51 protein-coding genes and 1 tRNA gene (2 of these 52 only partly in view) are annotated in these 57,671 nt (G+C 44.2%); 25 read left to right on the plus strand and 27 right to left on the minus strand.

Annotation, left to right across the window (positions count from 1 at the left end; all coding sequences use genetic code 11):
• Positions 1 to 1,625, minus strand: the 5' portion of a protein-coding gene (locus tag K08M4_RS12780) for an ExeA family protein (RefSeq protein WP_198299294.1). It extends 64 nt beyond the left edge of the window; only the first 1,625 of its 1,689 coding nucleotides appear in the window; its start codon is at positions 1,623 to 1,625; its stop codon lies off the left edge, out of view.
• Positions 1,626 to 1,661: 36 nt separating this feature from the next.
• Between K08M4_RS12780 and K08M4_RS12785 the strand changes: the two genes are divergently transcribed.
• The gene (locus K08M4_RS12785) at positions 1,662 to 2,978 is read left to right on the plus strand and encodes a multifunctional CCA addition/repair protein (protein WP_086050107.1); all 1,317 of its coding nucleotides are present in this window, start codon (positions 1,662 to 1,664) and stop codon (positions 2,976 to 2,978) included.
• 131 nt (positions 2,979 to 3,109) lie between these two features.
• Here the strand turns inward: K08M4_RS12785 and K08M4_RS12790 are convergent, their stop codons facing one another.
• Genes K08M4_RS12790 through folB form a run of 3 tightly spaced genes read right to left on the minus strand, consistent with a single transcriptional unit; the run spans position 3,110 to position 4,767 of the window.
• Positions 3,110 to 3,913: an undecaprenyl-diphosphate phosphatase gene (locus K08M4_RS12790; protein WP_004735967.1), complete on the minus strand. Its 804-nt coding sequence runs from the start codon at positions 3,911 to 3,913 to the stop codon at positions 3,110 to 3,112.
• A gap of 15 nt (positions 3,914 to 3,928) precedes the next feature.
• Entirely contained in the window at positions 3,929 to 4,411 is a 483-nt protein-coding gene (gene folK, locus K08M4_RS12795) for a 2-amino-4-hydroxy-6-hydroxymethyldihydropteridine diphosphokinase (protein WP_086050108.1), read from the minus strand.
• Positions 4,408 to 4,767: a dihydroneopterin aldolase gene (folB, locus tag K08M4_RS12800; protein ID WP_004735969.1), complete on the minus strand. Its 360-nt coding sequence runs from the start codon at positions 4,765 to 4,767 to the stop codon at positions 4,408 to 4,410. Before folB ends, folK begins: the two co-directional genes overlap by 4 nt.
• Positions 4,768 to 4,905: 138 nt before the next feature.
• On the opposite strand from folB, the gene plsY reads away from it, so the two are divergent.
• Positions 4,906 to 5,502, plus strand: a complete 597-nt coding sequence (gene plsY / locus K08M4_RS12805) for a glycerol-3-phosphate 1-O-acyltransferase PlsY (RefSeq protein ID WP_009847793.1) — start codon at positions 4,906 to 4,908, stop codon at positions 5,500 to 5,502.
• A gap of 94 nt (positions 5,503 to 5,596) precedes the next feature.
• On the opposite strand, the gene K08M4_RS12810 is transcribed toward plsY, so the two are convergent.
• Both K08M4_RS12810 and tsaD read right to left on the minus strand, forming a co-directional pair.
• Positions 5,597 to 6,412, minus strand: coding sequence for an alpha/beta fold hydrolase (locus K08M4_RS12810; protein WP_086050109.1), 816 nt, complete (start codon positions 6,410 to 6,412; stop codon positions 5,597 to 5,599).
• A 178-nt stretch (positions 6,413 to 6,590) separates the two neighbouring features.
• The gene (gene tsaD, locus K08M4_RS12815; RefSeq protein ID WP_004735972.1) at positions 6,591 to 7,607 is read right to left on the minus strand and encodes a tRNA (adenosine(37)-N6)-threonylcarbamoyltransferase complex transferase subunit TsaD; all 1,017 of its coding nucleotides are present in this window, start codon (positions 7,605 to 7,607) and stop codon (positions 6,591 to 6,593) included.
• Between the two features lie 258 nt (positions 7,608 to 7,865).
• On the opposite strand from tsaD, the gene rpsU reads away from it, so the two are divergent.
• From rpsU to K08M4_RS12845, 6 genes are all read left to right on the plus strand, one after another.
• On the plus strand, positions 7,866 to 8,081 hold the full coding sequence (gene rpsU, locus K08M4_RS12820; RefSeq protein WP_004396009.1) for a 30S ribosomal protein S21: 216 nt from the start codon (positions 7,866 to 7,868) through the stop codon (positions 8,079 to 8,081).
• Positions 8,082 to 8,106: 25 nt separating this feature from the next.
• Complete coding sequence (locus K08M4_RS12825; RefSeq protein ID WP_009847797.1) at positions 8,107 to 8,550, plus strand: GatB/YqeY domain-containing protein; 444 nt, start codon at positions 8,107 to 8,109, stop codon at positions 8,548 to 8,550.
• A gap of 119 nt (positions 8,551 to 8,669) precedes the next feature.
• Positions 8,670 to 10,421: a DNA primase gene (gene dnaG / locus K08M4_RS12830; protein WP_086050110.1), complete on the plus strand. Its 1,752-nt coding sequence runs from the start codon at positions 8,670 to 8,672 to the stop codon at positions 10,419 to 10,421.
• A gap of 99 nt (positions 10,422 to 10,520) precedes the next feature.
• Positions 10,521 to 12,365, plus strand: coding sequence for an RNA polymerase sigma factor RpoD (gene rpoD, locus K08M4_RS12835; protein WP_086050111.1), 1,845 nt, complete (start codon positions 10,521 to 10,523; stop codon positions 12,363 to 12,365).
• Between the two features lie 163 nt (positions 12,366 to 12,528).
• Positions 12,529 to 12,604: transfer RNA gene (locus tag K08M4_RS12840), tRNA-Ile, on the plus strand.
• Positions 12,605 to 12,807: 203 nt separating this feature from the next.
• Positions 12,808 to 14,076 carry an O-acetylhomoserine aminocarboxypropyltransferase/cysteine synthase family protein gene (locus K08M4_RS12845; RefSeq protein ID WP_086050112.1) on the plus strand — a complete coding sequence of 423 codons (1,269 nt, stop codon included), beginning with the start codon at positions 12,808 to 12,810 and terminating at the stop codon, positions 14,074 to 14,076.
• A gap of 125 nt (positions 14,077 to 14,201) precedes the next feature.
• On the opposite strand, the gene glmS is transcribed toward K08M4_RS12845, so the two are convergent.
• Together glmS and K08M4_RS12855 are read right to left on the minus strand one after the other, a co-directional pair.
• A complete protein-coding gene (glmS, locus tag K08M4_RS12850) occupies positions 14,202 to 16,034 on the minus strand; it encodes a glutamine--fructose-6-phosphate transaminase (isomerizing) (RefSeq protein ID WP_004736010.1) in 1,833 nt (610 codons plus the stop codon).
• A 107-nt stretch (positions 16,035 to 16,141) separates the two neighbouring features.
• The gene (locus tag K08M4_RS12855; RefSeq protein WP_086050113.1) at positions 16,142 to 16,912 is read right to left on the minus strand and encodes a DeoR/GlpR family DNA-binding transcription regulator; all 771 of its coding nucleotides are present in this window, start codon (positions 16,910 to 16,912) and stop codon (positions 16,142 to 16,144) included.
• A 429-nt stretch (positions 16,913 to 17,341) separates the two neighbouring features.
• Here K08M4_RS12855 and pykF point away from each other — a divergent pair, with 429 nt between their 5' ends.
• Together pykF and K08M4_RS12865 are read left to right on the plus strand one after the other, a co-directional pair.
• Entirely contained in the window at positions 17,342 to 18,754 is a 1,413-nt protein-coding gene (gene pykF, locus K08M4_RS12860) for a pyruvate kinase PykF (protein WP_009847804.1), read from the plus strand.
• Between the two features lie 176 nt (positions 18,755 to 18,930).
• Entirely contained in the window at positions 18,931 to 19,602 is a 672-nt protein-coding gene (locus tag K08M4_RS12865) for a GntR family transcriptional regulator (protein WP_086050114.1), read from the plus strand.
• Positions 19,603 to 20,349: 747 nt separating this feature from the next.
• Here K08M4_RS12865 and ilvN read toward each other — a convergent pair.
• The 9 genes from ilvN to K08M4_RS12915 form a co-directional block, all read right to left on the minus strand.
• Entirely contained in the window at positions 20,350 to 20,844 is a 495-nt protein-coding gene (gene ilvN, locus K08M4_RS12875) for an acetolactate synthase small subunit (RefSeq protein ID WP_004735875.1), read from the minus strand.
• 1 nt (position 20,845) lies between these two features.
• Positions 20,846 to 22,603 carry an acetolactate synthase 3 large subunit gene (locus K08M4_RS12880; RefSeq protein WP_086050115.1) on the minus strand — a complete coding sequence of 586 codons (1,758 nt, stop codon included), beginning with the start codon at positions 22,601 to 22,603 and terminating at the stop codon, positions 20,846 to 20,848.
• Positions 22,604 to 23,063: 460 nt separating this feature from the next.
• On the minus strand, positions 23,064 to 24,872 hold the full coding sequence (locus K08M4_RS12885; RefSeq protein ID WP_086050116.1) for an AMP-dependent synthetase/ligase: 1,809 nt from the start codon (positions 24,870 to 24,872) through the stop codon (positions 23,064 to 23,066).
• Between the two features lie 201 nt (positions 24,873 to 25,073).
• Entirely contained in the window at positions 25,074 to 26,033 is a 960-nt protein-coding gene (leuO, locus tag K08M4_RS12890) for a transcriptional regulator LeuO (RefSeq protein ID WP_009847810.1), read from the minus strand.
• A 347-nt stretch (positions 26,034 to 26,380) separates the two neighbouring features.
• A complete protein-coding gene (locus K08M4_RS12895) occupies positions 26,381 to 27,451 on the minus strand; it encodes an MJ1255/VC2487 family glycosyltransferase (RefSeq protein WP_086050117.1) in 1,071 nt (356 codons plus the stop codon).
• Between the two features lie 57 nt (positions 27,452 to 27,508).
• The gene (locus K08M4_RS12900) at positions 27,509 to 28,033 is read right to left on the minus strand and encodes a phosphatase PAP2 family protein (RefSeq protein WP_086050118.1); all 525 of its coding nucleotides are present in this window, start codon (positions 28,031 to 28,033) and stop codon (positions 27,509 to 27,511) included.
• A 323-nt stretch (positions 28,034 to 28,356) separates the two neighbouring features.
• Positions 28,357 to 31,464: an efflux RND transporter permease subunit gene (locus tag K08M4_RS12905; protein ID WP_086050119.1), complete on the minus strand. Its 3,108-nt coding sequence runs from the start codon at positions 31,462 to 31,464 to the stop codon at positions 28,357 to 28,359.
• The gene (locus K08M4_RS12910; protein ID WP_086050120.1) at positions 31,461 to 32,798 is read right to left on the minus strand and encodes an efflux RND transporter periplasmic adaptor subunit; all 1,338 of its coding nucleotides are present in this window, start codon (positions 32,796 to 32,798) and stop codon (positions 31,461 to 31,463) included. Before K08M4_RS12910 ends, K08M4_RS12905 begins: the two co-directional genes overlap by 4 nt.
• On the minus strand, positions 32,798 to 33,457 hold the full coding sequence (locus K08M4_RS12915; protein ID WP_009847815.1) for a TetR/AcrR family transcriptional regulator: 660 nt from the start codon (positions 33,455 to 33,457) through the stop codon (positions 32,798 to 32,800). The genes K08M4_RS12910 and K08M4_RS12915 overlap by 1 nt, the downstream gene beginning before the upstream one ends.
• A 566-nt stretch (positions 33,458 to 34,023) precedes the next feature.
• On the opposite strand from K08M4_RS12915, the gene leuA reads away from it, so the two are divergent.
• The 5 genes from leuA (at position 34,024) to K08M4_RS12940 (ending at position 39,901) form a co-directional block, all read left to right on the plus strand.
• Positions 34,024 to 35,571, plus strand: coding sequence for a 2-isopropylmalate synthase (gene leuA, locus K08M4_RS12920; protein WP_054547850.1), 1,548 nt, complete (start codon positions 34,024 to 34,026; stop codon positions 35,569 to 35,571).
• 97 nt (positions 35,572 to 35,668) lie between these two features.
• Entirely contained in the window at positions 35,669 to 36,760 is a 1,092-nt protein-coding gene (leuB, locus tag K08M4_RS12925) for a 3-isopropylmalate dehydrogenase (protein ID WP_017061390.1), read from the plus strand.
• A gap of 117 nt (positions 36,761 to 36,877) precedes the next feature.
• Positions 36,878 to 38,290, plus strand: coding sequence for a 3-isopropylmalate dehydratase large subunit (gene leuC, locus K08M4_RS12930; RefSeq protein WP_086050121.1), 1,413 nt, complete (start codon positions 36,878 to 36,880; stop codon positions 38,288 to 38,290).
• Between the two features lie 14 nt (positions 38,291 to 38,304).
• On the plus strand, positions 38,305 to 38,907 hold the full coding sequence (gene leuD / locus K08M4_RS12935) for a 3-isopropylmalate dehydratase small subunit (RefSeq protein ID WP_086050122.1): 603 nt from the start codon (positions 38,305 to 38,307) through the stop codon (positions 38,905 to 38,907).
• A gap of 211 nt (positions 38,908 to 39,118) precedes the next feature.
• The gene (locus K08M4_RS12940) at positions 39,119 to 39,901 is read left to right on the plus strand and encodes a DUF547 domain-containing protein (RefSeq protein WP_086050123.1); all 783 of its coding nucleotides are present in this window, start codon (positions 39,119 to 39,121) and stop codon (positions 39,899 to 39,901) included.
• A gap of 95 nt (positions 39,902 to 39,996) precedes the next feature.
• Here the strand turns inward: K08M4_RS12940 and K08M4_RS12945 are convergent, their stop codons facing one another.
• Positions 39,997 to 40,542 (minus strand): DUF924 family protein, encoded by a 546-nt coding sequence (locus K08M4_RS12945; protein ID WP_086050124.1) that lies wholly within the window; start codon positions 40,540 to 40,542, stop codon positions 39,997 to 39,999.
• 57 nt (positions 40,543 to 40,599) lie between these two features.
• A complete protein-coding gene (gene djlA / locus K08M4_RS12950) occupies positions 40,600 to 41,454 on the minus strand; it encodes a co-chaperone DjlA (RefSeq protein WP_086050125.1) in 855 nt (284 codons plus the stop codon).
• Positions 41,455 to 41,603: 149 nt separating this feature from the next.
• On the opposite strand from djlA, the gene lptD reads away from it, so the two are divergent.
• From lptD to apaH, 6 genes are all read left to right on the plus strand, one after another.
• On the plus strand, positions 41,604 to 43,952 hold the full coding sequence (gene lptD, locus K08M4_RS12955) for an LPS assembly protein LptD (RefSeq protein WP_086050126.1): 2,349 nt from the start codon (positions 41,604 to 41,606) through the stop codon (positions 43,950 to 43,952).
• Between the two features lie 43 nt (positions 43,953 to 43,995).
• The gene (surA, locus tag K08M4_RS12960) at positions 43,996 to 45,291 is read left to right on the plus strand and encodes a peptidylprolyl isomerase SurA (protein ID WP_086050127.1); all 1,296 of its coding nucleotides are present in this window, start codon (positions 43,996 to 43,998) and stop codon (positions 45,289 to 45,291) included.
• Positions 45,281 to 46,270, plus strand: a complete 990-nt coding sequence (gene pdxA, locus K08M4_RS12965) for a 4-hydroxythreonine-4-phosphate dehydrogenase PdxA (RefSeq protein WP_086050128.1) — start codon at positions 45,281 to 45,283, stop codon at positions 46,268 to 46,270. The genes surA and pdxA overlap by 11 nt, the downstream gene beginning before the upstream one ends.
• Positions 46,267 to 47,082: a 16S rRNA (adenine(1518)-N(6)/adenine(1519)-N(6))-dimethyltransferase RsmA gene (gene rsmA / locus K08M4_RS12970; RefSeq protein ID WP_009847826.1), complete on the plus strand. Its 816-nt coding sequence runs from the start codon at positions 46,267 to 46,269 to the stop codon at positions 47,080 to 47,082. Before pdxA ends, rsmA begins: the two co-directional genes overlap by 4 nt.
• A gap of 81 nt (positions 47,083 to 47,163) precedes the next feature.
• On the plus strand, positions 47,164 to 47,544 hold the full coding sequence (apaG, locus tag K08M4_RS12975; RefSeq protein ID WP_086050129.1) for a Co2+/Mg2+ efflux facilitator ApaG/CorD: 381 nt from the start codon (positions 47,164 to 47,166) through the stop codon (positions 47,542 to 47,544).
• Between the two features lie 31 nt (positions 47,545 to 47,575).
• Complete coding sequence (apaH, locus tag K08M4_RS12980; protein ID WP_086050130.1) at positions 47,576 to 48,379, plus strand: bis(5'-nucleosyl)-tetraphosphatase (symmetrical) ApaH; 804 nt, start codon at positions 47,576 to 47,578, stop codon at positions 48,377 to 48,379.
• Positions 48,380 to 48,477: 98 nt separating this feature from the next.
• On the opposite strand, the gene folA is transcribed toward apaH, so the two are convergent.
• From folA to rplU, 6 genes are all read right to left on the minus strand, one after another.
• Positions 48,478 to 48,957: a type 3 dihydrofolate reductase gene (folA, locus tag K08M4_RS12985; RefSeq protein ID WP_086050131.1), complete on the minus strand. Its 480-nt coding sequence runs from the start codon at positions 48,955 to 48,957 to the stop codon at positions 48,478 to 48,480.
• A 40-nt stretch (positions 48,958 to 48,997) separates the two neighbouring features.
• The gene (locus K08M4_RS12990) at positions 48,998 to 49,471 is read right to left on the minus strand and encodes a threonine/serine exporter family protein (protein WP_009847830.1); all 474 of its coding nucleotides are present in this window, start codon (positions 49,469 to 49,471) and stop codon (positions 48,998 to 49,000) included.
• Positions 49,471 to 50,238 carry a threonine/serine exporter family protein gene (locus K08M4_RS12995; RefSeq protein ID WP_086050132.1) on the minus strand — a complete coding sequence of 256 codons (768 nt, stop codon included), beginning with the start codon at positions 50,236 to 50,238 and terminating at the stop codon, positions 49,471 to 49,473. The genes K08M4_RS12990 and K08M4_RS12995 overlap by 1 nt, the downstream gene beginning before the upstream one ends.
• Before the next feature lie 169 nt (positions 50,239 to 50,407).
• On the minus strand, positions 50,408 to 51,580 hold the full coding sequence (cgtA, locus tag K08M4_RS13000) for an Obg family GTPase CgtA (protein WP_086050133.1): 1,173 nt from the start codon (positions 51,578 to 51,580) through the stop codon (positions 50,408 to 50,410).
• Positions 51,581 to 51,902: 322 nt separating this feature from the next.
• Positions 51,903 to 52,160, minus strand: a complete 258-nt coding sequence (gene rpmA, locus K08M4_RS13005; protein ID WP_004735905.1) for a 50S ribosomal protein L27 — start codon at positions 52,158 to 52,160, stop codon at positions 51,903 to 51,905.
• Between the two features lie 19 nt (positions 52,161 to 52,179).
• Positions 52,180 to 52,491 carry a 50S ribosomal protein L21 gene (gene rplU, locus K08M4_RS13010; RefSeq protein ID WP_004740823.1) on the minus strand — a complete coding sequence of 104 codons (312 nt, stop codon included), beginning with the start codon at positions 52,489 to 52,491 and terminating at the stop codon, positions 52,180 to 52,182.
• 268 nt (positions 52,492 to 52,759) lie between these two features.
• Between rplU and ispB the strand changes: the two genes are divergently transcribed.
• Positions 52,760 to 53,731 (plus strand): octaprenyl diphosphate synthase, encoded by a 972-nt coding sequence (ispB, locus tag K08M4_RS13015; RefSeq protein WP_065101310.1) that lies wholly within the window; start codon positions 52,760 to 52,762, stop codon positions 53,729 to 53,731.
• A gap of 79 nt (positions 53,732 to 53,810) precedes the next feature.
• Here the strand turns inward: ispB and K08M4_RS13020 are convergent, their stop codons facing one another.
• The gene (locus K08M4_RS13020; RefSeq protein WP_086050134.1) at positions 53,811 to 54,002 is read right to left on the minus strand and encodes a hypothetical protein; all 192 of its coding nucleotides are present in this window, start codon (positions 54,000 to 54,002) and stop codon (positions 53,811 to 53,813) included.
• A 128-nt stretch (positions 54,003 to 54,130) separates the two neighbouring features.
• Positions 54,131 to 55,066: a malate dehydrogenase gene (gene mdh / locus K08M4_RS13025; RefSeq protein ID WP_086050135.1), complete on the minus strand. Its 936-nt coding sequence runs from the start codon at positions 55,064 to 55,066 to the stop codon at positions 54,131 to 54,133.
• A 351-nt stretch (positions 55,067 to 55,417) separates the two neighbouring features.
• Between mdh and argR the strand changes: the two genes are divergently transcribed.
• The 3 genes from argR to K08M4_RS13040 form a co-directional block, all read left to right on the plus strand.
• Positions 55,418 to 55,888 carry a transcriptional regulator ArgR gene (gene argR, locus K08M4_RS13030; protein WP_004735909.1) on the plus strand — a complete coding sequence of 157 codons (471 nt, stop codon included), beginning with the start codon at positions 55,418 to 55,420 and terminating at the stop codon, positions 55,886 to 55,888.
• A 342-nt stretch (positions 55,889 to 56,230) separates the two neighbouring features.
• Entirely contained in the window at positions 56,231 to 57,199 is a 969-nt protein-coding gene (locus K08M4_RS13035) for a TAXI family TRAP transporter solute-binding subunit (protein WP_017078819.1), read from the plus strand.
• Between the two features lie 255 nt (positions 57,200 to 57,454).
• On the plus strand, positions 57,455 to 57,671 hold the start of the coding sequence (locus tag K08M4_RS13040; protein WP_017078820.1) for a TRAP transporter permease. It continues 2,363 nt past the right edge of the window; the window shows 217 of its 2,580 coding nt (coding positions 1-217); it begins with the start codon at positions 57,455 to 57,457; the stop codon falls past the right edge of the window.

Genomic DNA, 57,671 nt, shown 5'->3' on the forward strand with positions numbered 1-57,671 from the left:
CTTGCTAAGGTGCGCTTACCTGCAATGCCATCAACAGACATACCCTGCCAAGTTTGAAACGCTTCGATTTTCATTTTCAATTCATAGTCAAAGACATCACTGCCCGATACGTCTTCACCCAAGACTTCAGAAAGCAGTAGATCAAGTAAAGCAACCGCCTCACCTTGATAGCCCTCTTTTAAGGTTTCTCTTAGCGGCTGTTTCCAAATCGCGACATAATCACCTTGCCAAATTTGCGTTAAGGTACGCTTAGGCATCACCAATAGCTTTTCGTTGACGAGGAGCTCAACAGACTCCTCAGACGCGCCATAAAGTACAGCAAACACAGGTTCTTGCGCTAATTCCAGATTAAGAACCACGGGAACTCCAAGCTCTATCAAATATTCTAAATTGGCTTGATGTTGCTCACATACAAATACACTTTGTTGTTCACTCAAACATAGCCAATCACGAAGCGAGGATTCATATCCCCAAAGCGTGTAAAGGTCCCTAATTGCAAGCGTTTGGTTATTCCCTTGCTTCAGGTGTTTCTGAACATCTTGTGGTAGTGCAAATTTCGAAGCCTTGAGATCTTGAGCCGATATAGGTGTATCAACCAGTGTCGGAGTTTCAGCCACAAATGAGCGTTGAGTATGTGCCGCTACTTCCGTTTTAACTTCACTGGAAGTATCCGCAGTCACCCATGAACTAATATAGGCAGGGGCGAAGTTAAGGGTCGCGATTGCAAGGCCGACACTTAACGTGGCAATCCCCGCGTATTGGAGTAATTTGGGGGCGACATGAGTGGCGCGAGTTTTCTCGACGTGATACACATCGGCCTGAAAGGACATGATTTGCTGACAAGCTCGGTTAACCGTTTCATTACTCGGTGATTTATCACCGTCATGGAAAGCCAATTGCAGCGCTTTATCACACACCAAGTTAATGAGCCTTGGAATACCATGAGTATATTGGGCGATAAGCTTGATTGAACGATTCGAAAACAACATCTGCTCACCACCCGCCGTTTCCAAACGAAACGCGATGTACTGACCAGCTTCTTCGATATTAAGAGGCAGTAAGTGATAGCGACCTGTAATCCGCTGCGCAAGTTGACGTAACTGTGTGGTTTGTAAGTGTTGCTGTAATTCAGGTTGGCCAACCAACAGCACCTTTAACAGCTTACGACTGTCGGTTTCCAAGTTTGTTAGAAGGCGTAACTGCTCCAACACATCGGCAGCAAGGTGTTGGGCTTCATCGATCACCAATAAGGTTTGAATGCCTTCAGCATGACTGTCGAGCAGAAAGTGATGAATGGCCTGACTCAGCTGTTTCAACGATGCTTGTTCAGGGTACTCAACCTCAAACTCATCGCAGATAGCTTCAAGTAAATCCGTATTCGAAAACGTAGGGTTAAGTATAAGGCCAGCTTGAGTCTGATTATCGAGTGATGACAACATCGCTTTGGCGACCGTTGTTTTTCCTGTACCGACTTCACCAGTAAGCATCGCAAATCCCCCTCCTTCGCCTAAACCGGCTTGTAGGTTCTGCATCGCTTCTTGGTGACGCTGACTCAAAAACAAATAGCGAGAATTTGGTACAATCGAAAATGGCATCTCAACGAAGCCAAAATATTCCTTATACATGTGCTGCCCTATAATTACGATTAATGGAAAGTACCATTGCTTGCAGTAAAGTCCAGCAGTGATAAAACATTTCGAGGTGATAAGTTGCAAATATTCGATAGCCTACCAAAAGAGAATGGGCTACAACGCTATCTTGTCGGTGGAGCGGTACGCGATAAACTGCTCAATATTGATAGCTATGATAGAGATTGGGTCGTGGTAGGAAGTACCCCTCAAGAGATGGAAAGCCTTGGATTTACTGCTGTAGGGAAAGATTTCCCTGTCTTCTTACACCCAAAGACCAAAGAAGAGCACGCACTGGCTCGTACCGAGAGAAAGTCCGGTTCTGGCTATACGGGTTTCGAATGTTACTTTGCACCAGATGTGAGTTTGGAAGAAGATCTGATGCGCCGAGATCTGACCATCAACGCCATTGCTCAAGACGATAAAGGCCAACTTTACGATCCTTACCATGGCCAGAAAGATCTCTCAGATCGTATTCTAAGACACGTTTCGGATGCTTTTGTTGAAGATCCTCTGCGTGTGCTGCGTGTCGCTCGCTTTGCTGCCAAGCTTCACCATCTCAACTTTACGGTTGCACCGGAAACCATGCTAATGATGAGTGAGATAGTGCAATCCGGTGAACTGGCACATCTTACGGCAGAACGAGTTTGGCAAGAGTGGCACAAGTCTCTTAGTACGCCGCATCCTGAAGTGTTCCTTTCTGTCCTGAAAGAGTGTGGCGCATTAGCTGTTGTATTGCCTGAAATTGACGCGCTGTTTGGCGTTCCTCAACCTGAAAAATGGCACCCTGAGATCGACACGGGCATTCACACCCTGATGGTTGCTCAGCAAGCTGCGCTGTTAAGCCAGTCATTACCTGTTCGTTTTGCCGCTCAAGTGCATGATTTAGGTAAAGGCATCACGCCAGAAAGCGAATGGCCAAGCCACAAAATGCATTGCCATACAGGCTTAAAAATCATTAAGAAGCTGTGTGAAAGAGTTAGAGTGCCCAATGAATTCAGAGACCTCGCGTTGTTAGTGTGCGAGCAGCATTCTAATATCCATCGAGCAGGTGAGCTCAAGCCAACCACCTTTCTCAAGGTTCTGAATAAGTTTGATGTTTGGCGTAAACCAGACAGGCTCAACGACATACTGCTTTGCTGCCAAGCCGATCATGCTGGTCGTAAAGGATTAGAAGATCAGCCTTACCCTCAGAAAGCGCGTTTTGAAGTGGCTTACCAAGCAGCGCTTCAAGTCGAAGTTAAAGCGATTATTGCCGATGGTTTTCAAGGCAAAGATATTCGAGAAGAACAAGAGAAACGCAGAGCTATCGCGATTGAAAACGCCCTATTAGAACTCGCTGATAATTAATCGCAATAGCGCTGATTCTCCGGCATTAAAAAACCCGCTACTAGGCGGGTTTTTCCGTTTCAATCTGTAGGACGAAATATTTGTTTTCGTAAGTCGAATGCTTCTGTATCATCAAGAAAGTAAATCGAGTGCTACTGCATCATCAAGAAAGCAAACAGGCCAAAACCTAGAATCAGACGGTAGATAACAAACGGGGTCATACCCATACGTGAGATAAGCTTCAAGAAGAAGTGAATACAAATATAAGCACTGATGAAAGACACCACGATACCCGTTAGCAAGGTACCAACATGGATTGGGTCACCACTGGTCACCAACTTCAAGCCTAAGTAACCACCAGCTAAGGTGATGATTGGGATAGACATCAAGAAAGAGAATCGAGCCGCGGCTTCTCGTGTAAAACCAAGGTAAAGCGCTGCGGTAATCGTCGCGCCAGAACGAGAAGTACCAGGGATGATCGCCATTGCTTGAGCAAGACCAATAAACAGCGCTTTTTTCCAACCCGCTTGGTATTCGTCATCACGCAGACTTGAGTTCTTATCCACCCACCATAGCAACAGACCAAAGATAATCGTGGTCGTCGCGATCACCCATGCACTGCGCAAGTAAAGCTCAACAATATCTTTCATCAACAAGCCAAAGATACACGCAGGAATCGTCGCGAGAATGATCATCCACGCCAGCTTTGCTTCTTTACTGCGATCGCCTTTAAACACGGAACCAAAGAATGCGCTCAACAGAGAGACCACTTCTTTGCGGAAATAGATAACTACTGCGGCCAAAGTACCAACGTGGACCGCAACATCAAAAGCCAAGCCTTGATCTTCCCAACCTAAAACAGCCGAAGGAAGGATTAAGTGTGCAGAACTGGAAATAGGTAAAAACTCAGTAAAACCTTGCACCAACGCCAACATAAACGCTTCAAAATAACTCATTACTTACCTTAAAAATTATAGTGTTATATCTACGACAGAGAGCGAATCTAATTGCTGCATCTTCTGCCATATTTCACTGACGGTTCTTCCATCTTGCGGGATCACCCTCGCAGGACAAAGATCATAAAGAGGTTGTGTTACAAAAGGATATTTATAGATATCACTGCGTGGTAATTCTGGATCGCTCTCTGATACCACCTCTCCAAACAGCACAATATCAAGATCGAGCTTTCGATCTTGAAGCTTATGGGCATCTTGAGAGCGCCCCCACTTGAACTCAATTTCACGCAGTTGTTGTGAAAATTCAGTCAATGAGAGTGATGTGTCGATCTCTACCACAAAATTGTAAAACGGATGACTGTTAAACCCAACAGGCTCACAGTGATAGATCTTCGAGCATTTGAGGTTAGTCCCTAACGATTGAAGCTCTGTCCATGCCACCCTTGCATGCTTGTCGCGGTCTATGTTCGTGCCAACACCAACATAGGCTACTGTCATGCTTGACCTCTTTCGATGATCACACCCACAGCTTTTGCTTGTGGTACTGCGCCAGGCTTCGCTAGACGGATCTTGATCCAAGGCACTGAGAACTGAGTCATGATTAGTTCAGCGACTTCTTCTGCCACACGTTCCACTAATAGGAATCGGCCATTCGCTATGTGGTCAAGTACGGCTGTGCTGACTGTCGAGTAATCCAAAGCATCAACAACATCATCACTCTTACCTGCAGGGCGGTTGTCATGAGCCATTTCAATATCAAGCACAAGTTTTTGTTTGATCTCTTGTTCCCAATCGTAAACACCGATCGTTGTAATTACTTCTAGCTGTTCAATGAAAACTTTATCCAGAGCCATGACTTGTCCTTTTAGAGGTCGGATACCCATATCGGGGAAAAAAACGTATTATTTGCGTAATTCCAGATATGATATCAATTACTATTAGATTGAGCATTATTTTCCCATCGTTAAGCTTATAACTGTTTAAGGAAAAACATGACCCCATTGGCACTCATCATGATTATTGCTGCCTATTTACTAGGCTCAATCTCTAGTGCGGTCTTGATATGCCGAGTCTTAAGACTTCCTGATCCAAGAACGGTAGGATCCAATAACCCCGGAGCCACTAATGTACTTCGCGTGGGTGGTAAAGGTGCCGCTGCTGCCGTTCTTCTTTGTGACATGCTTAAAGGCACCATTCCTGTCTGGCTTGGCTACTACCTCAAAATCGATCCTATCATCTTAGGTGTTGTGGCAATTGCAGCCTGTCTTGGCCATATGTATCCAATATTCTTCCACTTTAAAGGTGGTAAAGGCGTAGCAACAGCACTCGGAGCCATCGCCCCAATTGGATTCGATCTAACAGGCATGATCATGGCGACCTGGTTAGTGGTGGCGTTTTTGTTTCGTTACTCTTCTTTAGCAGCACTGGTTACTGTGTTACTTGCGCCTTTCTACGCTTGGTTAGTCAAACCTCAATACACACTGCCTGTGGCCATGTTGTGTTGTTTGATCGTCCTACGTCATCATCAGAATATCCGCCGCCTACTCGATGGCAGCGAACCAAAACTCGGGCAAAAAAAATCGGCTTAAACTGTCATGTCTAAGCCGAACTATTTTTAAACCGAGATAAATTCAAACCGACGCAATTTTAAGTCGATCAATACTATTTAGTATTTAAGAGCTCTTACAGTAGATGTTTATCTAAAAACGTCTTCAGCATTGTGTTCACAAACTCTGGTTGCTCTAGCGAACTAATGTGACCAGCACCAGGAATCACCACCAACTCACTGCCCGTAATACAGTCGTGCATTAGGTATGACTCAAGTACCGGACGCGGTTTATCTTCTTGCCCTACAGCGATCAAAACTGGTAGTGCAAAGTTATCTACCGCTTCAATCATATCGCGACGTCCAAACACCATTCGACCGATTCGTGCCACTTCTTCAGCGTTCTCACCCTTAAGATCTGATAATTTCTGAGTAAAGCCTTCCACTAAAGAAGGTGTGTTTGTTTGAGCATCATTTGCAAAGAACAATGGAACAACCGCTTCAACAATCGGTTGAGGAACCATTTTGGTTTGAGTAATGGTGTCTAACATGTGGAAGTATTTAGCATGAGCAACTTCTGGTTCTAGGCCTACGAAAGTGTCCATTAGAACCAAAGATTTTATACGTGCAGGTGCAAGTTCCGCTAATTCTGTTCCCCACATACCGCCAACCGATAAGCCTACTACGGAGAATTCTTCGATATCTAAATGATCAAGCAAAGCCAAAATGTGCTGAGCGTAATCTTTCAAGTTACGCATTGAGCTCGGCGCGGCTTGTGACTCACCATGAGACCAAAGCTCTGGAACAATACAGCGATACTGAGTTTTTAATGCATCGATCTGCGGCTTCCACATAGTGCTGTCCCAAAGGTAACTGTGGCCTAGCACAACAACAGGTCCTTGACCTTCATCTAGGTACGTCATCGATTGATTGTCTACGGTGAACTTATTCATTTTCTTCCCTAATCTCTATCAGCAATTATTTATCGACATATAGTCGGTAAGCTAGGATATAAAAACGGCCGCACTCAGCGACCGTTTATCGAAATACTATGGTTTATTTGGCGCTTAGCTTTTGTTGACCGACTGTTTCTTGTTGATCGACGGTTTCTTGTTGAACGATTGCTACTGGTTAAGCAATTGGCTCTAGTTGGTCAATTGGCCAACGCGGCGTAGCATGAACCGACAAATCAGCCGTTTCACCATTCTTTAAGCGTTGCATACCCGCGTAAGCAATCATGGCACCATTATCAGTACAGAATTCAGTACGAGGGTAGTACACCTCACCACCGATTTTCTTCGCCAGCGCTTCAAGCTCAATGCGCAGTTGTTTGTTGGCGCTTACACCACCAGCAATCACGATACGTTTCATGCCCGTCTCTACTAAGGCACGCTTACACTTGATTACCAAGGTCGCACAAACCGCTTCTTGGAACGCGTAAGCAATATCAGCTCGAGTTTGGTCATCATTGTCATTAGCACGAATGGTATTTGCCGCGAACGTTTTCAAGCCCGAAAAGCTCATATCTAGTCCTGGACGATCAGTCATTGGACGTGGGAACTTAAAACGACCTGGCGTGCCTTTTTCTGCGAGTCGAGATAGCAGTGGACCACCAGGGTAGTCTAAGCCCATTAGCTTCGCGGTTTTATCAAACGCTTCACCCGCCGCATCATCAATCGATTCACCAAGGATTCGGTATTCACCAATGCCTTTTACTTCGACCATCATGGTATGTCCGCCAGAAACCAGCAGAGCAACAAATGGGAATGGTGGAGGATTGTCTTCTAGCATTGGCGCAAGAAGGTGACCTTCCATATGGTGCACTGGCACAGCAGGCACGCCCCACGCATAAGCAATACTGCGACCAATCGTTGCACCCACAAGCAATGCACCAACCAAACCAGGGCCAGCCGTGTAAGCCACGCCATCAATATCTTTCGACGTTAGGTTCGCTTCTGCCAACGCCGCTTTAATCAGTGGAATGGTTTTTTTTACGTGGTCACGCGACGCTAGCTCAGGTACCACACCACCGTAATCGGCGTGCAGCTTTACTTGGCTGTATAACTGATGAGAAAGCAGCCCTTGCTCATCATCATAAATTGCGATTCCTGTTTCATCACAAGAGGTTTCAATACCAATAATGCGCATAATTTTCTCGGCACGCTTTCGTCTAAAATGGGAAATTAGCGCAATATTACCCTGCCTAAGCTCTTCAAACAAATATTGTACAGACTATAATCGACAAAGTGCTTTACAAAGCCACTGTGATCGGATTAAAATTCCGCACCATTTTTGATCAAGCTGGTTAATGACCAAACGCGAATAGAGAGTTAGCTCGATGGGTAACTTCTCTGATTTGGTACTGAATAACCAGCGATAATGAATAACCCCTGAGGTGAAAGGCATATGCCAATAGTTAAAGTACGTGAAAACGAACCGTTCGACGTTGCACTACGTCGTTTCAAGCGCTCTTGTGAAAAAGCAGGTATCCTTTCTGAAGTGCGTCGTCGTGAGCATTACGAAAAGCCAACTACAGTTCGCAAACGCGCTAAAGCAGCAGCTCAAAAGCGTCACGCTAAAAAGCTAGCTCGCGAAAACGCACGTCGCGTTCGTCTGTACTAATAACTTAATCCATAAGGACTGAGTTATGGCTCTTATTGAACAACTCAAAGAAGAGCAAAAATTAGCGATGAAAGCCAAGGACAAACCGCGCCTTGGCACTATCCGCTTAGCTCTTTCAGCAATTAAGCAACGTGAAGTTGACGAACGGATCACTCTGAACGACGACGACATTATTGCTATATTAGTTAAAATGGTTAAGCAACGTCGCGATTCTGTTGCTCAATATGAATCGGCAAATCGTCAAGATCTTGCTGACGTGGAAAAAGCAGAAATTACGGTACTTGAAGGCTTTATGCCTCAGCCGCTAACTGAAGAAGAAGTTATTGCACTACTTGATAGCGCAATTGCAGAAGCTCAACCTGCGGGCATGCAAGACATGGGTAAAGTAATGGCTATCTTGAAACCACAAATTCAAGGGCGTGCAGATATGGGTAAAGTTAGTGGTTTAGTTCGTTCTAAACTCGCTTAATCCCAAATCAAATTGCAACAAGCCGTGCAATCCTTCGGAACGCACGGCTTGTTTGTATCTGTAACCTATTCAAACTATTATTATCCACACTCTCAGTTAGTGCATTTTTCTAAGGTTTTATGGCAGGACACATCCCGCGTAGTTTCATCGATGATCTCCTAGCGCGTCTCGACATTGTCGATATTGTGGACGCACGCGTGAAACTTAAGAAAAAAGGCAAAAACTATGGTGCTTGTTGCCCATTTCACAACGAAAAGACCCCTTCTTTCAGCGTAAGCCAAGAAAAACAGTTTTATCACTGCTTTGGTTGTGGCGTGCATGGCAATGCCATCGACTTCATTATGGAGTTCGAACGTCTCGATTTTGTTGAAGCGATTGAAGAGCTGGCCTCATTTTTAGGCCTTGATGTTCCTAGAGAACAGCGCAGTGGTGAGATATCAACAGCACCAAAAGCTAACAGCGAACAAAAACGTAACCTCTACGATTTGATGGGCGGCATCAGTAATTTTTACCGCTCTCAGCTGAAAATCTCAGCGAACAAGCCCGCAATTGATTACCTAAAAAATCGCGGCCTTTCTGGTGAAATCGTACAGAAGTTTGGCATTGGCTACGTCGCTGATGAATGGGACTTAGTTCGTAAGAACTTCGGCCAACAAAAAGAAGCACAAGACATGCTCGTGACTGGCGGCATGTTGATAGAAAACGATAAAGGCAATCGATACGACCGATTCCGTGGACGCGTAATGTTCCCGATCCGCGATCGTCGTGGTCGAGTGATTGGTTTTGGTGGGCGTGTCTTAGAAGACGGTACACCGAAATACCTGAACTCACCAGAAACGCCGATCTTCCATAAAGGTAAAGAGCTTTACGGCCTTTATGAAGTACTGCAAGCCTACCGTGAACCGCCGCAAATACTTGTGGTTGAAGGTTACATGGATGTCGTGGCATTGGCGCAATATGGTGTTGATTACTCAGTGGCATCACTGGGCACCTCGACAACCGGTGACCACGTTCAAATGTTGTTCCGCCAAACCAACACTGTGGTTTGTTGTTATGACGGTGACCGAGCTGGTAAAGAAGCAGCGTGGCGCGCACTCGAAAATGCGCTTGAATACCTGAAAACAGGTAACACGCTCAAGTTTCTGTTCTTGCCTGACGGTGAAGACCCAGATAGCTATATAAGAGAGAATGGCCAAGAGGCCTTCGAACAACTAGTACAGAATGCGACACCGCTTTCTACTTACTTGTTCGATAATCTTATTGAAATACACAAGTTGAACTTGGGAACAACGGAAGGGAAGTCGGCACTGCGAGCACACGCCAGCGCCTTGATTAATAAAATCCCTGACAGTTATTTCCAAGAACTGCTCGAAAAATTATTGGATGAGCGTACTGGTTTTGATAACCAACTGAGACGAGCTCGTGTTCATACTAAGAACCCGACACCTCAACCGCATAAAGAACTGAAACGTACTCCAATGCGAGAAGTTATCGCTTTGCTTATCCAAAATCCGAGCTATGCTGATATGGTACCGGATTTATCAAGTGTCAAAGGCTTACAATTGCCTGGGCTAAGTTTATTCGTCGAAGTACTTGATAAATGCCACGCGCATCCCCATATCAACACAGGCCAATTATTAGAGCATTGGCGACACAATAAACATGAGGCTCTTCTGTCTCGTCTCGCGAGCTGGGAAATCCCCCTCGACGAAGACAATCAAGAAGACATATTTTTAGACTCATTGGACAATATCCTTGCCCAGTGCGTTGAAAAACAAATTGAAAATCTGCAGGCAAAAGCAAGAAGTGTCGGTTTATCAGCCGAAGAAAAAAGGGAGCTACTAGCTTTAATGCTAGATCTAAAAGCGTAACCCTGTTTGATTAGTCAGCATTTAATAAATTTGTTAACATAATTGGTTTGCATTTGAGAATGCAACGTCCTTCACCAGACCTGAAGTTGGATATCATCTATGGATCAAAATCCGCAGTCACAGCTTAAATTACTTGTTATTAAAGGCAAGGAACAAGGCTATCTGACCTACGCCGAAGTAAACGACCACCTACCTGCAGAAATCGTGGATTCTGAACAGGTAGAAGACATCATTCAAATGATCAACGACATGGGTATCAAGGTAGTAGAAACTGCACCTGACGCTGATGATCTAGCGCTTAATGATGACGATGCCAATATAGATGAAGATGCAGCTGAAGCTGCTGCTGCTGCGCTTTCAAGCGTAGAAAGCGAGATTGGCCGTACAACTGACCCAGTTCGTATGTACATGCGTGAAATGGGTACAGTTGAACTACTGACTCGTGAAGGCGAAATCGACATTGCGAAGCGTATTGAAGATGGTATCAATACCGTTCAATTATCTGTTGCTGAGTACCCAGGCACGATTCCATACATCTTGGAACAGTTTGACCGCGTACTCGCTGAAGAGATTCGCTTAACAGATCTAATTAATGGCTTTGTTGACCCAGACGACGATGGCACAGCTGCGCCAACGGCGACTCACATCGGTTCAGAACTAGCTAAAACTGATCTAGAAGACGAAGACAAAGAAGAAGCGGAAGACGACGAGGAAGAAGAAGAGGAAGATACAGGTATTGATCCTGAGCTTGCTCTTGAGAAGTTCACAGCGCTTCGTACTAGCTACCAAAACCGTCAACTAGCAATCAATGAATACGGCCACGAAAGCCCGAAAGCAACGCTTGCAACAACAATGATGCAAGACGTATTCAAAGAATTCCGTCTGACGCCAAAACAGTTTGATTACCTAGTAAACGAACTTCGCACTTCAATGGATCGCGTACGTACTCAAGAACGCCTAATCATGCGTCAAACGGTTGAGTACGGCAAAGTGCCGAAGAAATCTTTCATTGCTCTATTTACTGGCAATGAATCTAGCGAAGCATGGTTGGACGAAGTTCTTGCTTCAGACAAACCATACGCTGAAAAGATCAAACGTAACGAACACGACATCCGTCGTTCTATCCAAAAGCTGGATATAATCGAACGTGAAACGTCTCTTACTGTTCAAAGCATTAAAGATATCAGCCGTCGTATGTCTATCGGTGAAGCGAAAGCTCGTCGTGCGAAGAAAGAGATGGTTGAAGCGAACTTACGTCTAGTAATCTCGATTGCTAAGAAGTACACAAACCGTGGCCTACAATTCCTGGATCTGATCCAAGAAGGTAACATCGGTCTGATGAAAGCGGTAGATAAGTTTGAATACCGTCGTGGTTACAAATTCTCTACTTACGCTACTTGGTGGATCCGTCAAGCAATCACTCGTTCGATTGCCGACCAAGCTCGTACTATCCGTATTCCTGTTCACATGATCGAAACGATCAACAAACTAAACCGTATCTCTCGTCAAATGCTACAAGAGATGGGTCGTGAACCGCTTCCGGAAGAGTTGGCTGAGCGCATGCAAATGCCTGAAGACAAGATCCGTAAAGTACTAAAAATCGCTAAAGAGCCTATCTCAATGGAGACACCAATCGGTGACGACGAAGATTCGCATCTAGGTGATTTCATCGAGGATACAACGCTAGAACTGCCTTTAGATTCTGCAACGGCAACAAGCCTACGCGGTGCAACTAAAGACGTTCTTGCAGGCCTAACTCCTCGTGAAGCGAAAGTACTGCGTATGCGTTTTGGTATTGACATGAACACTGACCACACTCTAGAAGAAGTGGGTAAGCAGTTCGACGTTACTCGTGAGCGTATCCGTCAGATCGAAGCAAAAGCACTGCGTAAACTTCGTCACCCAAGCCGCTCAGAAACTCTGCGTAGCTTCCTAGACGAGTAATCACACGCTTTAGTGTGGTTAGCTTTTAAGCATAAAATAGAAAAGGTGAGCGTTGGCTCACCTTTTTTGTGCCTGTATGATTTAAGTGGCTAAGATGTAAGCGGAATTGCCCCTCATAGTGTCTAGACACCAATCAATGCTTCCCCTATAATCTATGCCCTACGGCCCCTTAGCTCAGTGGTTAGAGCGCACGACTCATAATCGTTCGGTCCCCAGTTCAAATCTGGGAGGGGCCACCAAATTAGAAAAGCCAGAACAGTTCACGCTGCTCTGGCTTTTTGCTTTTCTGAAGCTGTACAACTCAACAGCTATATTTCCTACAAATAGCAAATCGTCCCACACACAATTCCAATCCCCTCTATGTGACTAAATATACTTTTCTTTTATGAAAAAATCGGCAATATGAGAGTACGAAAATAATTCAATAGTTCAGGGAAGACTCATGAAAGACGAAACGCTCTCGATTCACTTCGGCTACGAAACCGATCCAACAACCAAATCGGTTGCGACACCTATTTACCAAACCGTTGCTTACGAATTCGATGACGCACAACACGGTGCCGACCTGTTCAACCTTGCGGTACCCGGTAATATCTACACTCGCATAATGAACCCAACCAATGATGTACTAGAAAAGCGCATGGCGGCCTTAGAGGGTGGCATTGCAGGCTTAGTGGTGAGTGCGGGCAGCGCGGCGATCAACTACGCGATTCAAACATTAGCTCAAATCGGCGACAACATCGTTTCTACCCCTCAGCTTTACGGCGGTACTTACACCCTATTTGCTCATATGCTACCAAACCAAGGGATCGAAGTTCGCTTTGCTAAAGACGATAAACCAGAAAGCTTAGCGGCACTGATCGATGAAAAGACCAAGGCGGTTTATTGTGAAAGTATCGGTAACCCGGCAGGCAATATTATCGACTTAGAACGTGTTGCTGAGCTTGCTCACGCACAAGGTGTACCTGTGATTGTTGATAACACAGTGGCGACACCTGTGTTGTGTAAACCTATCGATTTTGGCGCTGATATCGTGGTGCACTCGCTAACCAAATACGTTGGAGGTCACGGAACAACATTGGGTGGCGTGATTGTCGATTCAGGCAAATTCCCATGGGCAGAACACAAAGATCGCTTCCCCGTGTTTAACCAACCAGAGCCTTCATATCATGGTGTGGTTTATACCGAAGCCTTTGGTGAGGCTGCATTTATTGGTCGCGCTCGAACCGTTCCACTTCGTAATACAGGGGCAGCACTGTCACCAATGAATGCCTTCATGTTAATGCAAGGCTTAGAGACGTTGTCGTTACGTATGGAGCGACACACAGAGAACGCATTAAAAGTAGCAGAGTACCTTCAGCAACATGAGAAAGTGAGTTGGGTGAGCTACGCTGGTTTACCCACGTCTGAGTTCTATCCGTTGGCTGAGAAATACATGCAAGGTAAGCCGTCTGCCATTTTATCTTTTGGCTTGAAAGATGGTTATGAAGCCGGAGTTCGTTTCTATGATGCGCTGCAAATCTTCAAGCGCTTGGTGAACATTGGCGATGCAAAATCTCTCGCTTGTCACCCGGCTTCCACGACACACCGTCAATTAAGCGAAGCGGAACAAAAACAAGCAGGTGTATCACCAGAGATGATTCGTCTCTCAGTAGGTATTGAACACATCGAAGATATCTTTGCTGATCTAGAGCAAGCCCTTAATACTTAATGCTTAATGCTTAATGCTTAATGACGTTAAAGCTAGATCTAACACTAATCGTTAACTAATAGGCACAAAAAAGCCCATCTCAGGATGGGCTTCTTATTATCTAATTTTCTTAGATAGGCTAACGATTACTCAACCGTTACCGCTTTCGCAAGGTTACGAGGTTGGTCAACATCGGTACCCTTGATTAGTGCTACATGGTAAGACAACAGCTGCATCGGTACTGTGTAGTAGATAGGTGCTGTTACTTCACTTACGTGAGGCATCTTGATGATCTTCATGTTCTCATCGCTTTCAAAGCCTGCATCTTCATCTGCGAATACGTAAAGTAGACCGCCACGAGCACGTACTTCTTCAACGTTTGATTTCAGTTTCTCTAGCAAGTCGTTGCTTGGTGCAATAACGACGACTGGCATATCTGCATCGATAAGAGCCAAAGGACCGTGCTTAAGCTCACCAGCCGCGTATGCTTCTGCGTGGATGTAAGAGATCTCTTTCAGTTTAAGAGACGCTTCCATCGCGATTGGGTAGAACTCACCACGACCCAAGAATAGTGTGTGGTGCTTATCTGCAAAATCAGGTGCTAGCGCTTCGATCTCTTTATCAAACGCTAATGCTTTTTCAATATCAGCAGGCAGTTGATGTAGTGCTTGAACGATCTCCGCTTCTTTCTCTTCATTGATGCGACCTTGTAGACGACCAATTGACGTTACCATCATCAACATAGCCGCTAGCTGTGTTGTGAAGGCTTTAGTTGAAGCAACACCGATTTCAGTTCCTGCGCGAGTCATGAAGGCAAAATCAGATTCACGAACCAGCGAAGAGCCTGCAACGTTACAGATAGTCATTGCTGACATGTAACCTTTTTCTTTTGCAAGACGAAGTGCAGCAAGCGTATCAGCCGTTTCACCAGACTGAGACAGAGTCACCAATAGGCTATTCGGACGAACAACGAAATCACGGTAACGGAATTCAGAAGCAATCTCTACGTCACAGCTTACGCCTGCTAGAGACTCAAACCAGTAACGAGCTGCCATGCCTGAGTTGTAAGATGTACCACATGCGATGATCTGCACGTGTTCAACCTTGCTTAGGATCTCTTCCGCTTTAACACCAATCGCGTTAGTGATAACTGAAGTGTCAGAGATACGGCCTTCCATTGTGTTGATCAGCGCTGTTGGCTGCTCAAAGATCTCTTTCTGCATAAAGTGACGGTATTGACCTTTGTCACCGGCATCGTGTTCTGCGTTTGATTCAACGATTTCACGCTCAACACGCTCGCCCGCCACATCAAATACTGTTACATCACGACGAGTCACCTCAGCAACATCACCTTCTTCTAAGTACATGAAGCGACGAGTTACGCTTAATAGCGCTAGTTGGTCAGAAGCAAGGAAATTCTCACCGACACCAAAACCGATAACGATTGGGCTACCAGAACGAGCAACAACGATACGGCTAGGATCTTTACGATCAACCGCCACAGTGCCGTATGCACCGTCTAATTGTTTTGCTGTTTTTTGCAGAGCTTCAACCAAAGAAGCTGACGTGCGAAGTTCCCACTCAACAAGATGAGCGATAACTTCTGTATCTGTTTGTGAAGTAAACACGTAGCCACGCTCTTGCAGCAGAGCGCGCAGTGTTTCGTGGTTTTCGATAATACCATTGTGTACAACAGCAATATCGCCCGACATGTGTGGGTGTGCGTTTGCTTCAGAAGGCTCACCGTGTGTCGCCCAACGTGTATGAGCGATACCAGTACCGCCAATAACATGTTGTTGATCGACTGCGTCTGCTAGCTCTTGTACTTTACCAAGGCGGCGTACACGAGTTAGGTTAGATTCGCTGTCAACTACAGCGACACCCGCTGAATCGTAGCCTCGGTATTCTAGGCGGCGAAGGCCTTCTACTAAAATTTCGGCTACATCACGCTGTGCTACTGCACCAACAATTCCACACATAGTTTTACTCCATCAATTTCGTTTTATTCCTATTGGCAGCAAGCAAAGGCCAGATCTTTATTAAGATCAATTATAGGAAGGTAAATGCATAATACTTAAATTTGTTTTTACGCTGGATCGGTCAGGATCACTCGAACATCATGTGATTCGATACTTGCTTTGGATTCTTCGCCTAAGTCTGTATCGGTAATTAAGATGTCAATGTGTTCCCATGCCAGCTCTAAGTTCGGGATCTTTCGTCCCACTTTTTCCGACTCAACCATCACGATCACATCTCGTGACACTTCAGCCATTACTTTGCTTAAACCAACCAATTCATTGAACGTGGTTGTGCCTCTATCAAGGTCGATACCATCAGCCCCGATAAATAGTTGATCAAAATCGTAAGCACGAAGTACTGACTCTGCGACTTTGCCTTGGAAAGAATCCGAATGGGTATCCCAAGTGCCGCCGGTCATTAGCAGTGTTGGTTCGCTTTCCAACTCATTAAGTGCATTAGCAACGTGCAATGAGTTGGTCATAACAACCAAACCACGCTTACTATTGAGCTGCTGAATTAGCGCTCCTGTCGTGCTACCACTATCGATCACAATGCGGTTATGGTCGCGAATTAAATCTGCTGCGGCTTTCGCCAATGAAATCTTTCGAGTCGAAACTTGTGGACCCAGCTCTTCGTTGACAACCTCTTTCGGTAATGAAATCGCACCACCATAACGGCGCAAAAGCTGACCATTTTTCTCTAAAGACGCCAAGTCCTTTCTAATCGTGACCTCTGAGGTTTCGAACTTAGCGGATAATTCATCAACACTAACCTCCCCTTTTTCATTCACTAGGTTAGAAATTGCATGTCTTCTGAGCTGGGTGTTTCGTTTCGACATTTAAAAAAGGCCATTAAGTTTCGATGTGAAACATATTATAGTTACAACGAAACTATTTAGTCCATTTATTTTGATCCAAAAAATTAATAAATAGCGATAAAACCTTGTCCTAAGACAATTGTTAAGCAGTGATATTGAACTCATTAGGTGGTAGAATCCGCACCCGAAAAGAAAAAAAATTACAAAACTGACTGTTATTTTTTTGCAACTTACCGCCTATATAGTGGGGTAAGTCACAGAAAACCGATATTGAATCAAAATCTTTTGGTCATAAAATGACTAAAATTGATGAAAGACTTACAACTCTGAAGGACATATTGGAAGTCCCGCGCTTTTACACAACAGGCACAAAATGTTGATGTAGCGGACCAATCTTCAGAACTTAAATAAATTTCAAATTGTAACAATACTTACCGGAGAGTACCTTCCATGAAAAAGACCAAAATCGTATGTACGATTGGCCCTAAAACTGAATCTGTAGAGAAGCTAACTGAACTAGTAGATGCTGGCATGAACGTTATGCGTCTTAACTTCTCTCACGGTGATTTCGCAGAGCACGGCACTCGTATCGCGAACTTCCGTAAAGTAATGGAAAACAATGGTGAGCAACTTGCGATCCTTCTAGATACTAAAGGTCCAGAAATCCGCACTATCAAACTTGAAGATGGTAACGACGTAGATCTAGTAGCTGGTCAAGAGTTCACTTTCACAACTGACGCAACAGTTGTTGGTAACAAAGACGTAGTAGCAGTAACTTACCTAGGTTTCGCTAAAGACCTAACAGCTGGTAACACTATCCTTGTTGATGACGGCCTAATCGAAATGGAAGTTATCGCAACAACAGAAACTGAAGTTAAGTGTAAAGTTCTTAACAACGGTGCTCTAGGCGAAAACAAAGGTGTTAACCTTCCTGGCGTTTCTGTTCAACTTCCTGCTCTTTCTGAGAAAGACAAAGCTGACCTTAAGTTTGGTTGTGAGCAAGGCGTTGATTTCGTTGCAGCTTCTTTCATCCGTAAAGAAGACGATGTTAAAGAAATCCGTGAGCTTCTAAACGCTAACGGCGGCGAGAACATCCACATCATTTCTAAGATTGAAAACCAAGAAGGTGTAGATAACTTCGATTCAATCCTTGAAGCTTCTGACGGCATCATGGTTGCTCGTGGTGACCTAGGTGTTGAAATCCCAGCTGAAGAAGTAATCTTCGCTCAGAAGATGATGATCGAGAAGTGTAACCGCGCACGTAAGATGGTTATCACTGCAACTCAAATGCTTGACTCTATGATCAGCAACCCACGTCCAACTCGTGCAGAAGCGGGTGACGTTGCGAACGCAATCATGGATGGTACTGATGCAGTAATGCTTTCTGGTGAAACGGCTAAAGGTAAGTACCCAGTTGAAGCTGTTACTATCATGGCTCAAATCGCGAACCGTACTGATTCAGCTCTTAAAGCTGAGCTAGGTTCTCGTCTAGACAGCCCACGTCTACGCATCACTGAAGCAGTATGTAAAGGCGCTGTAGACACAGCAGAGAAGCTAGCTGCTCCTCTAATCGTTGTTGCAACTGAAGGCGGTAAGTCTGCACGTTCAGTACGTAAGTACTTCCCAACTGCAAACATCCTTGCTCTAACAACTAACGAAAAGACAGCTGCACAGCTAGTTCTTACTAAAGGTGTTAAGCCAGTTCTTGTTGACTCTATCGAGAACACAGACGCGTTCTACATCAACGGTAAAGAAATCGCTCTACAATCTGGCCTAGGTAACAAAGGCGACATCGTAGTTATGGTTTCTGGTGCTCTAGTCGCTTCTGGTACTACAAACACAGCATCTGTTCACGTTCTATAAGAATGAACCGATTCGCATAAAATATAAAAGAGGGCTTCGGCCCTCTTTTTTTATGAAACAAAATCTTGCCTAACTTTTCAGTACGCTGTATTATCAATCACATTAGAACTACGTACTGTTAAACTCCAATAAACTCTTCCTAAGAAACGGATTAGCAGACTAGAAATCGAATATACATGAGGTTTGTAATGTCTAGTCCTACGCTTACTGACAAAGTATCAAAGATGATTCGCCAAGATATCCTTAATGGTGAGTTAACCCCAGGCCAAAAACTCGTTGTAGCCGATCTTAAAGCACGATACAACGTGGGTGCATCTCCAATTCGCGAAGCCTTAGTGCAATTATCTTGGAGTAAATACGTAAAGCTAGAGCCACAAAAAGGCTGCTGGGTATCTCCTGTATCGAAGAAAGAACTCAACGACCTATATGAAAGCCTTCGTGTTGTCTCTTCTGTGCTGCTTAAAAAGGCGATTTCAGCAGGTGATGAAAGCTGGGAGCTTGAAGTATTAACCTCTTACCACAAGCTATCACGCATACAATATGTATCAGAAGAGTTTGATTGTATTGAGTGGGAAGAGCGTCACCAGCAGTTCCATGCCGCTTTGCTTGAAGGCGCAGATTCAGAGAACATGTTCAAGTTCTTTGATGATCTTATCAATCAAGTAAAACGCTACCGCTTCCTAGCTATGTCAGCAAAAAGCGCGTCTGATGATCTGTTCAATATTGATGAGCATGAAATGCTCATGAAGCTGGTGCTTGCTAAAAATGTCGATCAAGCAACAGAACTACTGGATCAACACCTGTTAAGTTCAATGAAACGAATTGAAGAAGTTATCGAAGCCGCATAATGCCAAGATAGATTCTAACCACATAAAAACGGAGCCTAATAGCTCCGTTTTTTATTTCCAGTATTACGACTGAACTACCACCCGAAAAACTCTTTGTGATGAGTATTGAGCAGCACAACCATAGGTAAAAAATACAGTGCACTCAGCTGAAAGCCAAGAATGACTAACGTTCCTATGGTTAACCTCACTAAAAAATCGACAAACATACCACGCCTCTTTCAATCAGACTGTATGATCCCTAAACCCTTGCTTCAGATAACCTAATTCAACTCATCACTTTCAAGCCTTTGATAGGGTTAACAACCCGTTGAATTAAGTTAACGGTGCCATCCTTTTACATCTAGCAAACACTCTATTAATTGCATCTTTTATCATGAGATGCGCCGAAGCAAGACTGTTTGATTATTGTTCAGTTTAGCTCAAATAACCGCGAGCATTAGACTTTAGTCTAATCATATAAACTTTGTGATTTAAGTCTCTCAAAAATGAGATTTCCAATAAATACGGATGTACACCATGGGGGAGTAAGCACAGTAAATAACAGAGCACTCTATAAAAAGCGCAATAGCACCCTAAGGGAGGATTACAAAGAAATGAATGGCAATAAGAAAGTGTGGACAAGCGATGCATACTTCCAGAAAGCAAAACGGCCCAAATGAAGGGCCGTTCGTATTAGTAAAATTGCTTTCGCTCTCTAGCGATTAAATAAGCGGTGTTAACTTAAAAGCAGCTTTCAATGTTTCTTCGCTAGGCTTTCAACGCACGTTCACCACGTGCGATGCCAACAACCCCACTTCGAGCCACTTCAAGTACTTCCGTTACTTCAGACAAAGCCTGAATGAAAGCATCAAGCTTCTCGCTAGTACCCGCCATTTGCACTGTGTATTGCGAAGCCGTCACATCAACGATCTGACCACGGAAAATATCCGCAGTACGCTTCACTTCTGCACGAGCAAACCCGCTAGCGCGTACTTTTACCATCAGAAGTTCACGCTCGATATGCTCAAGTTCAGACACTTCTTGAACCTTAAGTACGTCGATCAATTTGTGTAACTGCTTCTGAATCTGCTCAAGTTGCATTTCGCTTGAGTTAGTAGTGACATTAAGACGAGACAGCGTTGGATCATCTGTAGGAGATACATTCAAAGACTCAATGTTGTAGCCACGCTGAGAAAACAAGCCAACCACTCGAGAAAGTGCACCTGGTTGGTTTTCCATTAATAGTGAAAGGATGTGTCTCATATTATGTTCTCTCCGTTTTGCTTAGCCACATGTTATCCATACCCTCGCCTTTGATCTGCATTGGGTATACGTGCTCGGTGTCATCCACACTGATATCGACAAATACCAAACGGTCTTTCATCGCTAGTGCTTTTTCCAAACCTGATTCCAGTTCATCCGGAGATGAAATACGCATGCCAACGTGGCCATAAGCCTCAGCGATAGCAGCAAAATCAGGAACAGAGTCCATATATGAATTAGAGTAACGACCTTGATAAACAATGTCTTGCCACTGTTTTACCATGCCTAAGAAACGGTTGTTAAGGTTAATAATCTTAACTGGAATATTGTATTGCAGCGCAGTCGATAGCTCTTGGATATTCATTTGAATACTGCCATCACCAGTAACAATCACAACTTCTTCATCAGGTTTCGCAAACTTAACGCCCATGCCAGCAGGTAGGCCAAAGCCCATCGTGCCTAGACCACCAGAGTTAATCCAACGGCGTGGCTTGTCAAACGGGTAGTACAAAGCAGCAAACATTTGGTGTTGACCAACATCAGAAGCAACATAGGCATCGCCATTGGTTACTTTATGAAGTGTTTCAATAACTTGTTGTGGCTTAATACGGCCAGACGTTTTGTCATACGCTAAGCAGTCACGTTCTTGCCACTGTTTAATTTCACTCCACCAGCTTTCCATCGCTTCTGCATCGTTAGTTCCACCTTGATCAATAAGCAGGTTAACCATGCTCTCTAGAACTTTTTCCGCTGAACCTACAATAGGTAGATCCACTTTTACGTTCTTAGAGATCGAAGATGGGTCGATATCAATGTGCATGATCTTCGCATCAGGACAGTACTTATCTAGGTTATTGGTCGTTCGATCATCGAAGCGTACGCCAATACCAAAGATCAAGTCCGCATTGTGCATCGCCATATTGGCTTCATACAAACCATGCATGCCCAACATACCCAAAGAGTTCTTATGAGTACCAGGGAAAGCGCCAAGCCCCATTAGGGTGCTTACCACGGGTAAATTCAGTGCCTCTGCTAATTTTAACAGCGGCTTATCTGCCTCAGAAATAACCGCACCACCACCGACATAAAGTACCGGTTTCTTCGCTTCAAGAAGGGCTTTTAGCGCCTTTTTTATCTGACCTTTATGACCCGTAACCGTTGGGTTATATGAACGCATTTTGATCGTTTCTGGGTATTCATAAGGAAGCTTGATTTGTGGGTTTAAGATGTCTTTTGGCAGATCAATAACCACAGGACCTGGACGTCCTGTCGTTGAAATATAGAATGCTTTTTTAACGACTTCAGGGATATCTTCCGCTTTCTTAACTAAGAAGCTGTGTTTAACGATCGGACGGGATACACCCACGATGTCACACTCTTGGAAGGCGTCGTTACCAATAAGGTTATTTGGTACGTTACCAGAAATAACAATCATTGGGATTGAGTCCATGTAGGCTGTGGCAATACCAGTCACGGTATTGGTCGCACCTGGACCAGAACACACAAGTACTACACCCGGTTTACCGGTAGAACGAGTATAGCCATCTGCCATGTGGGTAGCGGCTTGTTCGTGTCGTACTAATACGTGTTTAATTTCAGCGGTTTTAGCATGCAGCGCATCGTAGATATCAAGTACAGAACCACCTGGGTAACCAAAGATTTGTTCTACACCCTCTTCAATTAGAGACTGCACCACCATCTCAGCGCCGGATAACATTTCAGCGCCGGATGACATGGCTGTTTCAGGTTTTGTTGTCATATTGCTCTCCTCACCAGTTTCCAATCACATTTGGTGAACATGTTGGGCTGGTTTTTCATAGTCTAGGGCTTATTCGTAGCCTAATTCGAAATACTTCCACTTTTTCGGCTATGGCTGTCTGTAGTGATAACAACAAACAGTAATACGAAACAACTTTAACGCTTTATTATCATCTGGTCTAACACCTGTTATTCGGCAACTGTGCCAAAAAACCAACTATTAGCTCAAAGCATCAAATAAAACCCAAACCAACCGACAAGGCTAGGTTTAAACACTACCTATCAATTAAAAAAAAGCACTTAATATTTCAATGGATCACTATTCATCGATAAAAAACGAGCTTGCTGGTGTGCGCTTTCGCACATTGTGCTGTTTCATTAGATACAAAAAATCCCCCTAAAAATGCAATCACATTCGTAGGGGGATTTTTAAACAACTGAAAATTTATCTAAACAGAAAACTACTTATCTTTAGGCTTTTCGTTGTACATTTCTTCGATTTCGTCTTGATACTTATCGTTAATAACCTTACGACGCAATTTCTGGGTTGGTGTTAACTCACCATCATCCATAGAAAACGCTTTTGGCAGCAGCTTGAACTTCTTCACTTGTTCAAACTTCGCTAGCTCTTGTTGTAAGTCATTCACACGTTTCTCTAGCATCTCTACTATTTGGTGATTTTTAACAAGCTCAACACGGTCGTGATACTTGATATTCAGCTCTTTGGCATACTCTTCTAGCGAGTCATAACAAGGAACAATCAGTGCAGAAACGAATTTGCGCGTATCAGCGATAACAGCAATCTGCTCGATAAAGTGATCTTTACCAATTGCGCCTTCAACCACTTGCGGTGCAATGTACTTACCACCAGAGGTCTTCATTAATTCTTTGATGCGATCAGTAATGAACAGATTACCATTTTCATCAAAATGACCCGCATCACCGGTTTTTAGGAAACCATGCTCGTCAAATGTCTTAGCGGTCTCTTCGGGCATCTTGTAGTAGCCACGCATCACCATTGGACCACGAACAAGGATCTCATCCTTAGCGCCAATTTTCACTTCAGCACCCGGCATCGACATACCGATCGAGTCAGGGTTAAAACAACGATCATCCCAGCACGATACTGTTGCCGTAGTTTCTGTCATGCCGTAGCCCAGTTTTACGTTGATACCAATAGCATGGAAGAAGCGACCAATGGTTTCATCAAGCTTCGCGCCACCACATGGCATAAAGTTGATGTTACCGCCTAGCAGAGCTCGCAGTTTAGAGAGCACAAGCTTGTCGGCAAGCGCATGGCTCTTCTTCAGCATAAATGATGGTGTACGACCTTCTTGATGACAAACAGAAAGCTTCGCGCCCATGTTCACAGCCCAAGTAAAGAGTACTTTACGAATAAACGGTGCTTTCGATACTTTCTCGTGAATCGCTGAGAAAATCTTCTCGTAGAAGCGAGGAACAGCAGACATAACCGTTGGTTTAACATCACTCAGTGCGTCACGAACTTGCATGGTGTCTTGCAGATAGCAGTTGGTTGCGCCTTTATAGAGGACATAGAAAGTCCAAGCGCGCTCAAATACATGTGATAGAGGTAAGAAACACAATGAGACGTCGTCTTTGCTTAAGCTTAGGCGCTCATCATGGCCTTTTAATTGATAGCCAACGTTCGTGTAATCAAGCATTACACCTTTAGGCTGACCAGTAGTACCAGAGGTATAGATAAGGGTCAGTAAGTCGTCCATACATGCTTCGGCTAGGCGAACATCAAGTTCAGCTTGCTGCTCTTCAACACCACGAGCCATGAACTCTTTCCAAGATACAGCAAAGCTGTGTCCTTGCAGATCGATATCATCAGACATCGCCACAACAACTTCAAGCTGCTCACACTCTTCGAAAATGTTAACAGCGGCATCAAACTGAGGTTGCTCACCAACAAATAAGATCTTCACATCTGCATTTTGGATAATGTAAGAAGACTGCGCTGCTGTGTTCGTTGGATAAATCGGTACAGTAACAAGACGAGCTTGCAAAGATGCAAAATCTGCTACGGTCCATTGAGGCATATTGTTCGAGAAGATACCGATCTTATCTTGAACTCTCAACCCTTGAGCCAATAGCGCTAATGAAAGCGTATCGATTTGTTGTCCAAACTGCTGCCAGCTAATACCTTGCCATACATTGCCTACTTTGTGCTTCAAAGCTGTACGGTTGCCGCCTTGGGCAATTTGGTCACGAAGTCTTTTTACGATATGAAAATCTAAATTGGCCATCTCTTTACCTTTGGCTTACACCTGTAAGCTTTTTTGAGCGCACAAGTGTACCTCTGATCATGGAAAAGGCAACTGATGAAGCTCAAAGTTATAAGTAATAGTACGTCTCACGCTAAGTTTTCTATCAACAAAAATAGCAGGTACAAAAAAGCCCTAAGCCAGACTCCTAGCTTAGGGCTTATAAATCATAGGAATTAGTGTCTAGTTAAGCGCCACAACTTCGCCACAGATCATCATTAACTGATCTCGTAACCAGATGTGTCCTTTGTCCTTTTCACTTGATTCGTGCCAGCTTAGGAAGCCAGAAATCGCCGCATTATCGAATGGGAAATCTAGAATTTGAAGCTGCTCTTTATTTGCTGCATGTTCTACCATCCAACGAGGAGCGATTGTTACTAATTCCGATTGGCCTACAACGTAAAGAACGTTGCTCAAGCTCGTACCTTCGTAGAAAGGTGTGCAATCTAGGTCACGGTAAGCCTGCTCTGAGAAGCTACGTTGACCATGGATGCGAGACAGTTTAGCGTGCTTTTCGTTAAGCAACTCTGCCGCTGAAACTTCACCGTTGATACGTGGATGAGAAGCAGAAGCTACCACAACCAATTCATCTTGGAAGATTTCAGTGCTTGAGAAACCTTGTTCATCAAAACGCGAGTAATCAATAACGAAGTCAATTTCTTGGTAACGCATGCGCTCAGAAAGTTGGCGGTCAAATTCGGCATCCATATGCAGATTAACGCTAGGTGCTTGGTCGTTGATTGTCGACATAATCTTAGGAGCAAAACGCATGTCACAAGGGCTGCAAATTGCAAGTTTGAACAGGCGAGAAGACGACTCTGGAGAGAACACAGAACTTGGCAATTCGTTGCGTACTAACTGCAGCGCTTGGCGGATTGGACCAAACAACTGACGAGCACGTTGAGTCGGTTGAATACCACGACCTTGACGCATGAATAGTTCGTCGTTGAACATTACTTTCAAACGAGCAACAGCGTTACTTACAGCAGGCTGAGACATGCCCAGATTATGAGCTGCACGTGTAATATTTTGCTCTTGCATAACTGCATCAAATACAGTCAAAAGATTTAAGTCGACTCCACGAAGTGTGCTTTCCATTCTGTAGCTTGCAATTGCACTCATTGCGTCTTTTTTCTCTAACATTCAAGTTGCCTCTTGTCGGTTCGACAGGGTTAAATTGGTAATGGTGTGGGAATAGATAACCACTAATTCTTATATTTATCAGACCGATGTTTTTCGGATTGCCATTACTATTAACCAATACATCTCGAGCTACCAACAAGATTGATAAAGAATAATTTAATTTTACCTTAATGATTAAACAACACCTAAAAATCAGTTGCTTATGGAGTTATAAAAAAACATAAAATGCATCACTTATGAGTTTCATTTCGACTTATTTAGCTGTCCTATCGTTTTGGTTACATTTGTTACAAATTATTGAACTCGTGAATCGTTCAGCTAGCCAATTCAGAAATAACACTTATGGGTTACGTGAGTGATGCATAACTAGGAAAATCTACCTTATCCCAAAGTTGCTTTCTTAAGCCATCTTGGTTGGACCAGTTACCCGCCAAAATCCACCCAACAAGTGCACTTGCCACGTCGGGATAAGTGACCATTTCAGCCTGTTTTTCACCGAGCCAACTACGCAATATAGCCGCGTCTAAAAAACTCATGGTTTGAGCCAACCCGAGCGCTTCAAGCGTCGCCACATTACTCTGTTGTTCGAACTGCCCCTCAAGAGGCTTGAGAAGCAATTTTTTACCCAAAGTTAAGGCTTCAGATGGCAATTCAAAACCACCATTAGTCACCACTCCTGAGCACTGATTGAGGTCGAATTGAAAGCCGGCATGACTGAGTGGTTTGAACTCAATATTTTCAACTCGGTTTTGCTCAATAACATTTGGGTGATAGCAGACAAAGTTGTGCGAAATAAACTTCATCAACAGCTCCGAGATCGACTCAAGATCCTCAAATGGTAAATAAACCAAAGTGAAGTCTTGTGTTGCTTTAGCTCGCTCATCACACGCAGGCGAGTGAACGATTGGGGTATGAACGATAGGCGGCAATATCGGCTGTTCAAAGTGGTACCAATGCAAACCAATAGCATGCTCTGTTGGCGCAAAATACTGAATAACAGAATGTTCAATCCAGTTGCCCCCTTCTTTAGGCACATCATAACGGAACGCATTTTGATGGCTTATTCCAATACACGGGACACCTTGCCTTTTCGCAGCCCAAGCGGTTACCGGTTCAAAGTCATTAATCACTAAATCATAAGGCGTAAGATCGAGCTGGTTGATTTCACGGAGAAATCGCCAGATGTTATTCTTGATGAATGTCTTGCCGTATTTAACCTGCCCTTGCTCACTGTAAAAGGTTAAGCCGCTGCGGATCTGATAGTGACCAAACGCTTCCATCGAGAAGTACTTGCTCTCATCTCGCCCAGAGAACAAAAAGTCGACATCGATATTTTGCTGACGAAAAGCCACAGCCATTGCTCTCGCTCGAGCGATGTGACCATTTCCTGTGCCTTGTACACCATATAAGATTTTCATGCATGTTCCTTTATGTTTACCACTTAAGCCCGGCAGTGGTTGTTGCCAACAAAATAATTACAGGATGAAGCTGATAGCAAGACTCGTACAAGCGATGCCCAAGGCCGCGCCAATCAGTACATCCGTTAAAAAGTGCACACCAAGTAGGATTCGAGAGCCAGCAATCGCTGCCGCCCAAATCAAGCTAAATAGATAGAGACTTGGATAGAAATGTCCGATTAGAGTCGCCATAACAAATGCAGCAGCGGAATGCCCAGAAGGCAGGCTGTATTTATCTGATGGCACAATGTGAGAGTGAAGCAATGAAGAGAATTCAGCAGGTCTACGACGCTTAAGGGTGTTCTTAGCTAACCAATAAATCGGCAGCTCTATCGCAAAAGCGGCGAGACCAACCATTAAAAATTCACGACCTGTATAGCCATCAGCCAATAGTGCAATCAGAGCGATCAACACATATAAGTGACCATCCCCGGTATGAGACACCGCTTTACTCAGTGTCGCCTGTCGTCCGCAATAACGGTTGTTTAAACAGAAAACAGAAAATGCCACATCCCAGCGGACAATAGGTTCGATAGTACGCATACAATCTCCTTAACAATCCTTATTCAGTTAAGGCTCAAGTTATGCCCCTGAAATGACAGTTAAGTGACGTTTTGAATGAACTAAAATGAATTTTGAAGTGAATTAACCGCTTTCGCTAGCAAGCTGATGAGCCTAGAAACCGCCGATAAAAATAAAGCGACCCAAGGCCGCTTTATTCTTCTACGTTTTTACCTCTTTATATAAGCAAGCAAACGCTACTTCTATCGAGTTAATGGCTATAGCGTTCGCTAATGATAATAGAGTTCGCTAATGATAATAGAGCTCGCTAATGATAATGGCGCTAAAGGTTATAGCACTAAAAATTATAGCGCTAATGGCTCATGCTTTTTCACCAACCCGAAGTCCGCCAATATCGCGTAAGCGGCAGGGATCATAAACAACACCAGTAAGGTTGAAGCAAATATGCCAAACACAATGGAGATCACCAATGGTTGGATAACCTGAGCCTGCAAGCTGGTTTCCGTCAGCAGCGGTAGCAAACCAGCAGCGGTCGTCATTGATGTCAAAAATACCGCACGGAAACGCTCGCGACTGGCCTTCACCACCGAGTCATGCACGCTATCTCCCTCATCGACATGGTGACGAATGTACTGCACCAACAAGATGGAATCGTTGACTACAATACCGGCAAGCGACACAAAGCCCATCATGCTTGGCATACTCAAAGAGTGCCCAAGTATCCAGTGCCCAACGACCACCCCAATAAAGGCGAGTGGAATGGCTAACATCACGACCACAGGCTCTAAGTAGCTTCTGAACTGATAGCTAAGAATCGCAAACACGCCGAATAAACCGAGCAAGAAGCCTTTGCCCATCGAGGCTCCAGTCTTAGCCGCATCTTTAGCTTCCCCTTCGAAATCAAAGCGCAAGCCTGGGTATTTTTGAATAAGCTTGGCTGCTTCATCTTTTTGGAACTGAGCCAAAATCGCCGACGAGCTCGCCTTCTTATTATCAATATCACCAAAGATGCTGATGGTTCTCAGCCCATCAATACGCTGAATTCGCACGTAGTTACGTTGGAAATCTAATGTCGCCAACGTTGCTAACGGGATCTGACTGCCGTCGGCGGTAATGATCGGGAAGTTAGCCAGCTGCTGTATGTCGCCCGCTTGTTCCTTATCAAGACGCACCTCAATCGAGATGTTCTCAACACCGATTTGAATCTCATCCGCCGTTTGCCCGAAGAAGGCTGCACGCAATTGGGAAGCAATCATCTGCCCATTCACATTGTAGGTTTCCGCACCTGGGCGCAGCTTGACTAAGATCTCTTCTTTACCCATGCGCATGTCATCAAGCACACCATGCACCCCGTCAAACTGATTGAGGTATTCCTGAATCTCCAGAGAAACAGACTTCAATTCAGCCAGATCATCATGCTTGGCACGGATCTCGATAGCACGACCACCCGGCCCCATGGTTGGCTGCTTGAACACTAATGAAATAGGATCCGCCAGCTCACCGATATCTTCGCGCCATGCATTGATGAAATCATCGATAACCGTGTTACGGTTCTCAGCACCGCGTAAGTCTAAACGCACAGTGGCTAAATGTGGGCCTGACTCACTGGCATCAGCATTAGCATTGAATTGGCTGGTGATGTGTTCAACCAATTTATTACCGTCCTCAACCTCTTCACTCCACTGCTCATTCAAACGTTCAGCAGATGCGACTATTTTATCGACGACTTTCTCGGTTTGAGACAGTGATGCACCCGGTGGAAGAATGATGCGAGCCTCGGCAATATCACCATCCAACTCAGGGAAAGGTTGGAATTTGACAACGCCACCTGCAATCAAGGCTACCGAAAGCAGCAGCAGGGTAAGCACTCCGCCCATAAAGGCATAGCGGAACGTCACGACCTTCTCGACCATGTTCATCAAAGTGGTATTGCGAAAGTTCTCAAACTTCTCAAGCAGAACGACTTTAAAGCGCAGCGCTGGCTTATCATTTTTTTCTTTGTGTAATGAATGAGATAAGTGATTTGGTAGAATAAGAAACGCTTCGATTAAGCTCAGCGACAACACCAAGATAAGCACCTGAGGCACCGCTTTAAGCACCGCGCCCATTTCCCCATCAAGGAACAGTAAGCTACCGAAAATACACACAGTGGTTAGGAAAGAAGACAAGACTCCGGGGAGCACTTTCTTCACACCGCTGTACACCGCATCGTCAACGTTTTGCCCCCGATCCAGATGGGAAGCTATAGATTCGGCTATCACTATGGCGTCATCCATCATGATACCAATCGCCATTAATAAACCAACCAGTGACATAATGTTGATCGACAAGCCCAAGTTAGCCATTAAGAACAAGCCACCAAGGAAGGCTACCGGCAAACCTGCTGCAACCCAGAATGAATATCGTAAACTGAAGAACAGCCACATGGTTGCGAACACCAACACAATACCTTGCCAGCCATTGCGCACCATCATGGTTAGACGATCCCAAAGTACCGACGAGAGATCGTTGGTCATTTGCAGTGTCACGCCGTCAGGGGCAATCGCGCTTTGATCTTCAACGAATCGAGTCACGTTCTCTTTAATTCGTAACGCATCATCTTCTTTGTTCTTACTGATTTTCAACAGAGCAGATGGCTTACCATCAAATAGAACCTTCTGTTCATCAAGCTCAAAGCGGTCGGTTATTTTGGCTATGTCTCTCAAACGAATCACCGAGCCATTAGGCGCAGATCCAACCACAATACTTTCCAGCTCAACCGGTGTAATTCGTCTCTCATCAAAACGAATCAGAAAATTTTTGTCTGGCGTCTCAACGTTACCGCTTGGCAGTTTTACATTCTGACGGCCAATTTGGTCGGCGATATCACCGACACTCAAACCCAACTGGCGAATGGCTTGGGTATCCAGTTCGACACGATATTGGTGATCGGAAAAACCACTAACTTCGACTAAAGAAACGTCGTAATCGAGCTTCATGGTTCGTTTGAGATCTTCGGCGTAAGCTTTGAGTTCAGGCCATGAGGTTTCGGCTGTAATCGCGATATCAACTACCGGTTCATTCCAATCCAACTCTTGAACAACCGGAGATTCAATCTCACTAGGGAAATCATTGATCGAGTTGATCTGAGTTTGAACGTCCACCAGCATTCGGCCAATGTCCGCTTTCTCATTTAACTTGAGAATTAAACGAGCGCTGCCTTCGATGGCTTCACACTGAGTCTCTTCAATGTTGGCTAAGCCGTCTACTGCATCTTCCATTCGCACACATAAGCTCTCTTCCACTTCTTGTGGTGATGCGCCGGGATAAACGATCGCCGCCATAATGTAAGGTGGATCATAGGCAGGAAAGGTTTCACGTTTGATGGTTGATAGTGAGCTTATACCCAAAATCAACAACCCAAGCATCAACAAGTTTGCTGCTGTAGGGTGCCGAGAGAAAAACTTGATCATGACGCACTCTCCTGAGTATCAGATTCAAGCTTAACCTCTGTAGAGTTCGACTCTTTCAGTAACATGCCTTCGATGGCTGGCAGGACGTCATTAAGAACCAATTTATCTCCCGTTTGTAGCTCGCCACTCACAACCACTTGGTTATCTCTGCGATAAAGCACTTCAACACTCACCACTTGCAAGCGCTGATTGTCATCCATCAGGTAAACCTTGTCACCGTGCAATGCTCGCTCTGGAACCACCCAACTTAGATTCGCGACACCTTCAATCTCAGCTTTTACAAACATGCCGTTGACCAAAGGGGTCGCATTGCTTGGCTGCAGTTGTGAATAGTCTTGAGCGATCTCAAGAATAATTCCGGCTGTCGCTTGGTTTTCATCAACCGTCTCACTGATTCTTGCCACCTTCGCAGGCCAACTCAGTTTAAGGTTGCCGCTGTTAAGTTGAATCGTCGCTTTAATTGGCGCTTCATAAGGATTAGGGATCCCTGCAGCATCGCGAGGGAATTGATTAAAGCTCGAGGCTAAAGTTTGCATATCGTGAATAGAAAGTTGCGCCTCCACTTCCATGACATTAATTCCGTGAGCAACAAACATCTCTTGCTGAAGATTAACCACTTGATTTTGTTCGATATCAACTTGAGCAATTCTCATCGCTCTTGGCAAAATGATGGTGGTCTTATCGAGAGAGCGCTGCGCCTCTTTCACTTTAGACACGTTGACCTTAATCACTGCTTCCGCGACACGTTTTTCATCAGGCATTAAAGCGATTTGGTTCGCGATATCCAACACTAGCTTCTGTTGAGATAGTGCACTTTGCTGTTGCAGGTCGACATCCGATTGAGAAGTCAGCCCTTTCTTACGCAGATCTTGTTTACGTTGTAGCTCTTTGTTGCTGATCACTAAGCGGTTCTTTTCGATCTTTAGAGTCTGATTCAGGTTGTCTTCTTCTTGATTCAATTTCGCTAGTGAGGTTTGGCTTGATTTAAGATCGGCCTCTGCTTGTATCAGCTTCAGTTCGTAATCCAAGGGATCGATCTTAAGTGCCTCAGTACCCGCTGGAATGATCTGCCCTTTTTCTAGGTCTGGATGTCGATAAACAATCTGCCCTGTCACCTCGGCAATGGCTTTCCATTCAACTTTAGGGACTACTTTGCCAAAGCCCACTGCCAACGGCGCGATCATTTGTTGTTCTAAACTGACGGTTTCGACTAGACGAGCCCTATCTCCCGCGGGCTTAGTCGGCAGATCCGGCTTTAAGCTAATCGCAGTCACAAGGCCGATGACACCAACCGCAAGTGCTGGAAAGAAGAGTAGTTTTTTATTTATTTTCATTATCTTTTGTCCTGCACTGCAGAAGGGCTCGGTGCGTTGATAAAGCCTTCGGTCATCAATTGAATGTTGTGTTCGATTAAACGGTTAAGAAATTCTTCATTAATCTCAATACCATGGATTGCTAATAGAGGGGGCGGAGCAATGAATGGAAACACCATCAAGCTTATATACGAAACTCGACACAATTTTGGATCCATGTTCTGTTTTAAGATGCCTTGTTCAACCAGCTTTTCAAAAATGACATCTTGGGCTGGCTTGGCGACATCGAGAAAAACCTTTTCGAGCAACTCTCTTTGCACTTCAGAGGGAGGCATATTCATCACTTGAGCAATCAAGCGAGGAAACTTGGGCACCTTGACCATCTCTTTATAGTAAGTCCGCATTAAATCAAGAAAGTTCTCATGGCTGCTTTCTTCAACCAATCTCTGCATTTGCAATTGCATCGGTCGTAGCGTTTCACGCAGCATCGCCTCAAATAATCCAGCCTTACTGCCAAAGTAATAACGGATCATCGCAATGTTCACACCCGCACGATCAGCAATCAGGCGTGTCGAGACCTTGTCGTATGACTGAACGACAAACAGATCACGAGCATGCTCAATCAATAATTGTCGAACATCTAAGTTCTGTTGAGGTCGCCCCGCTTTTCGTGCCGTCATGCATCAACCTATCTCTATAATTAATCATTCGATTAATTATAGAGATAAACAGACGTAACAGTAGAAGATTAATTACTCACTATTTAATCAAGTGATTAATTAATTGGGTCACACTTATAATTTTTTTGGTGAATCGTTCCATCAAAAAGATTTACTACAAAGTTTTAACCTATACATCAGCCAAACGATAAACTAACCCGCCAATACAAAACCACCAATCAGTCGATTTAGCCAGAAAATAGATAAAAAGCAGCACAAACCAAACCAAAACACTACCAATGTACGCTGATATTGGATTTTCTTGTTTGACGCTCAGAATAAATTACGGTAAATATGGTGTTAACAGTTTATTTCGGATATTTGTGTAATGATTTTTTCTTCTTCTCTACTGCTGAAACTTCTCCTTATCGTGAACCAATCGCGCGGGTAAGTTGTGGGTCAAGAACTACACAAATATTAAAACCCGCACTGAGCGGGTTTTTTTGTAACTGGCACTTTTAAAAGAACATCATTCTTAATAATAATTTGGATAGCAATCGATTCATTATCGATATAAGGAAGCACCCATGAACGATCAAGTAATAATTTTTGATACTACCTTACGTGACGGCGAGCAAGCATTGGCTGCAAGCCTTACGGTAAAAGAGAAGTTACAGATCGCTTATGCTCTTGAGAGACTGGGTGTCGATGTTATCGAAGCTGGCTTCCCTATTTCTTCGCCAGGTGATTTTGAATCCGTACAAACCATCGCTAAACACATCAAAGGCAGCCGTATTTGTGCGCTTTCTCGTGCCGTTGCAAAAGATATCGACGCCGCTGCAGAAGCACTAAAAGTAGCTGACCAGTTCCGTATTCATACCTTCATCTCAACATCGACGGTTCACGTACAAGACAAATTACGCCGCAGCTACGACGATGTTGTCGAGATGGCAGTAAAAGCCGTCAAACATGCGCGTAACTACACAGACGATGTTGAGTTCTCTTGTGAAGATGCTGGTCGCACCCCTATCGACAACCTATGTCGTATGGTTGAAGCCGCGATTAACGCAGGCGCTAAAACCATCAATATCCCAGACACCGTGGGCTACACAGTACCGAATGAGTTTGGTGGCATAATCCAAACGCTGTTCGATCGCGTACCCAACATCGATCAAGCTATCATCTCTGTTCACTGTCACGATGACTTAGGTATGTCGGTTGCAAACTCAATTGCTGCAGTGCAAGCGGGCGCTCGTCAAATTGAAGGCACAATCAATGGTATTGGCGAACGTGCGGGTAACTGTTCTTTAGAAGAAATCGCAATGATCATCAAAACTCGCCAAGAGCTTTTGGGTGTTCATACTGGCTTGGATCATAAAGAAATTCACCGTACCAGTAAGCTAGTGAGCCAGCTTTGCCACATGCCGATTCAAGACAATAAAGCTATTGTCGGTGCTAACGCATTCAGCCACTCTTCTGGTATTCACCAAGATGGCATGCTTAAGAACAAGAACACTTACGAGATCATGACGCCTGAGTCTATTGGTTTGAAAAACAAAGCCTTGAACCTAACAAGCCGTAGTGGCCGAGCAGCGGTTAAGAGCCACATGGACGCGATGGGTTATAAAGACAATGAGTACAACCTAGATTCATTGTACGAAGACTTCTTGAAGCTTGCAGACCGTAAAGGACAAGTGTTCGATTACGACCTAGAAGCATTGATGCACTTCGCGAATCTACGTGATGAAGATGACTTCTATAAACTTAACTACCTAAGCGTACAATCTGGTAGTGTTATGTCTACCACCAGCATCAAACTGCAATGTGGTGATGAAGAGAAATGCGAAGCGGCTGTCGGCAATGGTCCGGTTGATGCTTTGTACCAATGTATCTACCGCTTAACAGGCTACGAAATCGCGTTGGATAAGTTCGACCTAACTGCAAAAGGTGAAGGCGAAGATGGCTTAGGTCAAGCGGACATCATTGCTAACTATAAAGGCCGTAAGTACCACGGTACGGGCGTTTCAACCGATATCGTTGAAGCTTCTGGTCAAGCGTTGCTACACGTTATCAATAGCATTCAACGCGCAGACACTATTGCTGAAATGAAGCAGCAAAAATTCGCGACAGTTTAAGACCCCAATAACAGAGCCCTAGAGCCGATGTTGTTGGCTTTAGGGACAAAATTTACAACGAGCCAAACCGCTCAGTAACAAGAATTAAAGGATTAACATGACTGATAAATCATACAAGATTGCCGTACTACCTGGTGATGGCATTGGCCCAGAAGTAATGCAGCAAGCACATAAAGTGCTAGACGCGATTGAAAAGAAGCACGCGATTAGCTTTTCTCGCGAAGAGTATGATGTTGGTGGTATCGCAATTGATAATCACGGCTGTCCACTTCCAGAAGCGACAGTAACGGGCTGTGAAGAATCTGACGCAGTACTATTTGGCTCGGTTGGCGGACCTAAGTGGGAACACCTTCCACCAAACGATCAACCAGAGCGTGGTGCCCTACTTCCCCTCCGTAAACACTTCCAACTGTTCTGTAACCTACGTCCTGCACAAATCCACAAAGGTTTAGAGTCTTTCTCTCCTTTGCGTGCTGACATCTCAGGTAACGGCTTCGACATCGTTGTAGTTCGTGAACTAACAGGCGGCATCTACTTCGGCCAACCTAAAGGTCGTGAAGGCGAAGGCGCAACTGAGAAAGCTTTTGATACAGAGGTTTACCACCGTTACGAGATCGAACGTATCGCAAAGATTGCGTTTGAATCTGCACGTCTACGTAACAAAAACGTTTACTCAATCGACAAAGCAAACGTTCTGCAGAGCTCTATCTTATGGCGTGAAGTGGTTGAAGAAATCGCAAAAGATTACCCAGATGTCACGCTAAACCATATGTACATCGACAACGCGACCATGCAGTTAATCAAAGATCCATCTCAGTTTGATGTGATGCTATGTTCAAACATCTTTGGTGACATCATCTCTGATGAGTGCGCAATGATCACAGGCTCTATGGGTATGCTTCCTTCTGCAAGCTTAAACGAAAGCAACTTCGGCCTATACGAACCCGCAGGTGGCAGCGCACCAGATATCGCCGGTAAGAACATTGCGAACCCAGTCGCGCAAATTCTTTCTGCAGCACTAATGCTTCGTTACAGCCTAGGCGAAGAAGCGGCAGCACAAGACATCGAAGCAGCGGTATCTAAAGCACTTTCTGCAGGCGAGCTAACGGCAGACCTTGCAGGCAAGAACCAAGCACTGACTACCTCTGAAATGGGTGACAAGATCGCTGAGTACATCTTAGCTTCATAAGCTAAATGCTCCGATTAGAAGCAAGTACATAAGAATAATATCAAGCCAAGTCAGCGTAAACCGCATGACTTGGCTCGAAACAAACACTGGGACTGATGCTCCCAAGGAAGAAAAGCTATGTCGACAAACCAGCAAGCAAAAACCTTATACGAAAAAGTTTATGACGCTCACGTTGCGGTTGCAGCGAAGGGCGAAACGCCAATTCTTTATATCGATCGTCACTTAGTCCACGAAGTAACGTCGCCACAAGCCTTTGATGGCCTGCGTGAAAAAGGCCGTAAAGTTCGCCAAGTAGGCAAAACTTTTGCGACCATGGATCACAACGTATCGACGCAAACTAAAGACATCAACGCTTCTGGCGAGATGGCTCGTATCCAAATGGAAACGCTATCGAAGAACTGTGAAGAGTTTGGTGTCACGCTTTACGACCTAAACCACAAATACCAAGGTATTGTGCACGTAATGGGCCCTGAGCTAGGTATTACGCTACCGGGCATGACCATCGTATGTGGTGACTCACACACGGCTACACACGGTGCATTTGGTTCTCTTGCATTCGGTATCGGTACTTCTGAAGTTGAGCACGTTCTAGCAACGCAAACGCTAAAACAAGCTCGTGCTAAAACCATGAAGATCGAAGTAAAAGGCAAGGTTGCTCCGGGCATCACGGCAAAAGACATCGTACTAGCGATCATCGGTAAAACAACGGCTGCAGGCGGTACAGGCTACGTGGTTGAATTCTGTGGTGAGGCAATTACCGACCTTACGATGGAAGGTCGTATGACGGTATGTAACATGGCAATCGAGCTTGGCGCTAAAGCAGGCTTAATCGCCCCTGATGCAACGACATACGAGTACATCAAAGGTCGCAAGTTCTCTCCACAAGGTGAAGACTTAGAAGCAGCAATCGAATATTGGGACACATTGAAAACTGATGTTGACGCTGAATTCGATGCAGTTGTGACATTAGAAGCAGCAGACATCAAGCCACAAGTTACTTGGGGCACTAACCCAGGCCAGGTTATCTCGGTAGACACGCCAATCCCTGCACCAGAAAGCTTTGCAGATCCTGTTGAAAAAGCTTCAGCAGAAAAAGCTCTGGCATACATGGGCCTTGAAGCAGGTAAATCGTTATCTGAATACAACGTCGATAAGGTCTTCGTGGGTTCTTGTACTAACTCTCGTATCGAAGATATGCGCGCAGCCGCTGCGGTAGCGAAAGGCCGCCAAGTAGCGAAACATGTTCAAGCATTGATCGTTCCGGGCTCAGAGCAAGTTAAAGCACAAGCAGAAGCTGAAGGTTTAGATGTAATCTTTAAAGAAGCCGGCTTCGAATGGCGCTTGCCAGGTTGTTCTATGTGTCTTGCAATGAACAACGACCGCCTTGGTCCACAAGAACGCTGTGCTTCTACATCAAACCGTAACTTTGAAGGTCGCCAAGGCCGTGATGGTCGTACGCACCTAGTTAGCCCAGCAATGGCAGCCGCAGCAGCAATCGCTGGTCACTTTGTCGATATTCGTGAACTTTAATTAGAGGATTTAACATGTCAGGTTTTCAACAACACACCGGATTAGTCGTTCCTCTAGATACGGCCAACATCGATACGGATGCGATCATTCCAAAGCAGTTTCTACAGAAAGTAAACCGCATCGGTTTTGGTAAGCACTTATTCCACGATTGGCGCTTCCTAGATGATGCAGGCCAACAACCAAACCCAGAGTTTGTAATGAACGCTCCTCGCTACAAAGGTGCTTCAATTCTCCTAGCTCGTGAAAACTTCGGTTGTGGTTCATCTCGTGAACATGCACCTTGGGCGCTTGCTGATTATGGTATTCAAGTGATGATCGCGCCAAGCTTTGCCGACATTTTCTACGGTAACTCGATCAACAACCAAATGGTGCCGGTTCGATTGACTGAGCAAGAAGTGGATGAGCTATTCCAATTCGTTGAAGCGAATGAAGGTGCAGAAATTGCGGTTGATCTAGAAGCAATGAAAGTCCGTGCAAACGGTAAAGAGTACTCGTTTGAAATTGATGAGTTCCGTCGTCACTGTTTACTGAATGGCCTAGATAACATCGGCCTAACGCTTCAACACGCAGATAAGATCTCAGAGTTTGAAGCTAAGATTCCTAGCTTCCTGAAGTAAAGAAATCTTGAAATAGAATCACACAGTTTTGTGTACACATAAAAGGTTGGCTTAGCGCCAACCTTTTTTTATTTGGTTCAGTCTTTTATTTAGCTCAACGTCTTTATTAAACTCAGCCCTTTATTTAGATCAGTTCCGCTATTTAACTGAACAGCTATGAAAGAAAATCGTAAAGCATAAGGTCTTAGTAGTCAGTCATCAGGAGAATGCCATGAAACAACTACTTTTTATTGTCAGCCTACTTTTCTCAACCTTAGCTTGGTCTGCGCCTAAATCTGATCTTTGGCCATACTGGAACCAAAGTAATGAAACCAACCAAGAACAGGTATCTCATCAAGACTGGCAGCAATTTATCGATAGCTACTTAGTTAAACAGGGGCAAAACACCCTAGTTCGCTATCAAGCTGTGAGCACTGCAGATAAGACAAAGCTCAAGCAATACATCAAGAGGCTAGAGCAGTTGAATCCACTCGACTACTCAAAAGCGGAACAATATGCCTACTGGGTTAATCTATATAACGCCTTGACTGTCGACTTGATTCTCGATGCTTACCCAATAAAATCCATCACCAAGCTCGGTGGGCTATTCAGTTTCGGGCCATGGGGAGATAATGTCGTCGTCGTTAACGGGAAGTCACTAACACTCAATGATATTGAACATCGAATCCTAAGACCTATTTGGCAAGAACCGCGCACGCATTATGCAGTGAACTGTGCGAGTTTAGGTTGTCCTAATTTGCAGCCTGAAGCTTTTACCTCTGACAACACTGGAGCCTTGTTAGAACAAGCTGCTAGTGATTTTGTAAATAGTGATAAGGGCGTGTTAATTGAAAACAATAAACTACAGCTATCATCGATTTACGATTGGTTTGCTGTGGATTTTGGTACAGAGAAACAGCTCTTTGAGCACTTAAACCAATATCGAACTGAAGCAGTAACCAAGACTCAAAACATCAGTTATGACTATGACTGGTCGCTTAACCAAGCAAACTAGCTCGAGCGCTAAAGTTCATCACTAAAACAAAAAAGAGGCTAAAGGTTTTTATGAACCTCTAGCCTCTTTTTATCTATTGAACCGTATTTCTACTATTAAAATCTTGAACCCGGCTGCTGCAAGAATTCAATTTCTTCGGGAGTGGAAGCTCGCCCTAACACCTCATTACGGTGTGGGTAACGACCAAAACGCTCAATGATCACCTTGTGCTTAAACTCAAAATCCAGATTATGTTCTAATCCCGTTTGAGAAAAGAGATCCACGGCTTGTTCATGAACCAACAAAGACTCACTGTGCATATAAGGCATATACAGGAAGCTTTTTTGTTGCTCGTTAAGTTGGTGATCAAAACCACCCGCTACCGCCTCTTGCGCTAAAACCAACGCTATAGGATCAGCCAAAAATGCTACTGGACTGTTTCTACCAATATTTCGAGAAAACTGATCAAGCACGATAATTTCAGCTAAGCGCCCTTCTGCATTTTGTCGCCATTCAAATAGCTCACCTTGGATAGCGGCTTTGTGCAGTTCAGTAAATCGAGACTCAATCACAACGTCAATCTCGGCGCCGCCAGTAAACCAATCTTTAGGCGTCAACTCATCGAACCAAAATTCTAGAACATCCTGATACGTTACCGTCATATAATTCCCTTTAATAAAAAACCGAGTAACTTTGTTATTACTCGGTTTAGTGTTCGATTACTTAAAACCTTTGACCTTCTTTATCAGGTCATAAGCATTTTGAATTTCTTGCGATTTCTCTTTCGCAACATTCATCATCTCCGGCGGTAAGCCCTTCGCCATCAGTTTATCTGGGTGATGCTCATTCATCAGCTTGCGGTAGGCTTTCTTCACCTCTTTACCGTCAGCACTTTCACTCACACCAAGAACCTTATATGCGTCGCCTAGCTGGTTCTGTTGTGAAGCCTGTTGCCAACCTGATGATTGCCCATGGCCTTGATGGCCACCAAAGCTTCCACCTTGCTGTTGAAAACGAAATGCTGCTTCTTGCATCTGCAAGCGGCGCTCTAGTTGCTCTGCAGAAAATCCAAGACCTTGTGCTATCTTATGCAGAACCTGACGCTCACTTGGATGTAAGCTTCCGTCGGCAAATGCTGCGGATACTTGTAGCTCTAGAAAGAACTGCAAAAGATCAAAACGCCCCCCCGATGAGATCTTCACACGCTCAAGTACATCACTTAATGGAAAGTCACTCTCTTTGCCGTCACGGAAAGCATCTTGAGCCGCTTTACGTTGTTCGCCATGCAGGTTCATACGCCCCATCATTGTAGAAGCGAGTTGAATCTCTTCTGGTGTAACCTGTCCCTTAGCTTTAGCAACGTGTCCCATAACCGCAAAAGCAGATTTAAAAAACTCGTTTTGTCTTTCAGCTTGGCTTGGACCTCGGCCAAAACCAGAACTATTGAAGCCCGATTGGTTCAATCGGCGAGCTTTATCGAACTGGTGCCCTAAAAATAGGCCAAAAACTAAACCGAGCGGCCCCCCAAATAAAAAACCAAAAAAAGCGCCCAAAATTTTGCCAAATATTTGCATTATGTGTTCTCTATCTATGAATTTTGTCTGAGTAATGCTGTCTGATGATGCTGAATGCTAATATTTCCTTTATCATAAGGAAAATGCTTTATTAATTGGATTGATACTAGATCAACCCTTCATCTAGTGACACAGGATAGTTCAACTTCATGCAATCTTTTTCCCGCACCTTGTTAGCCGCGTCTATAAGTACGGCATTATACGTATCGACAACTCAAGCTGAAACAATCACAGATAGTAGTGTGCAGGAAATGCCCTCTATAGATCAATGCTTGATCGAGCCCGCTGCAGAAAACGAGACACAACTTCCCGCTCATGTTGAGTCCGATCGCTTAGAGGCTATCAATGGTGACAAGGCAATCTACTCAGGTGATGTAAGAGTTACCCAAGGAAACAAAACCATCCTTGCCGACAATGTAACGCTTCACCAACAAGAAAATATCGTTGTAGCTGAAGGCAACGTAAACTTTAGCGATGGTCAAATAAAGTCAGTGGCAGACAGAGCCACTAACAATCTGACCACCGATGAAATGACGCTCGAAAATACCGATTATGAGTTCCTCTGTGAGCAAGGGCGAGGAGATGCGGTTTACATCGCAAAAACCGGAAAAGCGGTTTATGAGATTGAAGATGGCTCAATCACCTCTTGCCCTATCGGCGACAATGCATGGCGACTAAGAGCATCAAGTATCGATGTCGACCAGAATGAAGAAGAGGCTACGTTTTACAATCCAAGGTTTGAAATTCAAAGTGTTCCTGTTTTTTACCTGCCTTACTTAACCGTTCCGATTGGTGATACGCGTAAAACAGGCTTCTTATATCCAACGGTATCATATGGATCAAGTGATGGTTTTGAATTTGAGATCCCTGTTTATTGGAACTTGGCACCAGAGTATGACCTGAAAACCACCTTTAAACACATGAAAGAACGTGGTACTCAGCTTAACAGTGAATTTAGATATTTGAGCGATTTTGGTTCCGGGATGATTAAGTCTGAATACTTACCTGATGACAAAAAATACCCAGAGAAAGGCAAACGTTGGGGCGCTCAGCTAGCCCACTCAGGAATATTCCAAGAATCTTGGTTGTTTGAAATTGATTACTCAAAAGTTGGCGATATCGAGTACTTCACAGATGTCAACGGAAGCGGCATTGGTAACCGTGAAGATGGCCAGCTGCTTCAAGAAGGGCAGGCTACATACCGTTCTCAAAATTGGGATGCGTCTGTACTTGTGCGAGATTTTCAGGTCCTCACAAATACGACAAACAACCTTCCATACCGCCTGCTCCCACAGCTGGAATATAACTATTATGCCCCGGAGGTAATGGAGTATTTAGATTTCGACTTGGTCAGCCATGTGTCTCTGTTTGATACAGATGCAAAAGGGAAACCATCGGCAACTCGTATTCACGTTGAGCCGGGAATTACAATTCCAGTAGGCAACACTTGGGGTACTTGGACCACAGAAGCCCGACTTCTTGGTACTTACTACCAACAAGATCTTGATGGTGTTGATACCACAAGTGACAAATATAAAGATTTAGAAAAGTCAGTAAGTCGAGTTGTCCCAGAATTTAGGAGTCATGCTGGTATCGTTTTAGAAAGAGATACCAAGGTTATTGGTAACTACACTCAAACTCTAGAACCCCAAGTTCAATACCTGTATGTACCAAAAGAAGATCAAAACAACATTGGTCTTTACGATACGACACTTCTGCAGACTGATTATTATGGCCTGTTTAGAAGCCGTAAATACAGTGGTGTAGACCGTATCGCAGCAGCTAACCAAGTAAGCTACGGTGCATCATCTCGTTTCTTTGATGATGAGTATAAAGAGCGACTCAATGTGTCTTTTGGACAGATCTTTTATATCGACAAAGATACGAAACAACATCTAACACTTGAGACTAAAGATAAGAACTCGAATTACTCATCTTGGGCTGTAGAAGTCGACTTTAATTACGACGACTACCTGTTTTATCATGGTGGGGTTCAGTACGACATCGATACCACAGCAATGCAACTAGCCAACAGCACCATTGAGTACCGTTTTTCTGGTGGTTATATCCAAACCAACTACCGCTACGTAACCAAAGAGTATATCGAAGACACTGTTGATTTTAATGTTGGATCGATTACTAAAGATGGTATATCTCAAGCAGGATTACTTGGAGCTTACCAGATTTCGCGTAAATGGAATGCCAGCGCTCAGTATTTCTATGATTTAACAACTGAAGAAAACCTTGAATGGTTGGCCAAACTCAATTACAAGTCAGATTGTTGGTATATCGGCTTCACCTACAGTAACCAATTGCGTAGATGGGAAGGTGATTACATCAACACATCGAATGCGACACCAGTATACGAGAAAAACTTTGGCTTTAACTTCGGTATTGTTGGCTTTGGTACCAACATAGGCTCAAACTCAAGCGAAGTAAGTGAAACAAGCTCAAGTAACGCACTCAGCTATGGTCGCCCATTCTTCTTAAACAACTAATTTTCTTTATTGATAACACATCGGTAAATATAAAGGATTACACATGACATTGTGGAAACGCACATTAATAGCTATCGCAGCGGCTTGTACTTTATCAACAAGCTATGCCGCACCAGTTGAACTCGATAGCGTAAAAGTTATCGTTAACGAAGGCGTGATCTTACAAAGCGACATCGATGCTTCAATGAAGACGCTGCGCGCAAATGCTAAGAAAAGCGGCCAAACACTACCATCGCAAGACGTTCTCAATGAGCAAGTGCTTGAAAAGCTGATCATCGATACCATTCAAACGCAAGAAGCAGAGCGTATTGGCGTTCGTATTGATGATGCTCGACTTGATCAAGCAATCGAAGGCATCGCGAAAGACAACAGCCAGACTGTAGAACAATTAACAGCATCGGTTGCTGAAGAAGGCCTTAGTTACAATGCATTTCGCGAACAAGTAAGAAAAGAGATTGCGGCAAGTGAAGCGCGTAACGCCTTAGTGCGTCGTCGTATCAACATTCTTCCAGCTGAAGTCGATAACCTTGCGGATATCTTGGCGCAAGAGACTAACGCGACCGTTCAATACAAAATCGGACACATCCAACTTCGCTTTAATGATGACCAAACCAAAGAAGAGCTAGAAGCTCAAGCTAAAGAAGTGGTTGAGGAACTTAACTCAGGCAAAGATTTCAGCACCATGGCTTATACTTATTCAAAAGGCCCTAAAGCGCTACAAGGTGGTGACTGGGGGTGGATGCGTAAAGAAGAGATGCCTACCATTTTTGCAGACCAAATCAAAATGCAGAATAAAGGCAGCATCATCGGTCCTTTCCGAAGTGGTGTTGGCTTCCATATTCTAAAAATTGAAGACGTAAAAGGTTTGGAAACCGTTGCAGTTACCGAAGTTAATGCACGTCATATTTTGATTAAGCCGACGGTTATCTTGAGTGATGACGGTGCGAAAGAGCAGCTTGAAGAAATCACTCGTCGTGTAAACGCAGGTGAAGCGAGCTTTGGTGATCTTGCACAGCAATACAGCCAAGATCCAGGTTCAGCAGTACAAGATGGTGAGTTAGGCTACCAAACTCCGGATTTATACGTTCCTGAGTTCAAACACCAAGTAGAAACGTTACCTGCAGGAAAAATCAGTGCGCCATTCAAAACCGTGCACGGTTGGCACATTGTTGAAGTACTAGACCGTCGCGAAGTCGACCGTACCGATTCAGCATTGAAAAACAAAGCTTACCAAATTCTATTTAACCGTAAATTCAACGAAGAAGTCGGTGCTTGGCTACAAGAAGTTCGAGCTAGCGCCTTTGTTGAAGTGGTCGAGGACGACCAAGATGACAACTAAACGCCTTGTCATTACGGCAGGTGAACCCGCAGGGATAGGCCCAGACTTAACTCTGGCTCTATCTCAAGAAAGTTGGCCTCATCAACTCGTGGTTTGTGCTGATAAAAACCTACTAACAGAGCGAGCTGAAATGTTAGGGATCGAGGTTGAGCTGTTAGACTACGACTCAACCGCGCCTAAGCAACCTCAACGTTCTGGAACACTGATTGTGAAACATGTTCCACTCGCTGAAGTCGCCGTTGCGGGTCAACTTAATGAAGCGAACGGCCACTACGTATTAAATACATTAGAAACCGCAGCAATTGGCTGTATGAATGATGAATTTGATGCTATTGTCACCGGCCCTGTTCACAAGGGTGTAATTAACCGAGCTGGCGTTGCTTTTAGTGGCCATACCGAGTTCTTTGCAGAGAAGTCCAATACTCCACTTGTCGTGATGATGTTGGCAACAGAAGGGCTGCGTGTTGCTCTAGTAACAACGCACATCCCGCTAGCTTATGTATCTCAAGCAGTGACCGAAGACAGATTAGAGCAAATCATTGCTATTCTGCATAAAGACTTGGTTGAAAAATTTGCTATTGAGAAACCAACTATCTACGTGTGTGGTTTGAATCCACATGCTGGTGAAGATGGTTGTTTGGGTCGTGAAGAGATAGAAACTATCACCCCTACGCTAGAAAAAATTCGCCAGAAAGATGGTATTAATTTAGTTGGCCCATTGCCAGCAGACACCATCTTTAATGAAAAATATTTGCAAGATGCAGATGCTGTTTTAGGTATGTATCACGACCAAGTACTCCCGGTATTGAAATACAAAGGGTTTGGTCGCTCAGTGAACATCACGCTTGGCTTACCGTTTATTCGCACATCAGTCGATCACGGTACCGCCTTAGACTTGGCAGGGAAAGGCCAAGCCGATACAGGGAGCTTTAGAACAGCGCTCACGCACGCCATTGAATTAGTAGAGAAAAAGCAATGAGAAATGATGTCCACTTAGGGCACAAAGCGCGTAAACGTTTTGGTCAAAACTTCCTTAACGACCCATATATTATTGATGGAATCGTATCGAGTATTAACCCACTACCAGGCCAGAACTTAGTAGAAATCGGCCCTGGTCTTGGCGCAATTACTGAGCCTGTTGGCAAACTTGTCGACAAGTTCACAGTAATTGAACTGGATAGAGATCTTGCTGAACGTCTACGTAATCACCCTGATCTTGCTGAAAAGTTAACGATCTATGAAGGCGATGCAATGAAGTTCGATTTCGAACAACTTGTTAAGCCAAACAACAAGCTACGTATCTTCGGTAACTTGCCATACAACATCTCTACACCATTGATGTTCCACCTTTTTGAGTTCCATAAAGACGTGCAAGACATGCACTTTATGCTTCAAAAAGAAGTGGTTAACCGATTAGCAGCGGGTCCTGGCACTAAAGCTTACGGTCGTCTAACGGTTATGGCTCAATACTACTGTAAAGTCACTCCTGTGCTAGAAGTGCCACCGACAGCATTTGTTCCGCCACCGAAAGTAGACTCTGCAGTCGTTCGCCTTCAGCCTTATGAAGTACTGCCTTACCCGGCAAAAGATCTTAAGTGGTTAGATCGCGTATGTCGCGAAGGCTTTAACCAGCGTCGTAAAACAGTCCGTAACTGCTACAAGAGCCTAATCGACAAGGAAGTGCTTGAAGAGCTAGGTGTAAACCCTGGCATGCGCCCTGAGAACCTGACGCTCGAACAGTTTGTCGATATGGCGAACTGGTTGCACGACAGTCACAACGCTGACAAATAATCGAAAAAGGCTCCTACACTTCGGTGAGGAGCCTATTTTTTATGTAATACTTAAAGCATACCAACAACAAAAGGTGCGAATATGGATATATCTACGCCTTGTATCAAATGCCAAGTTCATTCTAAATATATTGAAGAACAATCTGAGCCATCTAAGAATCGCTACGTTTTCGCTTACATCATTACCATCAAAAACCTAAGCAAAACAACGGTGCAACTCATGTCTCGCCGCTGGCTAATTACCGACTCCAACGGCAAACAACTCACCATAGAAGGTGATGGCGTGGTTGGGCAACAACCCGTGATTGAAGCCAACGACGAATACACTTATACCAGTGGTACCGTCATCGAAACCCCTGTTGGTGTTATGCAAGGTCATTATGTGATGACTGATAATAAAGGCATCGACTTCATAACTGAAGTTGACCCATTCAGACTGGCTATCCCCAATATCCTTAACTAGTACGCATCTCTACCACTTACAGGAAAATACTGTGTCGAATTATATTGTCGGAGACATCCAAGGGTGCTTCGACGAACTTCAGTTACTGCTTAAAACCGTCAACTTTGACAAACAACAAGATACCTTATGGGTCGCTGGTGACTTGGTCGCTCGAGGTCCTAAATCATTGGAGACACTACGCTTTATTCGTAGCCTAGGTGACGCAGCTAAGGTTGTATTAGGTAACCATGACTTGCATCTACTTGCGGTTTCCTTAGGGCTATTTCCAGCTAAAGCAAAAGATAAGACTCAACCTATTCTTGATGCGGAAGACCGTGAACAGTTGCTCGAATGGTTAAGACAACAGCCTTTAATTCAGGAGCATCCAGAGTTCGTGATGTCTCATGCTGGTATCTCACCTCAATGGGATCTAGAGCGAGCACGGATTGAAAATCTGGAAATAGCTGATTTATTAAAATCCGAGCAGTGGCAATGGCTTATCGAGAATATGTACAGCAACACGCCTGACTTATGGCGTCAAAATTTAGATGGGATTGAGCGCTATCGCTACGCGATCAACAGCCTGACTAGAATGCGATTCTGTTTTATTGATGGTCGTCTCGATATGGCCTGTAAACTTCCACCAAACGAAATTACCACTGAGCCGCTAGTGCCTTGGTTTGACCTACCACAACGTATAAAGCTGGATAAAGCAGTTATTTTTGGACACTGGGCTGCGCTAGAAGGTTACTCAGGAAAAGATGTGATTGGACTTGATACTGGGTGTGTGTGGGGGGGAGATTTGACGATACTTCGCTGGGAAGACAAACAGTTTTTCACTCAAAAAGCGCTATAGAAACACGAGATACGAGATACGAGATACGAGATACGAGATACGAGATACGAGAAGCTTGCGCTACTAGCAAAGAAGCGCAAGCGTTTTGATTTAAGAGCTTAACGCTCGAGAATCACAAACTCCATGTTGTGTTTATTCTTCTCATCGGCTTGATAAGCTTCACTAAAGCTCTGCTTCCACCCCTCTCCCCAACTAGGGAACTGTGTATCACCATCAACTTCGAGGTCGATATAAGTCAGATAGAGCTTGTTAGCTTTAGGCAGACAGCTTTCATAGATAGAACCACCACCAATGATCATCACTTCATCAACATCACTTACCAGCTCTAGTGCTTTTTCAATCGAAGTTACCGTCGTTACGCCTTCGATTTCTAAACTCTCGTCGCGGCTGATTACAATGTTTAGCCTCCCCGGTAAAGGACGTCCGATCGAATCATAGGTTTTGCGGCCCATAACTACAGGCTTGCCCATCGTTGAGCGCTTGAACCATGCGAAATCTGCAGGTAAATGCCAAGGCATCTGATTGTCTTTACCAATTACACGGTTGTTCGCCATTGCCGCTATCATGCTGATGATCATAAATCGAAAGTCCTGTCCTTACTTGAAAATGAAGTTGAAGCTAGACGATAGGTCTACGACGGTAGAATAACAGCCCAGGCACTGCTAAGCCAACCGCAAGCCCTGCGATAATGAACATCGATTTCAAAAAGTTCTCCATCAACAATGCCAATAGTTCTGGGTTGTATCCTGCTCGGTTAATCTCAACCATGGCAATCATCGCCTTAAAGGCAAACACGCCAGGGACCATCGGAATCAAGGCTGCAACCGTAAATACTTTCGGGTGTGCTAACAATTTATGCGACCAATGCACCCCTATCATGCCGACCAATGTAGCAGCAAAGAACGTCGCCCATTCAATGGGAATGCCGAAATGCATCATTAAGTAACGGCTACCGTGGCCAATGGAGCCTCCGAGAGCACAATAAATTAATGCTCGTTGCGGGACGTTAAACACCAATGCAAAACCAACCGCAGGAATCGCAGCAAAAAACATGTCGTTGAGTAACCCAACAAAAAGTTCAAAAATAGTCATTAGTTCACCCACCCCCATACGTCAGATAGGCTCATAGCTGCGACAATACCTAAGCTTGTAGCCAACGTTAATAAACTGGCCATGGTGAAGCGTGCGAGACCCATATTAATGTGGCCTTTAAGCATATCTGCTACGGAGTTAATCAAAGGAAAACCGGGCACTAGCATCAATACTGACGAAGCCATCACGATAGTGGGTTGACCACCGATATTGTAGAGCACTGCCTGAGCTGAGATAGTGGTGGTGACAAAAGCGGTAATAGCGAAATTTAATAACGGATTGAAATGGCGATGACCGATCTCTTGTCTCACGATCATACCGCAAGCCGAAGCTATAAACGTCATCATAAAGACATGCCAATCTCCGCCAGCAAGACGGCTAAAAGAAGCACACGATAGCCCTATCATTACGACAACTAACCAACGGTTGTAGCGCTCGGGGCTGATGTTTTGAATCTTTTTATACGCCAAATCATAATCGAGAATTCCCTTCTCCATCATGATACACACACGTTGAATCTCGGTTATCACCTGCATATTAATGCCACGATCAGCGCAACTTCGAGTCGTCGTTATGCAATGATCGTCCATTACTGTTGTCACAACCAATGCATTGGCTGACAGTGCAACTTCAACCTCATTCACCCCACAAGCAATACCGATACGGCGCATTATGTCACCGACCAATGTGCTCTCGGCGCCATGAGCTAATAACATTTGTCCTGATTGAGCGACTAACCTTGAGATCGCTCTTTGCTTTGATGCCATGATTTCCTTCCCATAGGCGTTAATTATCTAAAGACAAATTTTGCATAAAAAACAGCAAGACGTCATGATTTAGATACAAAAAAACCGCAATTTTCATTGCGGTTTAATAAAACTATCAGCGTATCTTAGAAAAAGCGACCAAAGTGCTTATAAGAAACTACGAGGATTATTAATCACGAACATAGATAACATGACCGTCATCTTCTTCGTCATCCCAGTCATCCCAATCGTCGTCATCTTCTGTAACGACATTCTTACCGGCCATCGCATCTTTATGGTAGTCATCCCACATAAAGTTAACTTTTTCTTCTTCTTCGATAGCTTCAACTTCACGAGGTAGATTCTCCATGAACTCACCCAGTTTAAAGCAAAGATCTTTGGTGCCGATCTTGTTTACAGCAGAGATCTTGAAGTACTCGCCTTCCCAACCTAAAGCTTCGACGATTTCTTGAATCTTTTCGTCTGCTTCTTCTTCAGGCATTAGATCAACTTTGTTGAATACTAACCAGCGAGGTTTCTGTGCTACTTTTTCGCTGTATTGCTCAAGCTCGTCAATGATCGTCAATGCGTTCTGAATAGGATCAGAACCATCAATCGGCAAAATATCGATCATATGCAGAAGAACGCGACAACGCTCAAGGTGCTTCAAGAAACGAATACCAAGGCCTGCGCCATCAGCGGCACCTTCGATTAGTCCTGGGATATCGGCAACGACGAAGCTCTTTTCAGGAACCACACTCACTACACCCAAGCTTGGGATCAACGTAGTAAATGGGTAATCAGCCACTTTTGGTTTTGCAGCAGATACTGAGCGAATAAACGTAGATTTACCAGCGTTTGGCAAGCCAAGCATACCAACATCCGCTAGCAGAAGAAGCTCTAAACGTAGTTCGCGAACTTCACCTTTAGTACCCATTGTCTTTTGACGAGGAGCACGGTTAACCGACGACTTAAAACGCGTATTACCAAGACCGTGCCAACCACCTTTACCAACCATTACTTTCTTGCCATGTTCAGCAACTTCAGCAACGATTTCATTAGTGTGGATATCAACCGCGCGAGTACCTACAGGTACTTTCATGGTCATATCTTTACCACGTTTACCAGTACAGTTACCACCGCGGCCATTTTCGCCACGCTCTGCATTATAAAAACGTTGGAAACGGTAATCGATCAGTGTGTTTAAGTTTTCATCCGCTTGGATGTAAACATCACCGCCATCACCGCCATCACCGCCATCAGGACCACCTTTAGCGACGAACTTTTCGCGCCAAAAGCTTACTGTACCATTACCGCCATCACCGGCTTCTATTTTTACTGTTGCTTCATCAACGAATTTCATTTTCTAACTCCGCACTTACGTTGCGTTACCACTCATCAAGGAGTGATATAAATTCTAGCAGATCCGTGTTTAGATCGATCACCTAAGATCTAGATCGATCTGCAACCAAGGAACAAATAAGGAGAGGTTCTTTGCTTTCTGTTTCTTAAAAACAAACGGCTTTTTGAAACTAAACGGTTTCTCAAACACCAGACAGCTTCTCAAAACTAAAGCCAGAGCGTCTACTTTTTTATTCTCGCTATAAATAAAAAACCCTGCCGAATCGGCAGGGCTTTTGAATTCAGCTTGAAAGCTAGTATAAATAATCTAATAAAAGATTAAATTACTCAGCTTCGATGCTTACAAACTTACGGTTTTTAGGACCTTTTACTGCAAATTTCACTTTACCTTCAGTAAGAGCGAAAAGAGTATGATCTTTACCGATGCCAACGTTTGTGCCAGCGTGGAACTTAGTACCACGTTGACGAACGATGATGTTACCTGCAAGAACAGATTCACCACCAAAACGCTTAACACCAAGACGTTTGCTTTCTGAATCGCGGCCGTTATTAGTAGAACCGCCAGCTTTTTTATGTGCCATTGTTAAACTCTCCTAATACTTAAGCGTTAATGCCAGTGATTTTCACTTCTGTGAACCACTGACGGTGACCAGCTTGCTTACGCGAGTGCTTACGACGACGGAACTTAACGATTTTTACTTTATCGCCACGACCGTGTTGTACTACTTCTGCAGTAACCTTGCCACCTTCAACAAGAGGTGCACCAACAGCGATTTCTTCGCCGTTAGCAACAAGAAGAACTTTATCAAATTCTACAGTTGCACCAGTTTCAACGTCTAATTTCTCTAAACGAAGTGTTTGACCTTCGCTTACTCGGTGTTGTTTGCCACCAGATTGGAAAACAGCGTACATATTTTACTCCGCTTTTTCCGCACAGCCTATGGTTGTTAATTCTACAACTCGGGTGTGCGCTAAACTAATCAATAGGGCGCAGATTCTACGGGAATCATGCCGCTATGACAAGCCATATTTTTAAAATATTGGCGAAAACATGTTCGCCAAAGAAAAGTGCGGCAATGATGCCTTTAAGTGATGTATTAATCAACGTTTTTTAGTGTATTATTCAACAATTAAATACAACGTATAAGCCTTACAGGGTCTAACTTCAGCCGGATGAACAATGGATTTTAAAGCTATCCAAACGCTTACTGCCAATGATATGGCAAAAGTGAATGAAACAATTCAAGCCCAACTTAATTCTGACGTAAGTTTAATCAACCAGCTTGGTTTTTATATCGTTAGCGGCGGTGGTAAACGCTTACGCCCTTTGCTTGCTCTTTTATCAGCTCGTGCACTTGGTTACCAAGGTGAAGCTCACATCACCTCAGCCGCCTTCATTGAGTTTATCCACACAGCAACACTGCTTCATGATGATGTTGTCGACGAATCGGACATGAGACGTGGCAAAGCTACAGCGAATGCTGCTTTCGGTAATGCAGCTAGCGTTTTGGTTGGTGATTTTATTTACACCCGCTCATTCCAGATGATGACGACGCTAGGATCTTTAAGGATCCTTGAGCTAATGAGCGAATCAGTAAATGTGATTGCCGAGGGTGAAGTTCAACAATTGATGAACTGTAATAACCCAGACACTACAGAAGAAAGCTACATGCAGGTGATCTACTCTAAGACCGCTCGCTTGTTTGAAGCCGCAACCCAAATCGGCGCGATCCTTACAGAGTCTTCACCTGAAATCGAAACGGCAATGCAAAACTACGGTAAGTACCTAGGAACGGCATTCCAGCTTATTGATGATGTGATGGACTACACCGCTGATGGTAAAGAGATGGGTAAAAATGTTGGTGATGACCTAGCAGAAGGCAAACCGACGTTACCGCTGCTTTACGCTATGCGTAATGGCTCGCCAGACCAAGCGAGTATGATTCGTGAAGCGATTGAAAAAGCCAATGGTATGGAACGTCTCGACGACATTATGTCTGTCATGAAAGAGACAGGCTCGTTAGAGTACACGACCAATAAAGCCTATGAAGAAGCTGATAAAGCGATAGCTGAGCTTTCTATTCTTCCTGATTCAGAATATAAGCAGGCTTTAACTACGCTAGCTCACCTTGCAGTAAAACGTAGCAAGTAAATAGAAGCTAAGTAGACAGCTATATAATAAAAAGAGCCGGTTGGCTCTTTTTTTATCCTGCTAGATATTACTCTGAGTTTTAGTATCGACTCGATTCTAATGATAAAGGTAATTGCGCCTCGACCTCTTCAAGTTCATCCAATGGAGCCGCATATTGCTTATGACTGTTGTAAGACTCAAACAAAGCGAACTGCTCTTGTTCATCGATAACCAATATCTTACCCAAGCGACCTAGGTAGTTAACATTCATTCCCTTTTGTACTCTAGTCATAATTCAATACCCTAATTCTCCGTGGTTAGAAAAAGATTACGAGTGGGCTGAATGCAAGGATCAAAAAAGCCGATCATAATGATCGGCTTTCGTTAACTATCTTTTAGCAGAGTTCAGTTATCTATCGCTTATTTAGCGAATTCAACACCAATCTCAATATCGCCATTTAGCGTTTCTAGCATGCTGTCTAGTGCATTGCGTTCGAAGTCGCTCAGTTCACCGTAGCTAAGGATCGCTTCTGCGCCCTCTTTGCCAAGTTTAACGGGTTGTGCGAAGAATGGTGCGTGATCTCCTTCACCTTCAACGTATGCACACTCAATCACGTTCTCTTCGCCTTGCAGTGCTTTAACTAGTGCAAGACCGAAGCGACAAGCCGCTTGACCCATAGATAGAGTCGCACTACCGCCACCCGCTTTAGCTTCTACTACTTCAGTACCCGCATTTTGGATGCGAGTTGTTAGCGCTGCGATTTCTTCATCAGTAAACTCAACACCTTCAACTTGAGAAAGAAGAGGAAGGATAGTTACACCAGAGTGACCGCCGATAACAGGAACACGAACATCGCCTGGATCTTTATCTTTCAGCTCAGCAACGAACGTTTCAGAACGAATGACATCAAGAGTTGTAATACCGAATAAACGTCGCTTGTCGTAAACACCCGCTTTCTTTAGTACTTCGGCAGCAATTGGCACAGTTGTGTTTACTGGGTTCGTGATGATACCAACACAAGCCGTAGGACAAGTAACTGCGATTTTCTCAGCAAGAGACTTAACAATGCCAGCATTCACGTTGAAAAGATCCGCACGATCCATACCGGGTTTACGAGCAACACCTGCAGAAATAAGTACAACATCCGCACCTTTCAGTGCCGGCGTTGGATCTTCACCCGCGTAGCCCTTAATCGAAACAGGCGTTGGGATATGGCTAAGATCGGCAGCAACACCCGGAGTTACCGGAGCGATGTCGTAAAGTGCAAGATCTGAACCCGCAGGCAGACGATTCTTTAATAGTAGGGCTAGGGCTTGACCGATGCCACCAGCGGCACCAATAACAGCTACTTTCATTGTTATTCTCCTTGAGAGATTTCTCTTATAGATTCTTTGTAGGGTAGTTCTTGAGCTAAATTAAGGCTAAAAAGCTAAATTATCGTTAAAAAACTATATTAATCACAAAATGATTACAATCAATTAACGCTAGCTTTGCGACTTCGCGCAAGTCAATAAAACCGTGCTACACAGCAAGTTCGCATTATGGCGATAATCTTTTGAAATGACAAAACAACTCGTCTTAAATAACACATTATCCTATTAAATTTTTACAGTGATATAACTAACAAATTACCGTGATATTTTGGCTAGGATTGAATATGTATGCGAGAATATGCAAACATCTTTGTTAATGAATAAGAATGACATATGCGCAATACAGAAAAACAAGACAACTTAGTTCGAGCTTTTAAATCGCTACTAAAAGAAGAACGTTTTGGTTCGCAAGGCGAGATTGTCGATGCCCTGAAGCATGAAGGCTTTGAAAGTATCAACCAATCTAAAGTTTCGCGTATGTTAACTAAGTTTGGCGCCGTACGAACACGCAATGCAAAAATGGAGATGGTTTACTGTCTTCCTGCTGAACTTGGTGTTCCGACAGTTTCTAGCTCTCTAAGAGAGTTGGTCTTAGATATTGACCACAACAATGCGTTGGTTGTTATACATACAGGTCCTGGTGCGGCGCAGCTTATTGCTCGTTTATTGGACTCATTAGGTAAGTCGGAAGGTATACTGGGGGTAGTCGCTGGTGATGATACTATCTTCATTACTCCAACCTTGTCAGTTACCACTAAGCAACTGTTTGATTCTGTATGCGAACTGTTTGAATACGCAGGATAATTGGTCACAGTTTCATAACCATAAACCTGATTAATGGATCACGAACACCGATTCGCTTCGTGATCCAAATCACATCCTAGAATATCTATCTCCCCCTCCTCAAACACCACTAAACCATTGATTTTAAAAAACTCAGTAGCAAATCAAACACAAGATCTAACCGTCATTTGTTAGATTTTTTAGCTATATCTTTTAACATTTGAGTAATTTTCTGCCAATTTTTGATATTATTCAGCCACTTTTTCATCACATGGATTGAAAAAGGTGCCGTTTCCAAATAGGAAACTCCAGAAACGACTACACTTGTTTCAGGGTTAATAATGAATAAAGGAAGGGAAATTCATGGCATTTACCAAACTTATTAAAGTTGGGGCTATTGCAGCTGCTGTAATGGGCGCTGGCGCAGTTAACGCTCAAGAGTTCATCACAATTGGTACTGGTTCAGTAACGGGTGTTTACTACCCAACTGGTGGCGCTATTTGTAAGCTTGTGAACAAAGGCCGCAAAGACCACAACATTCGTTGTTCTGTAGAATCTACTGGTGGTTCGATCTACAACGTTAACACCATCCGTGCTGGTGAACTAGATTTCGGTGTTGTTCAATCGGACTGGCAATACCACGGCTACAACGGTACAAGTAAATTCAAAGATCAGGGCGAATACAAAAAACTTCGCGCTATGTTCTCTCTACATACAGAACCGTTCAACATCATCGCTCGTACCGATGCTGGTATCAACAATGTGTCTGACCTAGCAGGTAAGCGTGTAAACATTGGGAACCCAGGCTCTGGTGACCGTGCCACGATGGGTGTTGTAATGGACGCTATGGGTTGGACTAACGATAGCTTCAAGCTTGCTTCTGAACTTAAAGGTTCTGAGCGTTCACAAGCTCTTTGTGACAACAAGATTGATGCATTCATCTACATGGTTGGTCACCCGAACGGATCAATCAAAGAAGCAACGACTTCTTGTGATGCAAAATTGGTTTCTGCAACTGGTCCACAGATCGACAAGATCGTAGCTGAAAACCCATACTACGCATACAGCACAGTTCCAGCTGGCATGTACCGTGGTACAGATGCTGACGTAAACAGCTTCGGTGTTGCTGCAACTATGGTAACAACGTCTGACGTTTCTGATGAAGTCGCATACAACGTTGCTAAAGCGGTATTTGAAAACTTCGCTACATTCAAACGCCTGCACCCAGCATTTGCTAACCTGAAGAAAGAAGACATGGTTAAAGCGGGTATCTCAATCCCTCTTCACCCTGGTGCAGTAAAATACTACAAAGAAGTAGGCCTTCTAAAGTAATTCTACTTTAAGCCTGCTCTACCAATAAGGAGGCATGTCCTCCTTATTGGCTTTTCACGTTTTATAAAAATAACCCAAGTGAAAAGAGACAAACCTTTAAGTTTCTCCAATTTGGCGAACTTACCTTCGTATCAAGCCTAAGACAAAGACGAACAAAAAACGCATTTCCCTATCCATTCGCTACACTAGATAGGAAATAAATAACGTCTCGTTGTTCGTAAGAAAGGCAGACCATCAATAATAAGGATAAAGTACATGACGCAGACAACATCACCGTCTCCAGATGTGCAAGAAATGGTGGCACAATCAGACACTGGTGCGCGTAGCCCTCGCGGCATCCAAGGCCGTATTTTATGGTTTGTGCCTCTATGTTGGTCACTGTTCCAACTTTGGTATGCATCCCCGCTGCCGTTCATTTTTAACTTCGCAATTTTAAACGACACTGAAGCTCGAGCAATTCATCTTACGTTTG

Origin of the sequence: Vibrio syngnathi (genome assembly GCF_002119525.1) — a bacterium.
In the GTDB taxonomy this organism is placed as follows: Bacteria; Pseudomonadota; Gammaproteobacteria; order Enterobacterales; family Vibrionaceae; genus Vibrio; species Vibrio syngnathi.

Bases quoted from the DNA above. Each gene is read 5' to 3' on its own strand.
- pykF (WP_009847804.1), top strand. From the start codon at position 17,342: ATGAAAAAGACCAAAATCGTATGTACGATTGGCCCTAAAACTGAATCT.
- surA (WP_086050127.1), top strand. From the start codon at position 43,996: ATGACATTGTGGAAACGCACATTAATAGCTATCGCAGCGGCTTGTACT.
- djlA (WP_086050125.1), bottom strand. From the start codon at position 41,454: ATGCAAATATTTGGCAAAATTTTGGGCGCTTTTTTTGGTTTTTTATTT.
- K08M4_RS12990 (WP_009847830.1), bottom strand. From the start codon at position 49,471: ATGACTATTTTTGAACTTTTTGTTGGGTTACTCAACGACATGTTTTTT.
- leuO (WP_009847810.1), bottom strand. From the start codon at position 26,033: ATGTTAGAGAAAAAAGACGCAATGAGTGCAATTGCAAGCTACAGAATG.
- ispB (WP_065101310.1), top strand. From the start codon at position 52,760: ATGGATTTTAAAGCTATCCAAACGCTTACTGCCAATGATATGGCAAAA.
- K08M4_RS12915 (WP_009847815.1), bottom strand. From the start codon at position 33,457: ATGACGGCACGAAAAGCGGGGCGACCTCAACAGAACTTAGATGTTCGA.
- K08M4_RS12995 (WP_086050132.1), bottom strand. From the start codon at position 50,238: ATGGCATCAAAGCAAAGAGCGATCTCAAGGTTAGTCGCTCAATCAGGA.
- K08M4_RS12825 (WP_009847797.1), top strand. From the start codon at position 8,107: ATGGCTCTTATTGAACAACTCAAAGAAGAGCAAAAATTAGCGATGAAA.
- leuC (WP_086050121.1), top strand. From the start codon at position 36,878: ATGTCGACAAACCAGCAAGCAAAAACCTTATACGAAAAAGTTTATGAC.
- glmS (WP_004736010.1), bottom strand. From the start codon at position 16,034: ATGTGTGGAATTGTTGGTGCAGTAGCACAGCGTGATGTAGCCGAAATT.
- K08M4_RS13035 (WP_017078819.1), top strand. From the start codon at position 56,231: ATGGCATTTACCAAACTTATTAAAGTTGGGGCTATTGCAGCTGCTGTA.
- leuD (WP_086050122.1), top strand. From the start codon at position 38,305: ATGTCAGGTTTTCAACAACACACCGGATTAGTCGTTCCTCTAGATACG.
- ilvN (WP_004735875.1), bottom strand. From the start codon at position 20,844: ATGAGACACATCCTTTCACTATTAATGGAAAACCAACCAGGTGCACTT.
- apaG (WP_086050129.1), top strand. From the start codon at position 47,164: ATGGATATATCTACGCCTTGTATCAAATGCCAAGTTCATTCTAAATAT.
- K08M4_RS12895 (WP_086050117.1), bottom strand. From the start codon at position 27,451: ATGAAAATCTTATATGGTGTACAAGGCACAGGAAATGGTCACATCGCT.
- rsmA (WP_009847826.1), top strand. From the start codon at position 46,267: ATGAGAAATGATGTCCACTTAGGGCACAAAGCGCGTAAACGTTTTGGT.
- folA (WP_086050131.1), bottom strand. From the start codon at position 48,957: ATGATCATCAGCATGATAGCGGCAATGGCGAACAACCGTGTAATTGGT.
- K08M4_RS13020 (WP_086050134.1), bottom strand. From the start codon at position 54,002: ATGACTAGAGTACAAAAGGGAATGAATGTTAACTACCTAGGTCGCTTG.
- K08M4_RS12790 (WP_004735967.1), bottom strand. From the start codon at position 3,913: ATGAGTTATTTTGAAGCGTTTATGTTGGCGTTGGTGCAAGGTTTTACT.
- cgtA (WP_086050133.1), bottom strand. From the start codon at position 51,580: ATGAAATTCGTTGATGAAGCAACAGTAAAAATAGAAGCCGGTGATGGC.
- mdh (WP_086050135.1), bottom strand. From the start codon at position 55,066: ATGAAAGTAGCTGTTATTGGTGCCGCTGGTGGCATCGGTCAAGCCCTA.
- K08M4_RS12905 (WP_086050119.1), bottom strand. From the start codon at position 31,464: ATGATCAAGTTTTTCTCTCGGCACCCTACAGCAGCAAACTTGTTGATG.
- K08M4_RS12845 (WP_086050112.1), top strand. From the start codon at position 12,808: ATGAAAGACGAAACGCTCTCGATTCACTTCGGCTACGAAACCGATCCA.
- K08M4_RS12880 (WP_086050115.1), bottom strand. From the start codon at position 22,603: ATGACAACAAAACCTGAAACAGCCATGTCATCCGGCGCTGAAATGTTA.
- leuB (WP_017061390.1), top strand. From the start codon at position 35,669: ATGACTGATAAATCATACAAGATTGCCGTACTACCTGGTGATGGCATT.
- lptD (WP_086050126.1), top strand. From the start codon at position 41,604: ATGCAATCTTTTTCCCGCACCTTGTTAGCCGCGTCTATAAGTACGGCA.
- rplU (WP_004740823.1), bottom strand. From the start codon at position 52,491: ATGTACGCTGTTTTCCAATCTGGTGGCAAACAACACCGAGTAAGCGAA.
- pdxA (WP_086050128.1), top strand. From the start codon at position 45,281: ATGACAACTAAACGCCTTGTCATTACGGCAGGTGAACCCGCAGGGATA.
- tsaD (WP_004735972.1), bottom strand. From the start codon at position 7,607: ATGCGCATTATTGGTATTGAAACCTCTTGTGATGAAACAGGAATCGCA.
- K08M4_RS12810 (WP_086050109.1), bottom strand. From the start codon at position 6,412: ATGAATAAGTTCACCGTAGACAATCAATCGATGACGTACCTAGATGAA.
- argR (WP_004735909.1), top strand. From the start codon at position 55,418: ATGCGCAATACAGAAAAACAAGACAACTTAGTTCGAGCTTTTAAATCG.
- rpmA (WP_004735905.1), bottom strand. From the start codon at position 52,160: ATGGCACATAAAAAAGCTGGCGGTTCTACTAATAACGGCCGCGATTCA.
- dnaG (WP_086050110.1), top strand. From the start codon at position 8,670: ATGGCAGGACACATCCCGCGTAGTTTCATCGATGATCTCCTAGCGCGT.
- K08M4_RS12900 (WP_086050118.1), bottom strand. From the start codon at position 28,033: ATGCGTACTATCGAACCTATTGTCCGCTGGGATGTGGCATTTTCTGTT.
- plsY (WP_009847793.1), top strand. From the start codon at position 4,906: ATGACCCCATTGGCACTCATCATGATTATTGCTGCCTATTTACTAGGC.
- K08M4_RS12855 (WP_086050113.1), bottom strand. From the start codon at position 16,912: ATGTCGAAACGAAACACCCAGCTCAGAAGACATGCAATTTCTAACCTA.
- K08M4_RS12885 (WP_086050116.1), bottom strand. From the start codon at position 24,872: ATGGCCAATTTAGATTTTCATATCGTAAAAAGACTTCGTGACCAAATT.
- K08M4_RS12945 (WP_086050124.1), bottom strand. From the start codon at position 40,542: ATGACGGTAACGTATCAGGATGTTCTAGAATTTTGGTTCGATGAGTTG.
- K08M4_RS12940 (WP_086050123.1), top strand. From the start codon at position 39,119: ATGAAACAACTACTTTTTATTGTCAGCCTACTTTTCTCAACCTTAGCT.
- folK (WP_086050108.1), bottom strand. From the start codon at position 4,411: ATGACAGTAGCCTATGTTGGTGTTGGCACGAACATAGACCGCGACAAG.
- K08M4_RS12910 (WP_086050120.1), bottom strand. From the start codon at position 32,798: ATGAAAATAAATAAAAAACTACTCTTCTTTCCAGCACTTGCGGTTGGT.
- rpsU (WP_004396009.1), top strand. From the start codon at position 7,866: ATGCCAATAGTTAAAGTACGTGAAAACGAACCGTTCGACGTTGCACTA.
- rpoD (WP_086050111.1), top strand. From the start codon at position 10,521: ATGGATCAAAATCCGCAGTCACAGCTTAAATTACTTGTTATTAAAGGC.
- folB (WP_004735969.1), bottom strand. From the start codon at position 4,767: ATGGCTCTGGATAAAGTTTTCATTGAACAGCTAGAAGTAATTACAACG.
- K08M4_RS12865 (WP_086050114.1), top strand. From the start codon at position 18,931: ATGAGGTTTGTAATGTCTAGTCCTACGCTTACTGACAAAGTATCAAAG.
- leuA (WP_054547850.1), top strand. From the start codon at position 34,024: ATGAACGATCAAGTAATAATTTTTGATACTACCTTACGTGACGGCGAG.